Below are 53,183 nucleotides of genomic sequence, written 5' to 3'. Positions count from 1 at the left end.
GGCTTTCCTCCGGGCGCTTCCCTTCGGTCTTGCGTTTCCGACTCTATCAGACCGTTTCCCGATCCGATTTCCTCGGCGCTTTCCAGGTTCCCGCTTTCGCGTTTCCCTTTCCGGCGATTCCGACTCTATCAGATCCTTTCGGGCCTGACTCCCAGTCAGAGGGGGCTGTCCTCCCGGCCGTTGGGCCGTTCCGACGAGTGAGACTTTAGCGGATTCCCGGCCCCCGAGCTAATCGGGGTCCGCGTCCTTTCGAACGTGGATTCCTCATTTCGCAAATACGCATGCCAATAAAACGACGCCAGACAGATCGACTGGTCGTCGAGTAGTGGTTGGTACTTGCGAAGTGGCTGCCCGGGGACCGACCGAAGTCGGTGCTCACGTCGGACAACTCGGAGAACACTACGTAGCGCGCGGGGGTGTGTCAACTTGCCTCCGGGCGGCCCCCCAGAGGCGTACCCTGAGCGGCATGACTACGCGTACGTGTGCCCAGCAGTGGTGGGCCGCCTGACGGCGGCCGTACTCACGTATGCGTTCAACGGCCGCCGCCTCGGCGGCCGTTCTCGTTTCTCCCTCCAGAGCTCCCGAGGGCCGGCCGCCGGGACGGCGGTCTCGACCAGGAGATGGAGTAGAGATGACGCGGGTTTTCAGCGGGGTCAAGCCGACCGGGCATCTGACGCTGGGGAACTACCTGGGAGCCATGCGGCAGTGGGCCGCGGTGGACCAGCACCGGGCGGACGCGCTGTTCTGCATCGTCGATCTGCATGCGCTGACCGTGGACCACGATCCGGCGCGGGTGCGCAGGCTCAGTCGGCAGGCGGCAACGCTGTTGCTGGCCACGGGGCTGGATCCGGCGCTGTGCACCGTGTTCGTACAGAGTCATGTCGATGAGCACGCGCGGCTGTCGTACGTCCTCGAGTGTGTGGCGACCGACGGGGAGATGCGGCGGATGATCCAGTACAAGGAGAAGGCTGCGCGCGAGCGCGCGCGGGGTGGGAGTGTGCGGCTGTCCCTGCTGACGTATCCGGTGCTGATGGCGGCGGACATCCTGGTGTACGGGACGGACGAGGTGCCGGTGGGGGACGACCAGGCCCAGCATGTGGAGCTGACGCGGGATCTGGCGGTGCGGTTCAACCATCGGTACGGGCATACGTTCGTGGTGCCGAAGGCCACGCTTCCGGCGGTCGCTGCGCGGGTCATGAACCTTCAGGAACCGACGTCGAAGATGGGGAAGTCGGACGACTCCGGGCCGGGGATCGTCTATCTGCTCGACGAGCCGGATGTGGTGCGGAAGAAGATCATGCGGGCCGTGACCGACAGTGGGCGGGAGATCGTGTACGACCGGGAGGCGCGGCCCGGCGTGACGAATCTGCTGGAGATCCTGGCGGCCTGCACGGGTGGGAACCCGGAGGCCTTGAGCGGTGTATATGAGTCGTACGGCTCCTTGAAGAAGGACACCGCGGAGGCCGTGGTCGAGCTCCTCAGGCCCGTACAGGAGAGGCACAGGGCGCTGTGCGCTGATCCCGGCTATGTGGAGGGGGTGCTGCGGGATGGTGCGGAGAGGGCGCGGGCGTTGGCCCGGCCGACCGTGGATGCCGCTTATCGCGCGATCGGGTTGCTGCCGGCTGCCTCTGATACCGGTGCCGGGGTGGTGCTGAACGCTGCGCGGTAGGCACGCGGGCTGGTGGCGAGGCGCGATGCGAAGTGCTGGCGCATCGTGATCTCGCTGCCGAAGCCGGCGCGGCGGGCCACTTCGGGCATGGGCAGGTCGGTGCGTTCGAGGAGTTTCTGGGCTGCGGCGATGCGCTGGTCGAGGAGCCAGCGGAGCGGGGGCGTGCCGGTCTGCGCGGTGAAGTGGCGGGCGAAGCTGCGTGAGGACATGCCTGCGCGGGCGGCCAGGTCGGCGACGGTGAGCGGTTCGTGCAGGTGGCGCAGGGCGTGCTCGCGTACGGCGGCGAGGGCGTCGGCATCGCGGTCCGCACGGGGTGTGGGGTGCTCGATGAACTGCGCCTGGGTGCCGGTGCGGAAGGGGGCAGTGACCATGGATCGGGCGATGGTGGCTGCGGCTTCGGCGCCGTGGGAGCGGCGGACGAGGTGCAGGCAGAGGTCGATGCCGGCTGCGGTGCCGGCTGCGGTCCAGAGGTTGTCGTCCTCGATGAACAGGGCGTCGGGGACGACGGTGACCTGGGGGTGGTGTGCGCGGAGGAGGCTGACGAGGTTCCAGTGGGTGATGGCGCGGCGGCCGTCGAGGAGGCCGGACTGGGCGAGGGTGAAGGCGCCGCCGCACAGGGCCGCGATGGTGGTGCCGCGGGCGTGTGCCCGGCGGAGGGCGTCGAGGACGGGGGCGGGCGCGGGTGTGAGGTGGTCGTCGAGGCCGGGGATCACGATCAGGTCGGCGCGCGACAGCCAGTTGAGGGTGCGATCGGGGTGGAGGGTCATGCCTCCGCGCATGGGGACGGGGGTGGTGGTGTCGGCGGCGACCCGGCGCAGGTCGAAGGCGGGGGCGCCGCGGTCGGTGCGGTCGGTGCCCCAGACCTCGGTGATGACGGAGACGTCGAAGGCGCGGATGCCGGGGAAGGCGACGAGGGCGACGCGATAGGTGTCGTCCGCGGTGTTCTCCATGGTGGCAGTAAACCATCGATCGCTGGCTTTTCACCCTCTGGGGTGGTGGTGCTCCCGGCGGCAGGATCGTGGGCATGGAGATCGCAGAGAACGCAGCGCTGGTGGTCGTGGACGTGCAGAAGGGCTTTGACGAGGCCGACTTCTGGGGGCCGCGGAACAACCCGGAGGCCGATGACAACATCGCTTCGCTCATCGACGTGTGGCAGGCGTCGGGGCGGCCGGTCGTCTTTGTACGGCATGACTCGTCCAAGCCCCGGTCGCCGCTGCGGCCGGGGTACGAGGGGAACGGGTTCAAGGAGTACGTGGAGCAGCGGCGCGGCAGGGGCGCCGGTGGGGCCGAGCTGTTGATCACGAAGACCGTGAACTCGGCGTTCTACGGGACGCCGGATCTGGATGCATGGCTGAAGGCGGCGGGGATTTCGCAGCTCGTGGTGGCCGGGATCCAGACCAATATGTGCGTGGAGACGACGGCTCGTATGGGCGGCAATCTGGGCTACGACGTGCTGGTCGCGTATGACGCGACGTACACCTTCGATCTGGAGGGGCCGTTCGGCTGGCGGCGGAGTGCCGACGAGGTTGCACAGGCGTCGGCGGTGTCGCTGCACGGGGGCGGTTTTGCGCGTGTGGTGGCCACGAAGGAGGTGGTGGACGCGGCGGGGTGACCGCGCCCGGTGGGCGCTGGCTAGTCCTTCTTGCCGGAGGCGAGTTCGCGGCTGCGGTCGCGGGCGGCTTCGAGGGCGGCGATGAGGGCGGCGCGGACGCCGTGGTTCTCGAGTTCGCGGATGGCGTTGATGGTCGTGCCCGCGGGGGACGTGACGTTCTCGCGGAGCTTGACCGGGTGTTCGCCGCTGTCGCGGAGCATCGTCGCGGCGCCGATCGCGGACTGGACGATCAGGTCGTGGGCCTTGTCGCGGGGCAGGCCGAGCAGGATGCCGGCGTCCGTCATGGCTTCGACCAGGTAGAAGAAGTACGCCGGGCCGGAGCCGGAAAGGGCGGTGCAGGCGTCCTGCTGGGACTCGGGGACACGCAGCGTCTTGCCGACGGCGCCGAAGATCTCCTCGGCGTGGGCGAGGTGGTCGGCGGTGGCGTGGCTGCCGGCGGAGATGACGGACATGGCCTCGTCTACGAGGGCGGGGGTGTTCGTCATGACGCGGACTACCGGGGTGCCGGTGGCGAGGCGGTCTTCGATGGAGGCGGTGGTGATGCCGGCGGCTCCGCTGATGACCAGGCGGTCGGCGGGGACGTGCGGGGCGAGTTCGTCGAGGAGGGTGCCCATGTCCTGCGGCTTGACCGTGAGAATCAGGGTGTCGGCGGTCTTGGCGGCTTCCGGGTTGGTGACCGGGGTGACGCCGTAGCGGGTGCGGAGTTCTTCGGCTCGCTCCGGGCGGCGGGCGGTGACCAGGAGGTCGGCGGGGGCCCAGCCGCCGCGGATCATTCCGCTGAGCAGGGCTTCGCCGATCTTGCCGGTGCCGAGGACTGCGACTTTCTGGGTCATGGCTGGGGTGCCCTCCGGGGGTGCGTCGTCCGGGGTACATCGTCGCACCGGGGGTGGGTGGGTGGCTCGGGTGTCCGGTGGGCGGGACGTTGGCGGGTGGGTTCCCGTCGGTTTTCTCGCCCCCGCCGCCCCTACCCGTCCCGTCCCCAGGGGCTCCGCCCCTTCGACCCCGCCAGGGGGCTCCGCCTCCTGGACCCCCGATCGGCCTGAACGGCGACGTCTGCGGAGTAGCCACCGGGCCCGCGGCGGAGCCAGTGGGGGCTCCGCCCCCAGACCTCCGTTCGGCCTGAACGGCCTCGTCCTCAAACGCTCGTCCTCGAACGCCGGACGGGCTGAAAATACGGACCGGCACCTTAAGAGCGCAGCCCCGGCGCCTCAAACGCCGGCGGCGCTGAGAAATACGGACCGGCATCTAAGGAGTGCGGCCCTGGCGCCTCAGAGGCCGGACGGCTGAGGGATGCCTGACCGCGCTCCACCAGGCCGGGCCCGTCACGCCGTCCTGCGCCTCAGGGTTGCTGCGCCGAGGGCCAGTACCAGTAGGGCGCAGCCCGCCACGATCAGGGCGTCGCGGATGAAGTTGGTGGTCATGTCGGTGTGCTTGAGGACCTCGTTCATGCCGTCCACGGCGTAGGACATGGGCAGCACGTCGGAGATCGCTTTGAGGGCCGGGTGCATGTTGTCGCGCGGAGTGAACAGGCCGCAGAGGAGGAGTTGGGGGAAGATCACGGCCGGCATGAACTGGACCGCCTGGAATTCGGAGGCGGCGAAGGCCGAGACGAAGAGGCCGAGGGCGGTGCCGAGGAGGGCGTCCAGGAGGGCGACCAGGAGGAGCAGCCAGGGGCTGCCCGTGACGTCCAGGCCGAGGAACCAGACCGCGAGGCCCGTGGCCAGGGCCGACTGGATGATCGCGAGGGCGCCGAAGGCGAGAGCGTAGCCCGCGATCAGGTCGCCCTTGCCCAGCGGCATGGCGAGGAGGCGTTCGAGGGTGCCGGAGGTGCGTTCGCGCAGGGTGGCGATGGACGTGACCAGGAACATCGTGATGAGGGGGAAGATCCCGAGGAGTGATGCGCCGATGCTGTCGAAGGTGCGCGGGCTGCCGTCGAAGACGTAGCGGAGCAGGAACAGCATCACGCAGGGGATGAGGATCATCATCGCGATGGTGCGCGGGTCGTGGCGGAGCTGGCGCAGGACCCGGGCCGCGGTGGCGGCGGTGCGGGAGGCGTTCAGGGCGCCCGTGGGGGCGGGTGTGGTCGCCGTACCGGTCGTGGTCGTCGTCGTACTCATCGGGTGGTCTCCTTCTCGCGGGCGGTGGTGGCCGCCTTGTCGACCAGGTGCAGGAAGGCCGCCTCGACGGTTTCGGAGCCGGTGCGGGTGCGCAGGGCTTCGGGGGTGTCGTCGGCGAGGATCTCGCCCTCGCGCATCAGCAGGAGGCGGTGGCAGCGCTCGGCCTCGTCCATGACATGGGAGGAGATGAGGAGGGTCGCGCCGCGGTCGGCGGCGATGGCGTGGAAGAGGGCCCACAGGTCGCGGCGCAGGACCGGGTCCAGGCCGACGGTGGGTTCGTCGAGGACCAGGAGTTCGGGGGTGCCCAGCAGGGCGACTGCGAGGGAGACGCGGTTGCGCTGGCCGCCGGAGAGGTTGCCGGCGAGGGCGTCGGCGTGGGAGGTGAGGTCGACGTCGGTGAGGACGCGGTCGATCTCGTGGTGGCGGTCGGAGGTGGAGCGGCCCGGGGCGAGGATCGCCGAGAAGTAGTCGAGGTTCTGACGAACCGTCAGATCGTCGTAGACGGAGGGGGCCTGGGTGACGTAGCCGATGCGGGTGCGGAGGGTGGGGTGGCCGGCCGGGCTGCCCAGGACCTCCAGGGTGCCGTCGACCTGGGCCTGGGTGCCGACGATCGAGCGCATGAGGGTCGACTTGCCGCAGCCGGAGGGGCCGAGGAGGCCGGTGATCTGGCCGCGCGGGACGGTGAAGTCGAGGTCGCGCAGGACGGTGCGGGGCCCGCGGGTGACGGTGAGGCCTTCGGCCCGGACGGCGGGGGCCGGGGGGTCCGCGGTGCCACCTTCGGAGTAATTCATCATGCGATGAATAATGCTCCCGGGCCGGCAGCGCCGTCAAGCGATTCCCTCAGGGGGTGCGTTCGGCGGCGCAGGCGCGTGACGGCGTGATCGGAGGGGGAGAGTCCGGTCTGCGTGCCTCCACGTTCACGGTCCGGAAACGCGAACCGGATGCGGACCCGACTCTCGCTCCTGACAATGGATTTCACTTCGCCGTGCCCTCCCCCGGCTCGGCGCCCACGCATCTCCCCTCACCGACGGAGGTGCTGTTGTCATGCGCTGTCGCATACGCAAGGCCGATCTGTTCGCTTCGCTGGTCGTCTTCCTGGTCGCACTGCCGCTGTGTGTGGGCGTGGCCATCGCTTCCGGAGTCCCCGCCGAGCTGGGGCTGGTCACCGGCATCGTCGGCGGGCTGGTCGCCGGTGCGCTGCCCGGCAGCAGCCTGCAGGTGAGCGGGCCGGCAGCCGGGCTGACGGTGCTCGTCTACGAGGCCGTCGACACGTACGGCGTCCAGGCGCTCGGCGTGCTGGTGCTGGGGGCCGGGCTGGTGCAGCTGGGGCTCGGGGCGCTGCGGCTCGGGCGGTGGTTCCGGGCCGTGTCCGTGGCCGTGGTGCAGGGGATGCTCGCCGGGATCGGGCTGCTTCTGGTCGCCGGGCAGGTGTATGCGATGGGCGACACGGCCGCGCCGGCGAGCGGGCTCGGGAAGATCGCCGGGCTGGTGTGGCTGCCCGGGCGGGTGGATGCGGGGGCGTTGTCAGTGGCGGGTGCCACTATGGCCGTACTGCTGCTGTGGCCGCGTTGGCGCAGGGGTGCGCGGGTGGTGCCTGCGCCGTTGGTCGCGGTGGCGGTGGTGTCGGCGGTGACCGGGGTCTTCGGCCTGGATGTGCGGCGGGTCGAGGTGCGGGGGCTCGTCGATGCGGTGCGGGTGCCGGGGGTGGCGGACTTCGGGCGGCTTACGGAAGTGGGGGTGATCGGGACCGTTGTGGCGTTCGCGTTGATCGCGTCGGCGGAGTCGTTGTTCAGCGCGGCGGCGGTGGACCGGCTGCACCGGGGGCCGCGGACGGACTTCGACCGGGAGCTGATGGCGCAGGGCGCGGGGAACGCGGTGTGCGGGGTGCTGGGGGCGTTGCCGATGACCGCGGTGATCGTGCGCAGCGCGGCCAACGTTCAGGCGGGGGCGCGGACCAAGGCCTCGCGGGTGCTGCACGGGGGGTGGCTGCTGCTGTTCACGGTCGTCCTGCCCGGGGTGCTCGGGCTGATTCCGGTGGCGGCGCTGGCCGCGCTGCTGGTGCACGCCGGGTGCAGGCTCCTGCCGGTGCGGGAGGTGCGGGTGCTGTGGCGTGAGCACCGCGGGGAGGTCGTGGTGCTGGCGGTGACCGCTGGGGCGATCGTCCTGGGGAATCTGTTGGAGGGGGTGTTGGTGGGGCTGACGCTCGCCGTGGCGAAGACGGCGTGGGACATCAGCCATGTGCATGTGGAGACCGAGGACCGGGGCGAGGCGGGGATCGTCGTACGGGTGCTGGGGCATGCGACGTTCCTGCGGCTGCCGAAGCTGCTGGACGCGTTGGAGGCACTGCCGCACGACCGGGAGGTGCGGCTGGAGCTGGGCGGGCTGCGGCATGTGGACCATGCGTGTGCGGCGGCCCTGGAGGGCTGGGCCGCCGCGCGGGGTCATGAGTTGGTGGCCACGAGCAGGTCGACGACGTAGGTCTCCTCGACGATCCCCTCCGGGAAGGCGGCGAGCAGCTGGTCGCGCTCGTCGCCGAGGATGGCCTCCCGGCGTTCCTCGCTCTGCACGAGGAACATCGAGTGGCTGCCGATGTTGGCGAGGTGTGTGTCGATGGTGACCGGGCGGCTCCAGCGGACGTGACGGCGGGTGAAGTCGAGGGCGCCGGTCGGGTCGGCGAGAGCGGTGGGGGCTCCGTTGCCGGTCCTGTCGACCTCGCGCCTGATGCCGAAGTGGCGCTCCAGGCGGCCGGCTTGGGCGGCCTGCCACGGGACGTCGAGGTCGGTGGTGTTCCACCACAGGGCGAGCGCTCCGCCCGGCCGCAGCACGCGCAGGGCCTCCGGGACCGAGCGGGCGGGCTCGGTCCAGTGCCAGGCCTGGGCGTAGGTGAGGAGGTCGGCGGAGGCGGTGGCGAGCGGCAGCTCGTTGCCGTTGCCCCGGACGATCGGGAGGCCGGGGTGAGCGCGGCGGAACTCGACCGCCATCCCGTCGCCGGGCTCCACGGCGAGGACGTCCGCGCCGCGGGCGGCCAGCAGCGCGGTCGCGATGCCCGTGCCGGCGCCGATGTCCGCGACGCGGGCGCCCTGGAGGGGCCGGCCGGCCAGGTGCTCGATGGCGTCGAAGAGGGCCGGTGGGTAGGAAGGGCGGTTGGCGGCGTACTGGGCTGCGGCGGCGTTGAAGGAGTGGGCTCGGGTGGCCTGCGAGGCGGTCATTGGGCCATGGTGGCGTGGGTTGGGTGCAGGGGGCAGTGAGTTTTCGGTGAGAGAACCACGTCCGGGCGGGACCTGTTCTGCGCGCCGAACTCTGCGGCGCCTGGCTGAGCCGGCGGGCCAGATGGCACCGCGGGCAGCCGATGACAGCCGCAACTTCGGCGGTCTGTCAACCTTGTGCGTGTGCCGGCGACCCTGCTTGTGGTCCTGCGGGGCATGCCGGACCGGACCGGGCGGAGCCCAGCAGCACCCGGCGAATCGCCCCGGCCGAGCCGAGCCCAGCACTCAAGGGATGATCGCCCCCAGCCGACCCAAGCTCAGCACCAGCCAGCCGATCGCCCGTTCGTCGCAGAGTGAGCCGAAACCCGGCAGCGCTCGGCAGATCAGCCCCAGCCGAACCGAACCCGGGAGCTCCCGGGCACTCGCTCCCGGCCGAGCCGAGCCCAGTGCCCTCGGCCCATCAGCCCCGAGCAAGCCCAGTGCCTTGCCCGACCAGCCCCCGTCAATCAACGCCCGGCCAAACCAAGCCCGTCGCTCCAACCGCCCGGCCCCAGGCGATCGGATACGCACCTCTCAGGAGCGGCGGCGCTTCGACGGGTTGCCCGTGCGGCGGGTGGTGCGGTTCTTGTGTCGGGTGAGGGCTGCCTCGTACTCCTCGCGGTGGAGTTTTTCGCCGGGGGCCTCCGTGAGGGAGCGGAAGAAGTAGGCGAGGAGGGAGCCGACGAAGCCGATGGCCAGGAGGCCGCGGAGGGAGGCCTGGCGGGTGGGGTCGGGGCGCTTGCCGAAGCCGTCCCAGGTGTTGCGGAAGGCGAGGGCGCTGCAGATCGCGAACATGGCGACGATGAGGACGGTCACGAAGGCGCCACTGTCGGCGAGTTGGAGGCCCTGGTAGGCGAGGCGGAGGACCACGCAGGAGGCGGCTGCGGTCACGAGGGAACCGGCGGCCACCCCGATGCGGCGGGATGTGTAGCCGTTGTCGTGGTTCACCCAGGTGGTGCCGAAGAAGCGCAGGGGTTCTGGGCGGGGGCCGCCGGTGGAGCCCGCGGTGCCGTCGGTGCCGGTTTCGTCGCTCACGGGACGATTATGGCTCCGGGGCGGGCGCGGGCTCCCTTCGGGGATCAGCCGCAGCGGGAGGCTACGTAGCCGTCGCTGCCGGTGTTGACGTAGGTGTCGGAAACGTATTCGCCGCTGTCGATGTTGTCCCAGATGTTCGACGTGCCGTAGTAGCCGGAAACCGTCGTGCCCGGGGTCTGGCAAAAGATCGGGACCCTCGAATCCGCGGGCAGGACCCGCACGATGGTGTAGTTCGTGCCGGGTCCGCTGCGAACGTTCAGCCGGACACCTGGAGCCGTCGGATAGGTGGGTATGGTCGTCGCGTCCGCCGTGGCGGCCGAACCCATCACCATGAGAAGGGCACCGGCGGCGCCCCCGAAAAGGGCGGATCTACGTCTCCGGGAAGTCATCAGGATCCCTCCGGTTGTGCGTCAGCCGCAGCGCGGGGCCACGTAGCCGTCGCTGCCGGTGAGGACGTAGGCGTCCGAGACGAACTGGCTGTCGTCGATGTTGTCCCAGATGTTGGAGGTGCCGTACGGACCCGACACCCATGTCCCCGGGGCCTGGCAGTAGATCGGGACCTTCGCGCCTTCGGGCAGGATGCGGACGATGCTGTACTGGGTCCCCGGGCCGCTGCGGACATTGAGGCGGACGCCCGGTGCCACCGAGTAGTAGTGCACGGACGCCGTGGTGGCGGTGGCCGTCGCGACGGCCTCCTCCTCGTCTCTCCCGGTCTCTTCGACGCGGTCAACAGACATGAAAAACCTCCCCCGTTGTGCCCCATGAAAGCCATGGGGTCCCGTTCATTCCCCTAAAACGCGCCATGAAACACACGTACGTAACTGGCACGCGAACGCTAGCAAGCCGCCTCCGTATCGCACGAGTCATCGACTAGGCTCCGTGCGTCGCGCGCGCGGACGAACAGTACGGGGGTGGTTCCATGGCGCCACAGCAGAACACCGGAGCGGGCGCGGAAGCGGAACTTCCCGAGTACGCCGGTCACTACCGTCTGGAGTCGTGTCTCGGCTCGGGCGGCATGGGTGTCGTGCACCTCGCGCGGAGCACCTCCGGCATGAAGCTCGCGGTGAAGGTCGTGCATGCCGAGTTCGCCAAGGACCCCGAGTTCAGAGGGCGTTTCCGGCAGGAGGTGGCGGCGGCGCGGCGGGTGAGCGGTGCCTTCACGGCGTCCGTCGTCGACGCGGATCCCGAGGCGGAACGGCCCTGGATGGCCACGCTGTTCATTCCGGGACCGACCCTCTCCGACCAGGTGAAGCGGAACGGCCCGATGCCCCCGGCGCAGCTGCGCCGGCTGATGGCGGGACTGGCCGAGGCACTGCGCGACATCCATCGGGTCGGGGTGGTGCACCGGGACCTGAAGCCGAGCAATGTGCTGCTTGCCGAGGACGGTCCGAAGGTCATCGACTTCGGTATTTCTCGGCCAAAGGACAGCGAACTGCGGACCGAGACCGGGAAGTTGATCGGTACCCCGCCGTTCATGGCGCCCGAGCAGTTCCGGAGGCCCCGGGAGGTCGGACCGGCCGCCGACATCTTCGCGTTCGGGTCCGTGGTGGTGCATGCGGCGACGGGCCGCGGCCCGTTCGACTCCGACAGTCCCTACGTGGTCGCCTACCAGGTCGTGCACGACGAGCCGGACCTGACCGGCGTACCGGAGGACCTCTCGCCGCTGGTGCTGCGCTGCCTCGCCAAGGAGCCGGAGGACCGGCCCACCCCGGACGAGCTGATGCGTGAACTGCGGTCGGTCGCGGCCTCGTACGACACACAGGCGTTCATACCGGCGCAGCGGCGGACGGTCGAGGCCCCACCGGCTCCGGAACCGCGCGTCGAGGAGAAGGAGCCGGAGTCGCAGCGGCCGTCCAAGGGGCGTCGCCTGCACAAGAAGGTGCTGCTCGCGGCCGGGGCGCTCGTGCTTGTGGCGGGCGGGCTGCTCGCCACCGTACAACTGCTCGGTGACGCACCAGCCCCGTCGCACGGCACGGCGCCCACCGCGTCCCCGGCGGGTTTCCGGGCGTGGACGGCGAAGCCGGCGTCCGGGAGCGGGGGGCCGGTCCGGTGTTCGTACGGAGCGGGAAAGCTGCTCTGCGCCCGGCCCGGTCTCGTGTTCGCCCTCGATCCCTCGGACGGTGGTCTGCTGTGGCGCCACCGCACCGACACCACCCGTTGGACTGCTCCGCCGGTCCTGTCGGGCGGTCTGGTGCAGCTGCCCCTCGCCGACCGGGGCGGGCGTCTGGAGGCGCTCGACCCCGCCTCGGGCAAGGCACGCTGGGAGCGGAAGGTGCCGGAGTACGAGGCGGTGCAGCCCGCCGGGAGCATGCTTCTGCTGGTCCGTGCGGACGGCACGGTCACCGGCGTGGACAGCGCGTCCGGCACCACCAAATGGTCCCGGACGGTACCGGGACACAAGGCGCTGGCCTTCTCCTCCTTCGCCGGTGACCCGCTGGCGTACCTGGCGAGCGTCTCCTACCACGGGTCGAGTACGCGGGTCAGCGCCGTGGATCCGGTCACGGGTGAGGTGCGCTGGGACGCCAGGCTGAAGGGCGCTCTGCAGCCCTGCGGCTCCTCGGGCGGGTCCGTCTTCTTCACGGCCGTCAGCGGGGTCTTCGGCGACACGCAGGCGGTGGTCCGCTACGACCCCCGGTCCGGTTCGACGCGGAGAGCGGCGCTTGCCCTCCCGCTGACGAGCGCCCGGGCCGGCGTGCGCGCGGGCGTGGTCCACCTGCTGGGCACCGGCGGCTCCCTGGAGGCCGTGGACACGGGCACGGGCAAGCGGGTGTGGACCATCGAGACCTCGGTGAGCCGGGGTTCGGCACCGGTCTCCGACGGCCGTCATGTCTACGTCAGCGCCGCCGACGGGCGCCTGCTCGCGGTGGACGCCCGCAAGGGGGTCCTGGAAGGGCAGACTCCGGCTCGTCTGGGCAGGAACCAGGACCAGGTGATGGACACCGTCCCTGCACCCGTCCTCGCCCACAACCACGTCTACGCCACCGCCCCCGACGGCACCGTCTTCGCCGTGGACGCCCGTAACCCGGCGGCCTGGTAGCACGCGGGAGGGGCCGCCCCGGAAGGCGGCCCCTCACTGTACGAACAACCTCAGCCCAGCTTCGACACGTCCCGCACCGCGCCCTTGTCCGCGCTGGTCGCCATCGCCGCGTAGGCACGCAGGGCGGCCGACACCTTGCGCTCGCGGTTCTTGGGTGCGTACACGCCGCCCAGGGCCTGCTCGCGGCGGGTGAGTTCGGCCTCGTCGACGAGGAGCTCGATCGTGCGGTTCGGGATGTCGATGCGGATGCGGTCGCCGTCCTCGACGAGCGCGATCGTGCCGCCGGAGGCCGCCTCCGGCGAGGCGTGGCCGATGGACAGGCCCGAGGTGCCGCCGGAGAAGCGGCCGTCGGTGATCAGGGCGCAGGTCTTGCCGAGGCCGCGGCCCTTGAGGAAGGACGTCGGGTAGAGCATCTCCTGCATGCCGGGGCCGCCCTTGGGGCCCTCGTAGCGGATGACCACGACATCGCCGTCGGTCACCTGCTTGTTGAGGATCTTCTCGACGGCTTCCTCCTGGGACTCGCAGACAACCGCCGGGCCCTCGAAGGTCCAGATCGACTCGTCGACGCCGGCCGTCTTGACCACGCAGCCGTCGACGGCGAGGTTGCCCTTGAGGACCGCGAGGCCGCCGTCCTTGGAGTACGCGTGCTCGGCGGAGCGGATGCAGCCCTCCGCCGCGTCCTCGTCCAGCGCCTCCCAGCGCTCGGACTGGGAGAAGGCCTCGGCGGAGCGGACGCAGCCGGGGGCCGCGTGCCACAGTTCCACGGCGTCGGGGGACGGGGAGCCGCCTCGCACGTCCCACGTCTTCAGCCAGTCCGCCAGGGACGGGCTGTGGACCGCGTGGACGTCCTCGTTGAGGAGACCGGCGCGGTGCAGTTCACCCAGCAGGGCCGGGATGCCGCCGGCGCGGTGCACGTCCTCCATGTAGTACGTGCGGGTCTTCGCGACGTTCGGAGCGACCTTCGCGAGGCACGGCACGCGCCGCGAGACCTCGTTGATCTCCTCCAGGCCGAACGGGACGCCCGCCTCCTGGGCCGCGGCCAGCAGGTGCAGGATCGTGTTGGTCGAGCCGCCCATCGCGATGTCGAGGGCCATCGCGTTCTCGAACGCGGAGAAGGTGGCGATCGAGCGCGGCAGGACCGTGTCGTCGTCCTGCTCGTAGTAGCGGCGGGTGATGTCCATGACGGTGCGGGCAGCGTCGACGTAGAGCTGCTTGCGGGCCGTGTGGGTGGCCAGGACCGAGCCGTTGCCGGGCAGGGAGAGGCCGATGGCCTCGGTCAGGCAGTTCATCGAGTTGGCGGTGAACATGCCGGAACAGGAGCCGCAGGTCGGACAGGCGTTCTCCTCGATACGGAGGATGTCCTCGTCCGAGATCTTGTCGTTCACAGCGTCCGAGATCGCGTCGACCAGGTCGAGCGTGCGGACCGTGCCGTCGACGAGGGTGGCGCGGCCGGCCTCCATGGGGCCGCCGGAGACGAAGACCGTCGGGATGTTCAGGCGCAGCGCCGCCATCAGCATGCCGGGCGTGATCTTGTCGCAGTTGGAGATGCAGACCAGGGCGTCGGCGCAGTGCGCCTCGACCATGTACTCCACCGAGTCCGCGATCAGGTCGCGGGACGGGAGCGAGTAGAGCATTCCGCCATGCCCCATCGCGATGCCGTCGTCCACCGCGATCGTGTTGAACTCGCGCGGGATGCCGCCCGCCTCGGTGATCGCCTCGCTGACGATCCGGCCGACCGGCTGCAGATGGGTGTGGCCCGGCACGAACTCCGTGAAGGAGTTGGCGACCGCGATGATCGGCTTGCGGCCGATGTCCGCGCCGGGTACACCGGAGGCGCGCATAAGGGCGCGGGCGCCCGCCATGTTGCGGCCGTGGGTGACTGTGCGGGACCTCAGCTCGGGCATCGTCGCTCGCTCCTTCAGAGTCTGCTGTCAGAGAGTTCGGAGAGTTCGGAGAGTTCTGACTGAGTCGAGCGTACGCCCGTTGCTCCAAGGGATGGACAGTGTGTCCGGAATGCGGGACGTGCGTCTCGTTCAGAGGGCAGGGCCTTGCAATCGGGGGTCAGGGCCCGGTCAGATGGCCCTGCACCACGGGCGCCACCCGCGCGATGATCTGCTCCACGTCCGCCGACGCCAGCGGATCCACCTTGATCACGTATCGCAGCATCGCGCACCCCACCAGCTGCGCGGCCGCGAGCTCGGCGCGCAGCTCCGCGTCCGGCCGGTCCAGCTGGGCGGCGACGCGGCGCAGCAGCTGGGAGGCGACCAGCCGGCGGAAGACGGCGGCGGCGGCCTCGTTGTTGACGGCGGAGCGCACGATCGCCAGCAGGGGCGTACGGGTGGTGGGGTTCTCCCAGATGCCGAAGATGAAGCGGGTGAACCGCTCGCCGACGCCGTCCGCCGGTCCTTCGGCGAGCGCTTCCGGCGCGTTCAGCGCGGGCGCGAAGGCGACCTCGATCGCGGCCTCGAAGACCTGCTCCTTGGTGCCGAAGTAGTGGTGCACCAGCGCCGAGTCCACGCCGGCCGCCTTGGCGATGCCGCGTACGGACGTCTTCTCGTACCCGCGCTCGGAGAACTCCTCGCGGGCCACGGCCAGGATGCGGTCGCGGGTGTCGGCGGACTCCGTACGGGGACGGCGGCCACGGCGGCGCGCGGCCGGCTCGGGGGCCTCGGTCACGGTCTGGGCACCCGCACCGCGGAGGCGAGGTGGAGGCGGGTGAAGGCCAGAGCCTCCGCCAGATCGGCCTCGCGTTCGGCGCCGGACATGGCGCGCCTGGTGTTGACCTCGATGACGACGTGACCGTCGAAACCGGTCAGGGCGAGACGTTCCAGCAGCTCGGCGCAGGGCTGGTTGCCGCGGCCGGGGACGAGGTGCTCGTCCTTGGCCGATCCCCTGCCGTCGGCGAGGTGCACATGGCCGAGGCGGTCTCCCATGCGGTCGACCATGTGCAGCGCGTCGGAGCGGGCCGTGGCGCTGTGACTGAGGTCGATCGTGAAGTGCCGGTAGTCCTCCTTCGTCACGTCCCAGTCGGGGGCGTACGCGAGCATCTCGCGGTCGCGGTAGCGCCAGGGGTACATGTTCTCGACGGCGAACCGCACGTCGGTCTCGTTCGCCATGCGCCAGATTCCGGTGACGAAGTCCCGGGCGTACTGGCGCTGCCAGCGGAACGGTGGGTGGACCACGACCGTGGTCGCCCCGAGCTTCTCGGCGGCCGCCTGGGCGCGCTGGAGCTTGGTCCACGGGTCGGTGGACCACACCCGCTGCGTGATGAGCAGACAGGGGGCGTGCACGGCGAGGATCGGGATGCGGTGGTAGTCGCTGAGTCTGCGCAGCGCCTCGATGTCCTGGCTGACCGGGTCGGTCCACACCATGACCTCGACGCCGTCGTACCCGAGGCGCGCGGCGATCTCGAAGGCCGTCGCCGTGGACTCCGGGTACACGGAGGCCGTGGACAGTGCGACCTTCGCATCCGGGATGCAGACTGGCTCCGCCATGCCGACAGGTTACGGGGTGCGGTTGGCTGTAGCCGTGCGGCTATTCGCCGTTGTGGGGTTCGCCACGGGCGGGTGCGGGTTGTGTGTGGTTGCTCGCGCAGTTCCCCGCGCCCCTGAAGGGGCGCTCACACCGAGCCCATGTGGTCCAGTTTGCGAAGGATTACGCCCTCCCTGAGCGCCCAGGGGCAGATTTCCAGGCTCTCCACGCCGAACAGGTCCATCGCGCCCTCCGCCACCAAGGCGCCCGCCAGTATCTGGCCCGCTCGGCCCTCGCTCACGCCCGGGAGTTCCGCCCGCTGGGCCGCGGACATGCCCGCCAGCTGCGGGACCCATGCTTCCAGGGACTCGCGCTTCAGATCGCGCTGGACGTAGAGGCCCTCCGTGGAGCGGGCAGCGCCCGCGATGCGAGCGAGCTGCTTGAAGGTCTTCGACGTCGCCACGACGTGATCGGGCGCGCCGAAGCGGCTGAATTCGCCGACCGTGCGGGCGATCTGCGCCCTCACATGGCGGCGCAGGGCCCTTATGTCCTCCGGGTCCGGCGGGTCGCCGGGCAGCCAACCGGCGGTGAGCCGGCCGGCGCCGAGCGGGAGGGAGACGGCCGCGTCGGGCTCCTCGTCGATGCCGTAGGCGATCTCCAGGGAGCCGCCGCCGATGTCGAGGACGAGCAGCTTGCCCGCGGACCAGCCGAACCAGCGGCGGGCGGCTAGGAAGGTGAGCCGGGCCTCCTCCTCACCGGAGAGAACCTGCAGCTCGACGCCGGTCTCGGCCTGCACGCGCGCGAGGACGTCGTCGGCGTTGCTGGCCTCGCGCACGGCGGAGGTCGCGAAGGGGAGCACGTCCTCGACGCCCTTGTCCTCGGCGGCCTGCAGGCACTCGTGGACGACGGCGATCAGTTTGTCGACCCCCTCGGGGCCGATCGCTCCGCTCTCGTCGAGCAGCTGTGCAAGGCGCAGCTCCGCCTTGTGCGAGTGCGCGGGCAGCGGGCGCGCGCCAGGGTGCGCATCCACCACCAGCAGATGCACCGTGTTCGATCCCACGTCGAGGACACCGAGTCTCATGTACGGAACGCTACTGCCACCTGGGCCGTCCTCCGTATGGGATGGCGCCGTGAGACCCGTACGCTGGTCCTGTGCCAAAGACGAAAAGGGCGAAGGACGACAAGGCAGCCAAGGCAGCCAAGGCTGCTGAGGCTGCCGAGTCCGCCAAGGGTTCTTCGCAGGTGAAGCCACCGCGGTCGGCGAAGCTGTCGAAGAAGGCCAGGGAAGCGGACGAGAAGGGTCTCGACTTCGCGCGCGCGTGGGTGGAGTTCCCTGATCCGGCGGACGACGAGCAGGTCTTCCGCTGCGATCTGACATGGCTCACCTCTCGCTGGAACTGCATCTTCGGCAGCGGCTGCCAGGGCATCCAGGCGGGCCGCGCGGACGACGGGTGCTGCACGCTGGGCGCCCACTTCTCCGACGAGGACGACGAGAAGCGCGTCGCCGAGCATGTGGCGAGGCTCACGCCCGACATCTGGCAGCACCATGACGAGGGCAGGAAGCACGGCTGGGTGTCCGAGGACGAGGACGGCGACCGTCAGACCCGTCCCTTCCAGGGCTCCTGCATCTTCCAGAACCGGCCCGGGTTCGCGGGCGGCGCGGGCTGCTCGCTGCACATCCTGGCCCTGAAGGAGGGCCGCGAGCCGCTGGAGACCAAGCCGGACGTGTGCTGGCAGCTGCCGGTGCGGCGGACGTACGAGTGGATCGACCGGCCCGACGACACCCGGGTGCTGCAGGTGTCGATCGGTGAGTACGACCGCCGGGGCTGGGGCCCGGGCGGCCACGACCTGCACTGGTGGTGCACCTCGGCGACCTCGGCGCACGGCGCGGGCGACCCGGTGTACGTGTCCTACCGGCCGGAGCTGACCGAGCTGATGGGCAAGGCCGGCTACGACCGCCTCGTGGAGCTGTGCGAGCAGCGCCTGGCCGCGCAACTGCCGCTGGTCGCGCCGCATCCGGCGGACCCGGTCGACTGACGCGGGCCGCGCTCACGACGCCGTGGGGCTCGGGTTCCCGCTGTCGGCGGGCGGTGGTGCCGGGTCGGACGGGGCGGTGTCGGTGGGGGTGGGGTCGGGGCCGGGGGACGAGGGCGGGGCGCTCGGGGTGGGGTCCGAGGCGGTTGGGGTCGGTGCCGGGTCCGAGGAGGGCGGCGGGGTGCCGGGGCTGCTCGGGCCGGGGGCGGTCGGGCTGGGTGCGGCGCCGTAGCCCTCGATGGAGACGACGGCCCCGGAGGGTGAGACGGCCACGTGTGCGCTCCACGGTCCGGACGGCTCGCGCAGGTGGTCGACGTACACCTTGATCGTCAACGATTCGCCGGGGGCGAGCGTTCCCGAGGACCGGCTGAGATAGAGCCAGGCGGCTCCGGTCGACGCGGACCAGTGCACGGGCGCGGGTCCGGTCGCGGTGAGGGTCACGAGCGTGGTGTCGCCGTCGTGGCCGGCCGACACCTGGAGGTGTCCGGCGCTCTTCCCGCTCAGGCCGGTGACGCTGATGACCTCCACGGAGATGTCGGGCCGTCTGTGGCCTCTGCCGAAGTCGCCGCCGGGCCGGAGGCTGGCGTTGCCGGCGTTCTCGTAGCCGCCGCCGGACGCCTCACCGCCCAGGCTGACCGGGCCGGGCGCCTCTCCGGCGGTGGCGGAGCGGCTGTCCGCGCCCTCGGCCGGGGAGCCCCGGTAGGCGGCCCACAGGGCGAACACGGGGGCCGCCACCACGGTGGCGACGACCGTCGTCGTGACGGCACGCGCGCGTAGGCGGTCGCGGCGGGCGGCGCGGTCCTTGGGGTCCATCGGGAAGCCGCGCCGGTCGAACCGGGGAAGAGCGCCGCCACGCGCGCGTGGCTGATGGGTGACCGCCATGTGCAGGGCCGCGCGCGGCGCCTCGAGGACGGGCAGCTCGACGGGGGTGATCATCGCGCCGGGCCAGCGGCCGGGGACGGCACGCTCGGCGCTGCGGCGACATCGCGGGCAGTCGTCGACGTGCCGGACGAGCTCCTTGCGCAGGGCCGAGCTGAGCACCAGCTGGTTGTCGCCGGTGAGCCGGGCGACGTCCGGGCAGCCGCCGGTCTCGACGACGGCGAGGGCCGCGCGCGTGCGCTCCACCTCGCAGGCCGCGGAGGCCAGCAGTTCACGGGCGGCGGCGAGGCCGAGGCCGAGTACGGCGGCGACCTCGTGGGCGGCGAGGTGGTGGCGTACGGCGAGTTCGAGCGCCTCGCGCTGCTCCGGGCTGGTGCCGGCGGCCTCCGGCCAGGCCAGCAGGGCGAGTTCGCGACGGCGCTCCTCCTGGACCTCGTCGGCGACGGGGGGCTCTGCCGGCCGCTGCTTCTCGGCGCTGTGGCGGCCCGCCGCATGCGTGCCCTGACGTTTCTGCCTGGCCTCCGCCAGCTTGCGCAGACAGGCCCAGCGGGCCAGTGCGTACAGCCAGGCGCGGCGGTCCCCCGGCGCCTGGGGGCCACGGCGCCTCTCGGCGAGGGCGAGGGCCTCGCCGAGGGCCGCGGTTGCCGCGTCGTGGTCGCACAGCACCGACAGGCAGTAGGTGAACAGCCCGTCCAGATACGGCTCGTAACGCCCGGGGGGCCGCTGCGCGAGCGTGCGCGCAGCGGCACGGTCACGTGCCTCCCGGCGCGCCTGGTCTGCGCCGGTGATGCGGGGCGAGGTCTCCGGGCTGCTGCTCATCCGTGGACCGTAGGCGGCTCGGGATGAACCCTTCTTCCTCCTTGAGCACTTTTAATCCATACGGGTGAAACGATCCCTCAATCGGGTACAGGAACCGCCTGTTCCGTGGCTGGTTACCGACGGTGATGGCCGGTTCGCGGAGTGTCGGATCATGTGCTCGGTCGGCGCGCGGCGAGCGTCCGCACCCGGACCGTCCGGCGTTGTCAGTGGGCTCGGTTACGGTTCTCGGCATGGCTGCCCGTACCAAGTCCACCAAGGACCGCCCGTCCTACCGCTGCACGGAGTGCGGCTGGCAGACGGCCAAGTGGCTCGGTCGCTGCCCCGAGTGCCAGGCCTGGGGGACGATCGAGGAGTACGGCGCGCCCGCCGTCCGTACGACGACACCGGGGCGCGTCACCACCTCCGCGGTGCCCATCGGCCAGGTCGACGGACGCCAGGCCACCGCCCGCCCGACCGGGGTGCCGGAGCTGGACCGGGTGCTCGGCGGCGGCCTTGTGCCCGGCGCGGTGGTACTGCTCGCGGGCGAGCCCGGCGTCGGCAAGTCGACGCTGCTGCTGGACGTGGCGGCGAAGTCGGCGAGCGACGAGCACCGCACCCTGTACGTCACCGGTGAGGAGTCGGCGAGCCAGGTGCGGCTGCGCGCCGACCGCATCAAGGCCATCGACGACCATCTGTATCTCGCCGCCGAGACCGACCTGGCCGCCGTCCTCGGCCACCTGGACGCGGTGAAGCCCTCGCTGCTGATCCTCGACTCCGTGCAGACCGTGGCCTCCCCGGAGATCGACGGCGCCCCCGGCGGCATGGCGCAGGTGCGCGAGGTGGCCGGCGCGCTCATCCGCGCCTCCAAGGAGCGCGGGATGTCGACGCTCCTTGTGGGCCATGTCACCAAGGACGGAGCCATCGCCGGGCCTCGGCTCCTGGAACACCTCGTGGACGTCGTCCTGAGCTTCGAGGGCGACCGGCACGCGCGCCTCCGGCTGGTCCGGGGCGTCAAGAACCGCTACGGCGCCACGGACGAGGTCGGCTGCTTCGAACTGCACGACGAGGGCATCACGGGCCTCGCCGACCCGAGCGGACTCTTCCTGACCAGACGTGACGAACCGGTCCCCGGTACCTGTCTGACGGTCACCCTGGAGGGCCGCCGCCCCCTCGTCGCCGAGGTCCAGGCGCTCACCGTCGACTCGCAGATCCCCTCGCCGCGCCGTACCACCTCGGGCCTGGAGACCTCCCGCGTCTCGATGATGCTCGCCGTCCTGGAGCAGCGCGGCCGGATCAGCGCGCTCGGCAAGCGGGACATCTACTCCGCGACGGTCGGCGGCGTGAAGCTCTCCGAGCCCGCCGCCGACCTCGCCGTCGCCCTCGCGCTGGCCTCGGCGGCCAGCGACACCCCGCTGCCCAAGAACCTGGTCGCGATCGGCGAGGTCGGCCTCGCGGGCGAGGTCAGACGGGTCACGGGCGTCCAGCGGCGACTCGCCGAAGCGCACCGTCTGGGCTTCACCCACGCGCTCGTTCCGGGTGACCCGGGCAAGATCCCTCCGGGGATGAAGGTCCTGGAAGTCGCCGACATAGGGGACGCTCTGAGAGTCCTTCCACGCTCCCGTCGCCGAGAGGCCCCACGGGACGAGGAGGACCGCCGGTAGACTTTGCCCTGGTCTCGCCCGTCCGTACGAACAGAATGTGTGACACGGGGGCGCCCCAGAACCTGCGACCGGAGGAGTGCAGTGGCAGCCAACGACCGGGCGGCAGCTCCCGGAAAGTCCGGCGGGAGTTCCGGTGCCGACGGCCTGATGCGCGCCTCACTGAGCGCCGTGGCTCCCGGCACGGGCCTGCGCGACGGACTCGAGCGGGTACTCCGTGGCAACACGGGCGGTCTCATCGTGCTCGGCTTCGACAGGACCGTCGAAACCATGTGCACCGGCGGTTTCGTGCTGGACGTCGAGTTCACGGCCACCCGCCTGCGCGAGCTGTGCAAGCTCGACGGCGGCATCGTGCTCTCCTCGGACCTGTCGAAGATCCTCCGGGCGGGCGTCCAGTTCGTGCCCGACGCCACGATCCCGACCGAGGAGACGGGCACCCGGCACCGCACCGCGGACCGCATCTCCAAGCAGGTGGGCTTCCCGGTCGTCTCCGTCTCCCAGTCGATGCGCCTGATCGCCCTGTACGTCGACGGTCAGCGCCGCGTCCTGGAGGACTCCGCGGCGATCCTGTCCCGCGCCAACCAGGCCCTCGCGACCCTGGAGCGCTACAAGCTCCGTCTGGACGAGGTCGCGGGCACCCTGTCCGCGCTGGAGATCGAGGACCTGGTGACGGTCCGCGATGTCTCGGCGGTCGCCCAGCGCCTGGAGATGGTCCGCCGCATCGCCACCGAAATCGCCGAATACGTGGTCGAACTGGGCACCGACGGGCGTCTTCTCGCCCTGCAGCTCGACGAGTTGATCGCGGGCGTGGAGCCCGAGCGCGAGCTGGTCGTCCGGGACTACGTACCCGAGCCCACCGCCAAGCGCTCCCGCACGGTCGACGAGGCCCTGTACGAGCTGGACGCCCTCACCCACGCCGAGCTCCTCGAACTGCCCACGGTGGCAAGGGCGCTGGGCTACACGGGCTCACCGGAGGCGCTCGACTCGGCGGTCTCGCCCCGCGGCTTCCGCCTCCTGGCCAAGGTGCCGCGCCTCCCGGGCGCCATCATCGACCGTCTCGTGGAGCACTTCGGAGGCCTGCAGAAACTGCTCGCCGCAAGCGTCGACGACCTCCAGACGGTCGACGGCGTGGGCGAGGCCCGGGCCCGCAGCGTACGCGAGGGCCTGTCGAGGCTGGCGGAGTCGTCGATCTTGGAGCGGTACGTCTAGCCGAGCTCGGTTCGGCCGCGCCCTCTCAGGGGCGCGGCCGGCCACAACGAAGCCGCGGACTCAGTCATCCTTGAGCATGAACGAGATCTGCGACTTCGCGAACCCCGGCGCCGACGCCTCCACCAGATACGTCCCGGCCCCGGCCGACCCCGCCGGAGGCGTCGCGCACTGGGGAGCGCTCGGCTTGCGGTCCCACTTCACGGTGTAGGTGATGCTGCTGCGGTTGGGCACCCGGAACACCAGGCTGCCAGCGCCCTGGGGGCAGTCGGCGGACGACCAGTAGTCGTTGTCGCTGCCCGCCTCGGTGATCGTCAGCACCGCACTCTTCGGCCCGAGGTCGATCTTGCAGTCGAGCCCCGAGGTGTTCGTAGCGGTCAGCAGCAGGGTCGGCGTCTGGCCGGGCGAGTACGTGTTGTGGAGGCTCCGCACCGTCAACGTCACCGCGCTCGCGGTGCAGTTGGGGATGGAGGAACTCGCCGGAATCGTGTCGCCCCGGCCGACCCCGATACCGGAGCCGGCACCGGCCGTACCGCCGCCGGTCGACCCGTCGGAGCCCCCGGCCCCGGACCCGGAGTCGGAGCCGGACCCCGAACTGCCCCCGGAATCCGACCCGCTGGAGCCCCCGCCGCTCGACTCGTCCCGCCCGCCCGGCGCTTGGCTGATCGCGGGACCCGAACTCGACGGCCCCGCAGTGATCGTGGGCGCGGGGGTGTGGCCGTTCGCCCCGTCGTCCTTCTTGCCGCCGCCACCGCCCGACAGGACGATCCACGTGATCAGCAGCGCCAACAAGGCAACCACAGACACGAGTACGGCCCTCCGGCGCCAGTAGATGGAGGAGGGGAGCGGCCCGACAGGATTGCGCAGAGATCCCACGGCGCAAACTGTACGAGAGATCGGGCGGTTAGCTGGCCCCACCCGCCGCCGGTTCGTCAACTTTTCCGGATCATCATTCCGGTCCGCACGACGCACCGCGCGCGGGACGGCGGCCCAACCGCCCGGGGCCATGGCAGGATCGGAAACGCCATGACTGCGCCCACGAAGCCCCCGCACAGCAGCCCCGCCGACGGCCCGGCCGACACCCTCGCCGGCTCCCCTCTCGGCGAGGACCACGAGACCCTCCATGCCTCCGTCATCGACTGGTTCGACGAACACGCCCGCGAGCTGCCGTGGCGGCTCCCGGAAGCCGGCCCCTGGGGCGTGATGGTCAGCGAGTTCATGCTGCAGCAGACGCCGGTCAGCCGCGTGCTGCCCGTCTACGAGCAGTGGCTGGCCCGCTGGCCCCGCCCCGCCGACCTGGCCCGCGAGGCGCCCGGCGAGGCGGTCCGCGCCTGGGGCCGGCTCGGCTACCCGCGCCGCGCCCTGCGGCTGCACGGCGCCGCCGTGGCCATAACGGAACGGCACGGCGGGGACGTACCGACCGACCACGCCCAGCTCCTCGCGCTGCCCGGCATCGGCGAGTACACGGCCGCGGCCGTCGCCTCCTTCGCGTACGGGCAGCGGCACGCCGTGCTCGACACCAACGTCCGCCGGGTCTTCGCGCGTGCCGTCACCGGCGTCCAGTACCCGCCGAACGCGACCACCGCCGCCGAACGCAGGCTCGCCCGCGCGCTGTTGCCCGAGGACGAGCGGACCGCGGCGCGCTGGGCGGCCGCCTCCATGGAGCTCGGCGCGCTCGTGTGCACCGCCAAGAACGAGAGCTGCCACCGCTGCCCCATCGCCGCGCAGTGTGCCTGGCGGCTCGCGGGCAAGCCCGAGCACGACGGGCCGCCGCGGCGCGGGCAGACGTACGCGGGGACGGACCGGCAGGTGCGCGGCAAGCTGCTCGCCGTGCTGCGCGAGGCCCACGCGCCCGTGCCGCAGTCGGCCCTCGACCGGGTGTGGCACGAGCCGGTGCAGCGCGCGCGGGCGCTCGACGGGCTCGTGGCGGACGGTCTCGTGGAGCCGCTGTCCGGTGGTTTGTATCGGCTGCCGTTGACGTAACCCCTCGTAACGTCACGCCGGATTACATACACCCGCCCTTCCAAATCGCCCCATAGCAGCGCAATTCGGTGCAGCTGTTTACCCCGTTCCTACGTCCGTTACACAACCGACGTACAGCCGATTGCTAGCCGAGCGTTGTCTCGGACAGCGCCGTGACAACACCTCCGTAGCTTCATTTGCGTGCCCGGCAGAAGCGGGCTGTCACGGAACAGACCGACGGCGAATCAAGCCGTCGGGCAACGGGGATCAGGAGGCGGTTCGACATGGTGCAGGGCGAGGTGCTCGAGTTCGAGGAGTATGTCCGCACGCGGCAGGACGCGCTGCTGCGCAGCGCCCGTCGACTGGTCCCGGATCCCGTGGACGCGCAGGACCTGCTCCAGACCGCGCTGGTGCGGACCTACGGCCGCTGGGAGGGCATCGCGGACAAGCGGCTCGCGGACGCCTACCTGCGGCGCGTGATGATCAACACGCGGACGGAGTGGTGGCGGGCCCGGAAACTGGAGGAGGTCCCCACCGAGCAGCTGCCGGACGCCTCGGTCGACGACTCCACCGAGCAGCACGCGGACCGCGCCCTGCTGATGGACATCATGAAGGTGCTGGCTCCCAAGCAGCGAAGCGTCGTGGTCCTGCGACACTGGGAACAGATGTCGACGGAGGAGACGGCCGCGGCCCTGGGCATGTCGGCCGGAACGGTCAAGAGCACGCTGCACCGGGCGCTCGCCCGGCTCCGTGAGGAGCTGGAGAGCCGCGATCTGGACGCACGCGCGCTGGAGCGTGGGGAGCAGGAGCGTTGCGCGGTCTGACCGACTCGGGTCGAGGGACCTTGCAGGCGGCGTACACGGCGATGGCCGTGCTCGCCGCCCTCGCCCTTTTCGTCTCCGCCTGCGGTACCGGCGGCACCGGCGCCCGTGACGAGGGCCCGGCGCACGCCGACTCGGTGATGGGCGCCGCTGCCACGCCCACGCCCAGCCCCTCGAAGACCGCGCATGTGGACGCGGTCAAACTCGTCAAGGACGACCCGATGGTCTCGGCGGAGGTCAAGCGCGGCCTCAAGCCGTGCGTCGCCGACGAGTACCCGGTCGACGTGTCGTACGGCGAACTGACCGGCGGATACGCCGACGACATCGTGGTGAACGTGCTGACCTGCGGGGACGCGGTCGGTGTCGGCTCGTATGTGTACCGCGAACAAGGCGGTCGGTACGAGAATGTCTTCCGGACCGAGGAGCCCCCGGTCTACGCGGAGATAGACCGCGGCGACCTGGTGGTGACGAAGCAGGTGTACGAGAAGGATGATCCGATGTCGAGTCCGTCCGGTGAGATCGTGACCACGTACATCTGGGCATCGGGCCACTTCGTCAAGCGATACGACACGCGCAACGACTACAGCAAGGCCGTCGGGGGCGATCCGTCGCCGCGTTCGTGAACCGTTCGGGCCGCTCGGACCGATCACCCGGCAGCAGTGCGCACGCCACGACCGACACGAGAAACTGAGAGCAGCGGGATGGCAGACCAGACCCACGTCCTGTTCGTCGAGGACGACGACGTCATCCGCGAGGCCACCCAGCTCGCCCTGGAGCGGGACGGCTTCGCGGTCACCGCGATGCCCGACGGGCTGTCCGGCCTGGAGGCGTTCCGGGCGAACCGCCCCGACATCGCGCTGCTCGACGTCATGGTGCCCGGACTGGACGGCGTGAGCCTGTGCCGCCGTATCCGCGACGAGTCGACCGTGCCGGTGATCATGCTGTCGGCGCGGGCCGACTCGATCGACGTCGTGCTGGGCCTGGAGGCGGGCGCCGACGACTATGTGACCAAGCCGTTCGACGGTGCCGTGCTGGTCGCGCGCATCCGGGCGGTGCTGCGGCGCTTCGGGCACGCCAGCGGCGACCGGGCGGACGAGGGGCCTGCCGAGGTGGCCGGCGGCGTGCTGAGCTTCGGCGAACTGGAGATCGACACCGAGGGCATGGAGGTGCGCCGGGCCGGGCAGCCGGTGGCGCTGACGCCGACCGAGATGCGGCTCCTGTTGGAGTTCTCCTCCGCGCCGGGCACGGTCCTGTCGCGCGACAAACTGCTGGAGCGGGTGTGGGACTACGGCTGGGGCGGGGACACGCGCGTGGTGGACGTCCATGTGCAGCGGTTGCGCACGAAGATCGGCCAGGACCGGATCGAGACGGTCCGCGGCTTCGGCTACAAGTTGAAGGCCTGAGCGGGGACACCAAGGACATGCGGGGGATCTTCCGGAGCCCGGCCGCTGCGAACGCCGCAGAGGGTACGGGCATGCGCACGGGGCTCAGATGGAAACTCAGCGCGGCCATCGCACTGGTCGGCGCGCTGGTGGCGATCGCGCTGAGCCTGGTCGTGCACAACGCGGCCCGGGTCTCGATGCTGGACAGTGCGCGCGACCTCGCGGACGAGCGCATCCTGATCGCGCAGCGCAACTACGAGATCCCGAGCCGTACCCTCCTCCCCAACATCAAGATCGACGACCAGCGGCTGCCCCCGGCGCTGCGGGAGAAGGTCGAGGAGGGCCGGAGGGCCACGTATGTGACCGACCGGCCGGGCGGCTCGCCGGACATCTGGGCCGCCGTGCCGGTCAAGGACGGTCATGTGCTGTCGCTGCACACCGGTTTCACCGACCGCAGCACTCTCAGGGACCTCGACCAGGCCCTGGTGATCGGCTCCATCGCGGTGGTCCTCGGCGGCAGCGCGCTGGGTGTGCTCATCGGCGGCCAGCTCTCGCGCCGGCTGCGCAAGGCGGCGGCCGCGGCGAACCAGGTCGCCAGGGGCGAGTCGGACGTACGGGTGCGGGACGCCATCGGCGGGGTCGTGCGGGACGAGACCGACGACCTGGCGCGCGCGGTGGACGCCATGGCGGACACCCTGCAGCAGCGGCTCGAGGCCGAGCGCCGGGTCACCGCGGACATCGCGCACGAGCTGCGCACCCCGGTGACGGGTCTGCTGACGGCCGCCGAACTGCTCCCGCCGGGCCGCCCGACGGAGCTGGTCCTGGACCGCGCGAAGGCCATGCGCACTCTGGTCGAGGACGTCCTGGAGGTGGCCCGTCTCGACAGCGCCTCCGAGCGGGCCGAACTGCAGGACATCCTGCTCGGCGAGTTCGTCACCCGGCGGGTGGCGGCGAAGGACCCGGACGTCGAGGTGCGGGTGGTGCACGAGTCGATGCTCACGACCGATCCGCGCCGCCTGGAGCGCGTGCTGTTCAACCTGCTCGCCAACGCCGCCCGGCACGGCAAGCCGCCGATCCAGGTCACCGTCGAGGGCCGGGTCATCCGGGTCCGGGACCACGGGCCGGGCTTCCCGTCCGATCTGCTCGCCGAGGGCCCGAGCCGCTTCCGCACGGGCAGCGCCGACCGCGCCGGCCACGGCCACGGCCTCGGCCTCACGATCGCCGCCGGTCAGGCCCGCGTCCTGGGCGCCCGCCTGACCTTCCGTAACGTACGCCCGGCGGGCGCCCCGGATCATGTGCCGGCGGAGGGCGCGGTGGCGGTGCTGTGGCTGCCGGAGCACGCGCCGACGAACACGGGCAGCTACCCCCTGCTGCCGTAGCCGATTCCCGACCCCCACCTCCCTGGCACCGGCCGGCCCCCACCTCCCCACCGCCGGTCAACACCACCCGGCCCGACCCTCATCTCCCTGCCGCCGGTCAACACCACCCAGCCCGACCCCCACCCCCCTACCCCCGGCCGGCACCACCACCCAGCCCGTCCGGCGTTTGAGGACGAGGCCGTTCAGGCCGATCGGGGGTGCAGGGGGCGGAGCCCCTTGGCGGGGCCGAAGGGGCAGCGCCCCTGGGACGGGACGGGTAGGGGCGGCGGGGGCGAGGAAACACGACGAAGGCCCCCCGGGGCGGACACCCACCGGAGGGCCTTCAGCTCACTCGCGAATCAGACGGCCTCGACGATCGGCGCCTGCGCCACCGCCTCGTCGCCGGACTTGGGCGCAGCCGGCCCCGTCCCCCGCAGCGCGACCTCCTTCACGAAGACCGCCGCGACCAGCGCACCCACGGCCACCACAGCCCCCAGCAGGAAGGCGGAGTGCGTGCCCGCGGACACCGCGTGCTGGTACGCCTCCCGCACCACGGCCGGCAGCTTCGCCAGGCTCTTGGCGTCCAGCGCCGCCGACTTCTCGGTGATCTTCGCACCCAAGGACCCGGCCCGCTCGGCCATGACGTGCTGGACCCGGTTGTTGAACAGCGCACCCATGATCGCGACGCCGAAGGACGAACCGAGCGTACGGAACAGGGTGGTGGAGGAGGACGCGACACCCATGTCCTTCATCTCCACGCTGTTCTGCGCGACCAGCATGGTGATCTGCATCAGGCAGCCCATGCCCAGCCCCACGACCGCCATGAACACACCGGACGTGAACCGCGAGGTGCCGGTGTCCATCGTGGACAGCAGATAGAGCCCCACGGTCATCAGGACACTGCCGACGACCGGGAAGACCTTGTAGCGGCCGGTGTTGGTGGTCACCCGCCCCGCCACCATCGAGGTCACCAGCATCGCGCCGAGCATCGGCAGCAGCAGCAACCCGGAGTTGGTCGCGGACGCACCCTGCACGGACTGCTGGTACAGCGGCAGGTACAGCGTCGCACCGAACATCACGAACCCGGTGATGAAGCCGATGAGCGACATCAGCGTGAAGTTACGGCTGCGGAAGATGTGCAGCGGCACGATCGGCTCCGCGGCCTTCGTCTGCCAGAACACGAACCCGATGAGGGCGGCGACGCCGATCCCGATGAGCTCCATGATCCGCGCGGACGTCCACGCGTACTCGGTCCCGCCCCAGGTGGTGACCAGCACGATCGAGGTGATACCGATGGTCAGCAGCGCGACGCCGAGGTAGTCGATGCCCGCCTTGGCCCGCTTCTTCGGCAGATGCAGTACGGCACTGATCAGACCGAGCGCCACCACGCCGAGCGGCAGGTTGATGTAGAACGACCAGCGCCAGCCCCAGTTGTCGGTGATGGTGCCGCCGACCAGCGGACCGCCGATCATCGCGAGCGCCATGACGCCGGCCATCATGCCCTGGTACTTGCCGCGCTCCCGCGGCGGTATCAGGTCACCGATGATCGCCATGACACCGACCATCAGACCACCCGCGCCAAGACCCTGGATCGCGCGGAAACCGATCAGCTCACCCATGTTCTGCGCCATGCCGCTGAGCGCGGAGCCGATCAGGAAGATCACGATCGATGTCATGAAGGCGCCCTTGCGCCCGTACATGTCGCCGAGCTTGCCCCAGATCGGGGTGGAGGCCGCGGTCGCCAGCGTGTACGCCGTGACCACCCAGGACAGATGCTCGAGTCCTCCGAGCTCGCCCACGATGGTCGGCATCGCGGTGCCCACGATCATGTTGTCGAGCATCGCGAGCATCATGGTGATCATGAGCGCGAGCAGCACGACCCGTATGCTCTTCGGCTGTTTGTCCGGCTTCGTCTCGGCCGTCTGTGTGTCCGCCATCGTCCCCACTCCCCTGGGCATCTCCCCCCGGTCGGCCACTTACTTGCCGCCCGGCTAGTTGACTACACTGGGAAGTTAGCCCCGCAACTAGCCGGGCGTCAAGTAAGTTTCTCTGGAGTGCGAGGATGGGCGGCACCATGGACGGCACCAAGCAGCAGCGCCGCGGAGACACCCGCCAGCGCATTCAGGACGTGGCGCTCGAACTCTTCGCCGAGCAGGGCTACGAGAAGACGTCGTTGCGCGAGATCGCCGAGCGCCTCGAGGTCACCAAGGCGGCGCTCTACTACCACTTCAAGACGAAGGAAGAGATCCTCGTCAGCATCTTCGACGACCTCTCCCAGCCGATCGTGGAACTGATCGAGTGGGGCAAGCGGCAGCCGCAGTCGCTGGAGACCAAGCACGAGATCATCCGCCGTTACAGCGACACCCTGGCCGGCGCGGCCCCGCTCTTCCGCTTCATGCAGGAGAACCAGAGCACGGTCAAGGAACTGCGCATCGGCGAGATCTTCCGCAACCGCATGATGGGCATGCGCGACATCCTCATCGACCCGGACGCCGAACTGATCGACCAGGTGCGCTGCGTGAGCGCGATGTTCACGCTGCATGCCGGGATGTTCGCACTGGGCGACATCGAGGCCGACCCCGAGGACAAGCGCAAGGCGGTACTCGAGGTCGCCACCGACCTGGTGACGCGGGCGCACCAGGCCTCCCACCCGTCCTAGGCCACCGGCCCGCCTCAGACGGTCACACCCTTGGCGCGCAGGAACGCGACCGGGTCGACGGCCGATCCGTAGTTCGGGTTCGTACGGATCTCGAAGTGCAGGTGCGGGCCACTGGAGTTACCGGTGTTCCCGGACCGGGCTATGTGCTGCCCGGTGGCGACCACCTGGCCGACCCTGACGTCGATCCGCGACAGATGGGCGTACTGCGAGTAGGTCCCGTTGCCGTGCCTGATCACGATGGCGTTGCCGTACGCGGGCCCGTCACCGGCGCCGTTGCCGCCGGCCTTGACGACGGTGCCACCGTGCGCGGCGACGACGTCCGTGCCGCTCGGCACCGCGAAGTCCTGCCCGCTGTGGGTGGACTGCCACATGCCGCCGGCCTGGTTGAAGCTCGCGGACAGCCGGTACTTCTCCACCGGGTGCATCCACGAGGCGGCCTTCCTGGCGGCAGCGGCCTTGGCGGCCTTCTCGGCGGCCGCCTTCTTGGCCGCGGCGGCCCGGGCGGCCTTCTTCGCGCTCGCGGCGGCCTTGGCCTGCGCGGCGGCCTGCGCCTTCACGGCGCTGGCCGCACTGGACGCGGAAGTGGCATCGGCAGCGGCCGCGACCCCTGCTCCCAGCACGACTGACATTCCGAGGCCGGCGGCCAGGACGGCCGCGCGGCTGCGCAGCAGGGACGTACGGGAGGAGCGGGACGTGACACGCGAAGACATGGAAACCTCGGGAAGACGGGGGCAGAGAAAACCACCCGGCGCACAAGCGGCTGCCGGATGGACCATCCCTTGGTAACCCCGAGACCCGCCAAGCCCAAAACGTGTGATGTACGACGGGCACTAGTACTTCAGCCCAAAACTTCCCTCTTCTTGACACGGCTCCAATAACGGATGAATCGGTATGCGACGGCAGAATCACCCCTGGGGTTCCAGAAGCGCGCCCCCCTTTTCCCTCCCGTGGCCCGCCCACTATCCGCCCTAGTAACGGCCGAATCGCCTGTGCGTCATGTCACCGCCCGGCAAGATCCACCCTCCCCGCGAAACACCCCGTCATGTGACGCACGTCTCTGGCCACTTACCACCCAGTAACCCTACGGTTCCCCTCACGCCACCCTCGGCGCCGAACATGCACAGGACAACGGCATACGGACGTGAGAGGACCCCCCACCATGACGAGCAGACGCCCCTGGGCGCTCCGCGCAGTGGTCACCGCAGTCTCCGCAGCTGCCCTCGTGGCCCTGGCCACCCCCGCCGACGCAGCGACGAGCGCCTCGGGCGTGGACTACGCGACCTGGCAGAAGGACTGCCAGACGGTCATGGACCAGGCGCTGCCCTATCTGAAGGAGCGGATCGCCGCGGCCCAGCCGGGCGAGAAGCAGGCGATCGTCCTCGACATCGACAACACCGCGCTGGAGACGGACTTCGGCTTCAGCTTCCCGCAGCCGGCCAACAAGCCCGTGCTGAACGTCGCTGAGTACGCCCAGGAGCACGGCGTCTCGCTGTTCTTCGTCACGGCCCGCCCGGGCATCATCTACGCGCCCACCGAGTGGAACCTGGAGCACGACGGCTACGACGTCTCCGGCCTGTACGTCCGCGGCTTCTTCGACCTGTTCAAGGACGTCGCCGCCTACAAGACCGCCCAGCGCGTCGACATCGAGAACAAGGGCTACGACATCATCGCGAACATCGGCAACAGCGCCACCGACCTCTCGGGCGGCCACGCCGACAAGACGTTCAAACTGCCGGACTACAACGGGCAGTTGTCGTAACCGCGGGCAGACATGACGAAGGGGCCGGTGCCCGAAAGCACCGGCCCCTTCTGACGTAGCCGTGAGGCCTACGCCTCCTTGCTCAGGTTCGGCCCGGCACCGCCGGCCGCCTGTTCGATCGGCGGGACGTCGGGCAGCGCCGACTTCTCCTCGCCGCGGAACGTGAAGGTCTGGCTGTCGCCCTCGCCCTCGGTGTCGACGACCACGATGTGACCGGGACGCAGCTCACCGAAGAGGATCTTCTCGGAGAGCGTGTCCTCGATCTCGCGCTGGATGGTGCGGCGCAGCGGCCGCGCGCCCAGCACCGGGTCGTAACCCTTCTTGGACAGCAGTTCCTTGCTGGACTGGGAGAGCTCGATGCCCATGTCCCGGTCCTTGAGGCGCTCGTCCACCTTGCTGATCATCAGGTCGACGATCGCGAGGATGTCGGCCTGGGTCAGCTGCGGGAAGACGACCACGTCGTCGACGCGGTTGAGGAACTCGGGGCGGAAGTGCTGCTTGAGCTCGTCCGAGACCTTGTTCTTCATGCGCTCGTAGTTGGACTTGGTGTCACCCTGGGCCGCGAAGCCCAGGTTGAAGCCCTTGGAGATGTCCCGCGTGCCGAGGTTGGTCGTCATGATGATGACCGTGTTCTTGAAGTCCACGACCCGGCCCTGGGAGTCGGTCAGACGACCGTCCTCCAGGATCTGCAGCAGCGAGTTGAAGATGTCCGGGTGGGCCTTCTCGACCTCGTCGAAGAGGACGACGGAGAACGGCTTGCGGCGGACCTTCTCGGTCAGCTGGCCGCCCTCCTCGTAGCCCACGTAGCCGGGGGGCGAACCGAAGAGACGCGACACCGTGTGCTTCTCGCTGAACTCCGACATGTCGAGGGAGATCAGCGCGTCCTCGTCACCGAAGAGGAACTCCGCGAGGGCCTTGGACAGTTCGGTCTTACCGACACCGGACGGGCCGGCGAAGATGAACGAACCACCGGGACGCTTCGGGTCCTTGAGGCCCGCGCGCGTACGACGGATCGCCTTCGACAGCGCCTTGACGGCGTCGACCTGGCCGATGACCCGCTTGTGGAGCTCGTCCTCCATGCGCAGCAGACGCGAGGACTCCTCCTCGGTCAGCTTGAAGACCGGGATGCCGGTGGCGGTCGCGAGGACCTCGGCGATCAGCTCGCCGTCGACCTCGGCGACGACGTCCATGTCGCCGGCCTTCCACTCCTTCTCCCGCTTGGCCTTGGCGGCCAGGAGCTGCTTCTCCTTGTCGCGGAGGGAAGCGGCCTTCTCGAAGTCCTGCGAGTCGATCGCGGACTCCTTGTCGCGGCGCACGCCCGCGATCTTCTCGTCGAACTCGCGCAGGTCCGGCGGCGCGGTCATCCGGCGGATGCGCATCCGGGAACCGGCCTCGTCGATCAGGTCGATCGCCTTGTCCGGCAGGAAGCGGTCCGAGATGTACCGGTCGGCCAGCGTGGCGGCCTGGACCAGCGCCTCGTCGGTGATGGAGACGCGGTGGTGGGCCTCGTACCGGTCGCGCAGACCCTTGAGGATCTCGATCGTGTGCGGCAGGGACGGCTCGGCGACCTGGATGGGCTGGAAGCGGCGCTCGAGGGCCGCGTCCTTCTCCAGGTGCTTGCGGTACTCGTCCAGCGTGGTCGCACCGATGGTCTGCAGCTCACCGCGGGCCAGCATCGGCTTCAGGATCGAAGCGGCGTCGATGGCGCCCTCGGCGGCACCCGCACCGACCAGCGTGTGCAGCTCGTCGATGAACAGGATGATGTCGCCGCGGGTGCGGATCTCCTTGAGCACCTTCTTCAGGCGCTCCTCGAAGTCACCGCGGTAGCGGGAGCCCGCGACCAGCGCACCGAGGTCCAGGGTGTAGAGGTGCTTGTCCTTGAGGGTCTCGGGCACCTCGCCCTTGACGATGGCCTGGGCGAGACCCTCGACGACGGCGGTCTTGCCGACGCCGGGCTCACCGATCAGGACCGGGTTGTTCTTGGTACGGCGGGACAGCACCTGCATGACCCGCTCGATCTCCTTCTCGCGCCCGATGACCGGGTCGAGCTTGGACTCACGAGCGGCCTGGGTGAGGTTCCGGCCGAACTGGTCGAGGACCAGGGACGTCGAGGGGGTGCCCTCGGCAGGCCCGCCGGCGGCGGCGGTCTCCTTGCCCTGGTAACCGGAGAGCAGCTGGATGACCTGCTGCCGCACCCGGTTGAGATCTGCGCCCAGCTTGACCAGGACCTGGGCGGCGACGCCCTCGCCCTCACGGATCAGGCCGAGCAGGATGTGCTCCGTGCCGATGTAGTTGTGGCCCAGCTGAAGGGCCTCGCGGAGCGACAGCTCCAGGACCTTCTTGGCACGGGGGGTGAAGGGGATGTGCCCGGACGGGGCCTGCTGGCCCTGGCCGATGATCTCCTCCACCTGCTGGCGGACCGCCTCGAGCGAAATCCCGAGGCTCTCAAGGGCCTTGGCGGCGACACCCTCACCCTCGTGGATCAGGCCCAGGAGGATGTGCTCGGTGCCGATGTAGTTGTGGTTGAGCATCCGGGCTTCTTCCTGAGCCAGGACGACAACCCGCCGCGCGCGGTCGGTGAACCTCTCGAACATCGTTAATCGCTCCTCAGAGCGGTCAGGCAGTGGGGGGAACTTCCCCTCCCTGTCCTTCCGCAGCTTAGTCCCGCAAGCGGGGACCGCTCATTCCAACTGCCGACACCGTCGATGGCCTCCTGACCCCGCTAACGCCGACATCTGCTCCAACCCGATGGTGCGAGACGATGTTCCCGCAGGCCAGGTGGTTACCCTCACCATCAGTACGCCGATGGCGAACGTGAGACCACCTTGCCTGCGTGTCGCCCCCTCCCACTAGGGATGTCTTACCCGCTGGGACTGACACTCCATGCCGCGCGCACCGGTTCGCTCCGCTATGGGCGAACAACCTTGCGCTACCCCGCACCCCCGCACGCCCCCTTTTTCGGCACCCTGCGCATCTGACAGGACACACAGCGTAACTCGCATGCTCTTCGGACGGTTGCCCTTGGCATGGTTGGCAGCCTCCCCACGGTCCCGCTCCCCCGTCGGCCGCTCGATCCGGACGATCGGGTCGGCCGGTTCTACGAGAACGAACTGGGCTGGGCGACAGTGCCCCCGCGCACGGGAAGCCCCGGGTCTCCGGTACGGCTCCGCGTGGGCGACCGCTTCGACGTCCTGGACGTCCCGGCCGAGGCGGGCCGGGCGGGCCTGCGCCACCTCGCGCCGGCTTCCCCGGTGGCCCTGCAGGGCGGCCGGATGCGGCTGCTGGTGGCCACGGGCAGCGCGGAGGAGCTGCCGGGGCTGCTGGACTGGCTGGAGTGGGGGGCGCTGCCGCTCGACCTGAGGGCGCTCGGCACGGGCTGCGCCATGGACGCGCCGCTGCCGCCCGGGATGCAGCCGGCGGGCGTACGGCGGGTGGGACACTCGGGCGTGCAGGGGGCCGCCGTATGGCTGCGGCCCCCCGAGCCGGGGTGTGCGGTCGAGGCCTCGCTGCCGACGCTGTCGGCTGTGAGGGGCGGTGGGGGCGCCCCCGATCTCGTGCGACTTGTGGACACGGTGGCAACGCACTGCCACCGGTTGCGGCTGCGGCGCGCGTGCGTCCAGCCGTTGGCCCTGCCGTAGGCCAGCGATCAGGCGTTGGCCTTCTCGTAGGCCTCGCGGATGGACGCCGGGACACGGCCGCGGTCGTTGACCTCGTAACCGTTCTCCTTCGCCCAGGCGCGGATCTGCGCGGTGTCCTGGCTGCCGCCGGAAGCGGCGCGTGCCTTTCCGCGTCCGCCCGAAGCGCGGCCTCCGGTGCGACGACCACCCTTCACGTAAGGCTCGAGAAGGCCACGGAGCTTGTCCGCATTGGCGGTCGTGAGATCGATCTCGTAAGTCTTGCCGTCCAACGCGAACGTGACGGTCTCGTCCGCCTCGCCGCCGTCGAGGTCATCGACAAGAAGGACCTGAACCTTCTGTGCCACCGGATTTCCTTTCATCCATAACTTGAGGGCCGGGGGCCTGCGGCGTCCGCCGTTTCGCCGTCCCCTGTTATATGCAGTACTGCAGTACGTCGGAAAGCAAACCGCTTTTGCCGGAAAAACACAAACCCCTTGGAGAGACCGATCGAGAGACCGATCGAGAGACTGAGCGAGAGAGCGAGCGCGAGACCCGGTGCGGGCCGACTCCCGGGCAGAGACCCACTCCGTCCGGAAACATGCGCGTTTCGGACATAGGGAACCAGGGCATGGGCGGGCGGAATACGTCTCGGTGATCGGCGATCACAGATGCAGAAGCATCCGGCTGTTGCCCAAGGTGTTCGGTTTCACCCGTTCGAGACCCAGGAACTCTGCTACGCCTTCGTCATAGGAACGCAGTAGCTCCGCGTAGACATCGGTGTCGACGGGCGTCTCCCCGATCTCGACGAAGCCGTGCTTGGCGAAGAAGTCCACTTCGAAGGTCAGACAGAAAACGCGACGAACGCCCAGCCAGCGCGCGGTGTGCAGCAACTTCTCCAGCAACCGGTGTCCGACACCGGCGCCCTTCAGGCCGGGCTTCACCGCAAGAGTGCGGACTTCCGCGAGGTCTTCCCACATCACATGCAGCGCACCGCAGCCGACCACCTCGGCGTTGTCGTCCCGTTCGGCGACCCAGAACTCCTGGATGTCCTCGTAAAGGGTGACCGTCGCTTTGTCGAGCAGGATGCGGCCGCGTACGTAGGTGTCAAGGAGACGACGCACGGCTGCGACATCGCTGGTGCGGGCCCGCCGGACAGTGATGGCTTTAGCGCTGACTTCGGGGCCTTCGGGACCTTCGGGACTCACAGCTGACATGAGCGGACGCTATCGCCCGTCGCCCTCCTGTGCCGCCCCGGGGTTCTCGCCGGCGGTATCGCTGCCGGTATCCGGGGCCGCTTCGGCTGTTTCCGGCCCTTGGACGATGCGTACGGCGTCGCTGAGGGCCCCTCGCTGTTCCTCGCTCATCATCCCGAAGAAGGCGACGAGAGCGGCTGCGGGGTTGTCGCTCTGCGACCAGGCGTCGTTCATCAGCGCGGCCGCGTAGGCAGCCCGGGTGGAGACGGCCTCATATCGATAGGCGCGGCCTTCCGCCTCCCGGCGCACCCAGCCCTTCTGATGGAGATTGTCCAAAACGGTCATCACCGTGGTGTACGCGATGGACCGTTCCTGCTGAAGGTCTTCCAGGACTTCTCGAACGGTCACCGGGCGGTTCCACTTCCACACCCGCGTCATGACCGCGTCTTCGAGTTCTCCCAATGGGCGAGGCACACCTCAGCACAATAGTGGGAGAACTCCCCATTGGCGTCCCGGACGGGCACTTTCACCGTCATACGGGAACAAAAAGGGCGTACGACCCGAAGCCGCGAGCGCGCGGGAGAGCCGTACGCCGAGGGGGCGCCGTCCGGGAGGGACTCAGCCGTCGGTCTTGGCGGGGCCCTGCCGGACCCCTTCCGCGCGCGCGATGGCGGCATCGACGGCCGCGTCCTCCTTGGCCTTGTTGGCCCCGCCCTGGGTCTTCACGATCACCCTGATCACGCCGATGAAGAACACGGCCATGACGACCGGGGGCACAAGCGCGGAGACGTAGTCCATGCGTCCAGGGTAGCCACGGGCCGGCGGGGCGGGCGGGGCGGGGTTGGGGTGGTTTCGACGGTTCGGGCCGGGTCAGCCGGCCGCGAGGTGCCGGGGCGGGTTGGAGCCGGACGGAGGGGTCGGTTTGCGGCGCGGGAAGACCTCGCCCGGGGTCGGGATCGGGCGGGCCGGTTTCGGGGCGGCGGGGGCGGGGGCGGGGGCCGGCTTGGGAGCCGCCGGCTTCTCGGCGGGCTTCTTCTCAGGCTTCCTGGCGGGGTCCCGTTCGACGTCCGGCCCGAGATGCCTCTCGATGCCCTTGAGGCCGCCCTGGAGGGCCGTGAGGCGGTTGCGGGCGGCAGGGACGGTGGGCGCGGCCGGGCGGGCCGGATCGCGCGCGAGGCGGGCGCGTACGTCCTGCTCGGCCAGCATCCGGCAGCGCCCCAGGAGCACGGAGGCGGCCGGGTTGCCGCGCAGCGCCCGGAGGGCGGCGAGGTCGTCGGGGTCCGGGCGGTACCCGGCGCCCAGCGCCTCCTCCAGGAGGACGAGGTAGTCGGCGGTGGTGCCGGGCAGGGCGGCGCGGTAGCGCGCGAGGTCGGCCACCAGGAAGGCACGCAGTCTGGCGCCCTCGCGCATCGCCTCGTCGAGCGACTCGGCGAGACGGAGGCAGTCCTGGACGTCCCCGGCAGGAGTGGGGCCTGGCTGAAGGGCGAGGGCGAGGGCGCGGCGGAGCACACGCAGCTCCTCCACGCCGAACGCCATGCCGCCGCGTGATCCGTATGGCGTGGGCATGCGGCGACGATACGCGCTAATCAGACAAATTCGACATATTTCGCTACAGGGGATGGGTGTGGCGTGGCCGGGCCACCCGGTTGCGCCGCGGGACCGGCCTCACATGCGCGCCACGTTCCGCTCGTACACCAGCCGCAGTCCGACCAGAGTCAGCCACGGCTCGTGCTCGTCGATCACCGAGGACTCGCCCAGCACCATCGGTGCCAGTCCGCCGGTCGCGATCACCGTCACGTCGTCCGGGTCCTCCGCCAGCTCCCGCGCCATCCGGCTGACGACCCCGTCGACCTGGCCGGCGAACCCGTAGATGATCCCGGACTGCATCGCCTCGACCGTGTTCTTGCCGATCACGCTCCGCGGCCGGGCCACCTCGATCTTCCGCAGCTGTGCGCCGCGGACGCCGAGCGCCTCGACGGAGATCTCGATACCGGGCGCGATGACGCCGCCGATGTACTCCCCGCGCGCGGAGACGGCATCGAACGTCGTCGCCGTACCGAAGTCCACGACGATCGCGGGCCCTCCGTACAGCTCGACCGCCGCCACCGCGTTGATGATGCGGTCGGCGCCGACCTCCTTGGGGTTGTCGGTCAGGATCGGCACGCCCGTCTTCACGCCCGGCTCCACCAGCACCGCGGGCACGTCGCCGTAGTACCGGCGCGTCACCTCGCGCAGCTCGTGCAGCACGGACGGCACGGTCGCACAGATCGCGATCCCGTCGATGCCGTCGCCCAGTTCGTCGCCGAGCAGCGGGTGCATGCCCATCAGGCCCTGCAGCAGCACCGCCAGTTCGTCCGCCGTGCGGCGCGCGTCGGTGGAGATGCGCCAGTGCTCGACGATGTCGTCCCCGTCGAAGAGGCCCAGGACGGTGTGCGTGTTCCCTACGTCGATCGTCAGCAGCATGGCCGGTACCTACTCCGCCGCTCGCAGGTCGAGACCGATGTCGAGGATCGGCGAGGAGTGGGTCAGGGCCCCTACGGCGAGGTAGTCGACGCCGGTGTCGGCGTACGCCTTCGCGTTCTCCAGGGTGAGCCGGCCCGACGCCTCCAGGGCTGCGCGGCCGTGCACGAGCGCCACCGCCTCCTCGCACTCCCCGGGCGTGAAGTTGTCCAGGAGGATCAGGTCGGCGCCGGCGTCGACGACCTCGCGCAGTTGGTGCAGGGTGTCGACCTCGACCTCGATCGGGACGTCCGGGAAGGCCTCCCGTACGGCCTTGAAGGCCTGGGCGACCCCGCCCGCGGCGACCACGTGGTTGTCCTTGACCAGTGCCGCGTCCGAGAGCGACATGCGGTGGTTGACGCCGCCGCCGCAGCGGACCGCGTACTTCTCCAGGGAGCGCAGCCCCGGGGTCGTCTTGCGGGTGTCACGCACGCGTGCCTTGGTGCCCTCGAGAACGTCCGCCCACGCGCGCGTGGCGGTCGCGATGCCCGACAGGCGGCACAGGATGTTGAGCGCGCTGCGCTCGGCGGTGAGCAGGTCACGCGTGCGCGTGGTGACCGACAGGAGCTTCTGCCCGGCCGCCACCCGGTCGCCGTCCTCGACGTGCCGCTCGACCTCGAACTCGTCCGTGCAGACCACCGAGAGCACCGCTTCGGCGACCCTGAGGCCGGCCACGACACCCGCCTCGCGCGCCGTGAAGTCGGCGGTGGCGACGGCCTCCTCGGGGATGGTGGCGACGGTCGTCACGTCCACCCCGTGGTCGAGATCCTCCTGGATGGCGACATTGGCGATGTCCTCGACCTCCACGGGGTCGAGTCCGGCGTCGGCCAGCAGCTGCGCGAGCGCGGGGTCGAGCCCGCACTCCAGGTACTCCGCGTCGGCGTCCGCGCCGCAGGCACAGCCGTCGCCGCAGCCTGAGGACGAGGCGAGGGGAAGGTCGGGGGTGCTCACTTCTGTCACTGCTCCTGGGGACGGTGCTGCTGCCGGGTCGGGGGGAAGTCTGGGGTGTCCGTGGTGTGTACGGCCAGCGTCCGGTCGGGATTCAGCCGTACGACGATGTGGCGCCGCCACGCGCTGTCGTCGCGCTCGGCGCGGTCCTCGCGCCAGTGGCAGCCGCGCGTCTCCTCGCGCAGCAGGGCGGCGGCGACCAGGACGCGGGCCACGCACAGGAGGTTGGTGGCCTCCCAGGTGTCGACGCCGGGCTCGGACGTCTTGCCGTTCTCGTCGAGGGCGTCGCGGGCCTCGGCGTGCAGCTGCTGGAGCTGTTCGGCGGCCTTGGCGAGGGAGTCCGCGGAGCGCAGCACGCCCGCGCCGTCCGTCATGATCCGCTGGATCGCGAAACGGTCCTCGGGGGCGAGGAGGGGGTGAGCGGGCACCTCGGGGTGCTCGACGGGTTCGGGCACGCGCGCGTGGAGGCCGTTCTCCGCGTGGGCGGCGGCGATGTCCTCCGCGATGCGCTCGGCGTAGACGAGGCCTTCGAGGAGGGAGTTGGAGGCGAGGCGGTTGGCGCCGTGCACGCCGGTGCACGCGACCTCTCCGCACGCGTACAGGCCGGGGACGGTCGTACGGCCGTGGGAGTCGGTGCGGACGCCGCCGGAGGCGTAGTGGGCCGCCGGGGCGATCGGGATGGGGTCGGTGACCGGGTCGATGCCGTGGGCGCGGCAGGCGGCGAGGATCGTCGGGAAGCGCTGCTCCCACATGTCGGCGCCGAAGTGCCGGGCGTCGAGGAACATGTGCTCGGCGTCCTGCTCCAGCATGCGGCGCAGGATGCCCTTGGCGACGACGTCCCGGGGCGCCAGTTCGGCCAGTTCGTGCTGCCCCAGCATGAAGCGCACACCGTCGGCGTCGACCAGGTGCGCGCCCTCACCGCGTACGGCCTCGGAGACCAGGGGCTGCTGGCCCTCCGCGTCGGCGCCCAGGAACAGCACCGTGGGGTGGAACTGCACGAACTCCAGGTCGGAGACCTCCGCGCCGGCGCGCAGGGCGAGCGCCACGCCGTCGCCGGTGGACACCGAGGGGTTGGTGGTCGCGGAGAACACCTGGCCCATGCCGCCGGTCGCGAGGACGACCGCGGGGGCGTGCACGGCGCCCACGCCGTCGTGCTGGCCCTCGCCCATGACGTGCAGGCTCACACCGGCCGTGCGGCCCTCGGCGTCGGTGAGCAGGTCCAGCACCAGCGCGTTCTCGATGGTGCGCAGCCCACGCGCGTGCACGGCCTCGACGAGCGCCCGGGAGACCTCCGCGCCGGTCGCGTCGCCACCCGCGTGCGCGATGCGGCGGCGGTGGTGGCCGCCCTCGCGGGTGAGCTGCAGGTCGCCCTCTTCGGACTCGTCGAAGTGCGCGCCGGTCGCGATGAGGCGGCGCACGGCGTCCGGCCCCTCGGTGACGAGGATCCGTACGGCGTTCTCGTCGCACAGGCCCACGCCCGCCACCAGGGTGTCCTCCAGGTGCTGTTCGGGGGTGTCACCCTCGCCGAGGGCGGCGGCGATGCCGCCCTGCGCCCAGCGGGTGGAGCCGTCGTCGAGGCGGGCCTTGGTGACCACGACCGTCTTCAGGCCGGCGGCCTCGCAGCGCAGGGCGGCGGTGAGGCCGGCGACGCCGGAGCCGACGACCACGACGTCCGCGGCGATCGACCACCCGGGGGCGGGGGCGTGCAGTCGTATGCCTGTGCTGGTCACGAGGCGGCTCCGGGGGTTCCGAATACGAGTGGGATGTTGTCGATCAGCCGGGTCGTCCCGACCCGGGCGGCGACGGCGAGGACGGCCTCACCGTTGAAGTCGTCGTCGATCTCGGTGAAGTCCGAGGGGTCGACGAGGGCCAGGTAGTCCAGTTCGAGCGGCGGCGTGAGCCGCGCCGCGTCGTCGAGGATCAGCCGGGCGGCCGCGCGGACGGCCGTCGGGGCGCCCGGGAGGGCCTTCGCGACGGCGTGCGCGTCGGCGGCCGCGCGGGACTCCCCTATGGCGCTGAGCGCCTCGGCACGCGCGTGCGTGGCGGGCACCTCGCGGGCCCGTGCGCGCAGCGCCTCCTGGGCCGCGTGCCGGTCGCTGCCCGCGAACAGCGCGCGGGAGAGGCTGAGCGCCGTGCGCCGCTGCTCGGGCGAGAGGTAGCGGTTGCGGCTGGAGAGGGCGAGGCCGTCCTCCTCGCGCACGGTGGGCACGCCGACGATCTCGACGCCGAAGTTCAGGTCCCGCACCATGCGGCGGATCAGGGCGAGCTGCTGGGCGTCCTTCTGGCCGTACAGGGCGAGGTCGGGGCGGGTGAGGTGCAGCAGCTTGGCGACGACGGTGAGCATGCCGTCGAAGTGGCCGGGGCGCGAGGCGCCCTCCAGGCGCGCCCCCATGGGGCCCGCGCTGATGCGGACCTGGGGCTCGCCCCCCGGGTAGACCTCGTCCACCGAGGGCGCGAACACCACGTCCGCGCCGGACTGTCCGGCGAGCTCGAGGTCGGCGTCCAGGGTGCGCGGATAGCGGTCGAGGTCCTCGCCCGCGCCGAACTGCAGGGGGTTCACGAAGACGGTGACGACGACCTCGCCGTCCGGCCCCGCGAGTTCGCGCGCGGTACGGATCAGCGTGGCGTGGCCCTCGTGCAGGGCACCCATGGTCATCACCACGGCGCGGCGGCCGGCACGCGTGCGTGCGTGCAGTTCGTCGGCGGTGCGCAGCAGGGTGGTGGTCATCGGGCGTCTCCCTCGGCGCCGTTGGTCCCGGTGGCGAGTACGCCGAGGAGGTCCTCGGCGAGTTCCGGCTTCAGCAGCCCGTGGGCGAGCGCCCGGTCTGCGGTCGCGCGGGCCATCGCGAGATAGCCGGCGACGGTCTGCGGGGCGTGCTTGCGCAGCTCCGTGACGTGCGCGGCGACCGTGCCGGCGTCCCCGCGCGCGACAGGGCCGGTCAGGGCCGCGTCGCCGGAGCGCAGTGCGTTGTCGAGGGCGGCGCCGAGCAGCGGGCCGAGCATCCGGTCGGGGGCCGCGACGCCCGCCTCGCGCAGCAGCTCCATGGACTGGGCGACCAGCGTGACCAGGTGGTTCGCGCCGAGGGCGAGCGCCGCGTGGTACAGCGGGCGCATCTCCTCGGCGATCCACTCCGGCTCGCCGCCCATCTCGATCACGAGCGCCTCGGCGGCCAGCCGCAGCTCCTCGGGCGCCGTGACCCCGAAGGAGCACCCGGCGAGGCGCTGGACGTCCACGGGGGTGCCGGTGAAGGTCATCGCGGGGTGCAGGGCCAGCGGCAGCGCGCCCGCGCGCAGGGCGGGGTCGAGGACCTTGGCGCCGTACCGCCCGGAGGTGTGCACGAGCAACTGCCCCGGCCGCACGGCACCGGTCTCGGCGAGCCCCTCCACCAGGCCGGGCAGGGTGTCGTCCGGGACGGTCAGCAGGACCAGGTCGGCGCGCTCCAGGACCTCGGCGGGCGGCACCAGCGGCACATCGGGCAGCAGCTGCGCGGCGCGCCTCCGGGAGGCGTCGGAGACTCCGGAGACGGCCACCGGACGGTGCCCGGCGAGCTGGAGGGACGCGGCCAGGGTGGGGCCCACACGACCGGCGCCGACGACGCCTACGGTGAGCCGCGCGGGACGGTCCCTGGGGTCTGGCTGTTGGCTTGTACTCACGCGACGGCGGCCTTCCCGTTCCAGTCCGCTCCGGGTACCGGACGATTTCTCGTCATGTTAACGCGATCGGTTCGAAGGGCGTCCGGTTGTCCACAGGCTGTGGGTTACGCCACGGCGCCGCGGGCGACGGAAAGCCTGTGGAAATCCGGGTGCCCGCCCGTCCCTCGCCCGGCATGATCCGGGGTATGAGCGACACGGCGCAGCAGGTCGAGGGGCACTCCGACCCGGCATCGGACGAAGAACGGATATCAGACGAACAGCGGCGAAAGCGGCGCCGTAAGCGGCGCATCGGCGTGCACAGGAGCGCGGAGCGCGTCCTCGCGCGCCCCGGCTTCCTGGATACGCTCCGGGAGCGCCTGGCGCTGCTGGACGGCGTGCAGGACCTGTACGACCTGGACGAGCCGGCGGACATCTACGGCAACGGCGTCGTCGAGACTCTGGAGGAGAAGGTCGCGGGGCTGCTCGGCAAGGAGGCCGCGGCGTTCTTCCCGACGGGCACCATGGCGCAGCAGGTGGCGCTGCGCTGCTGGGCGGGCCGCACCGGCAGCCCCACCGTCGCGCTGCACGCACTGGCCCACCCCGAGGTGCATGAGCGGAACGCGTTCAGCCAGGTCAGCGGGTTGCGCCCGGTACGGGTGGCGGGCGGGCCGCGGCTGCCGACCGCCGACGAGGTACGCGACTTCGAGGAGCCCTTCGGGGCGCTGATGCTCGAACTGCCCCTCAGGGACGCCGGTTTCGTGCTGCCGTCCTGGGAGGAACTCACCGAGGTCGTGGTGGCCGCCCGCGAAAGGGACGCCGTCGTGCACTTCGACGGCGCACGCCTGTGGGAGTCCACCGTCCACTTCGGCCGCCCCCTGGACGAGATCGCGGACCTCGCGGACAGCGTCTACGTGTCCTTCTACAAGTCCCTCGACGGCTTCGGCGGCGCCGCGCTCGCGGGCCCGAAGAGCCTCATCGAGGAGGCGAAGACCTGGCGGCACCGGTACGGCGGCCAGGTCTTCCAGCAGTTCCCGACGGTGCTGTCGGCCCTGGCGGGGCTGGAGCGTGAGCTGCCCCGGCTGCCCGAGTACGTCGCCCACGCGCGCGTGGTGGCCGGTGCGCTGCGCGAGGGGTTCGCGGCGGCCGGAGTGCCCTGGGCGCGCGTCCTCCCCGAGGTGCCGCACACCAACGAGTTCCAGGTCTGGCTGCCGTACGACCCGGACGTGCTCGCGGAGGCCGCCATCAGGCACGGGGAGGAGACGGGCACCCTCCTGTTCGCGGACGCCTGGGACCCGAAGGGCCCGGGCCTGGCGTTCACCGAGGTGTCCGTCCGGGCCGCGGGCCTGGAGTGGACGGCCGAGGACGTGAAGTCGGCGGTCGCCGAGTTCGTGTCCCGGCTCGAAGAGGAGGCCGGCAAGGCGGAAGCCGTCGGCGCGGCCGGGACGGTCAGCAGGTAGAGCGCGGCCGCGGGGGCAGCCACCGGCCCAGGGCCTGCCGTGTCCGCCCGTGGGCCGCACGCCCGGCGAGGACCGTACGGAACTGCCGCCGGGCCCGCACCCCGCGTACGACCCGCCGGTCTTCGGCCCTGGGCGCGGGCGGGGCCGGTTCGCCGAGCTTCCGGGCCCGGTAGGTGTCGAGGAGGTACTGCTGGGTGATGCTCATGGCTGTCCGCCTTCCGGGGACGTGGACACGGGATTCGTGGGCTCCGCGGTCGCCCCGGTGCTCCAGGCTGCGCCGCCGCGGCCGAACTTCCTGCGGAGGGCCGTCAGTCGAAGCGGATGTGCCGGATTCCCACCCGCAGCTGCCGCATCCGCGTCCTGAGCGTGCCCTCGTTGTTCGGCCGGAGCCTCAGTCCGGCCAGTACGGCGATGCGGTCCGCCGTCTTCGGCACGGTCGAGTGGTCCGTCCACAGGTGTTCGGCGAACTCCGGCTCCTGCAGCCGCTCCAGGCAGTGGTCGAGCTGCTGCACGGCCCAGGTCTCCCTGCCCAGGCCGGAGTTCTTCCCGGTGACGTACTGAAGGAGGTGTCCGAGACCGCGTTCACGCAACCGCCTGAGGACTGTCTCCCGCTGAGCAAGGAGAGTGAAATGGCGTACGTCGTGGCCGAGTTCACGCAGCCGGCCGACGGTCTCCTCGAAGCAGACCTGGTCGGTGACCGTCATGGGCACGATCACGACCCCTTCCCGTTTGGTGAGGGCGAGGTCGAGCACCTCGACGACGCCCTGCCGCCAGGAGGCCAGGTCCTGGAAGTCTCCGCGCAGTTCGGGTGGGAGCATCCGGCGCAGACCGAAGCCGGGGTGCTCGGGGTCGCAGATCACGCTGCCGGGCAGGCGCCGCTGGATCTCGTGTGCGGTCTGTGTCTTGCCACCGCCGAAAGGGCCGTTGATCCACAGGAGCATGCGCAGACCCTAGTGGGCGCCGGTTGCGCGGGAATCACGCGCCCGGCGGCTCAGCCGTGCCCGCCCGCGCGCACCAGACCCGTCTCGTACGCCAGGACCACCACCTGCACCCGGTCCCGGAGCCCCAACTTGGTCAGGATGCGGCCCACATGGGTCTTCACGGTCGCCTCGGACAGCACCAGCCGGGCCGCGATCTCACCGTTGGACAGTCCCTGCGCGACCAGGATCATGACCTCGCGCTCGCGTTCGGTGAGCCGCTCCAGCTCCTTGTGCCGGGGCTCCTGCCCGACGCTCGGCAGCATCGGCGCGAACCGGTCGAGCAGACGGCGCGTGGTCGAGGGTGCCACCACCGCGTCGCCGCTGTGCACGGCGCGGATGGCGGCGAGGAGTTCACCCGGCGGCACGTCCTTGAGCATGAATCCGGAGGCGCCCGCCTTCAGCCCCGAGAAGGCGTACTCGTCGAGGTCGAAGGTGGTCAGGATCAGCACCTTCGGCGGCTCGGGCTCCGAGCAGATGCGGCGGGTGGCCTCCACCCCGTCCAGCTTCGGCATGCGCACGTCCATCAGCACCACGTCGACGGCGGTCGCGCGCAGCACCTGGAGGGCCTCGACGCCGTCCCCCGCCTCCGCGACGACCTCCATGTCCGGCTGGGCGGCGAGCACCATCCGGAACCCGGTGCGCAGCAGCACCTGGTCGTCGACGAGCATCACGCGGATCGTCATCGGGACCTCTTCCGTTCTCTTCCGTTGCGGCGGTTGCCGTCCCCTGGTCATGACAGGTGTCAATGCGGGGCGTACTGAGGTGTCAGTGTGCGGGTTTCAGCGGGAGCAGCGCACTGATCCGGAATCCGCCGCCGGGGCGCGGCCCCGCGTCCAGGGTGCCGCCGACCATACCGACCCGTTCGCGCATGCCGATCAGGCCGTGGCCCTGGCCGTCGGCGCCGCCCTCCTCGTACAGCTCGTGCGGGGCGCCCTTGCCGTCGTCCTCGACGAGCAGGCCGAGGCCGTCGTCGAAGTAGACCAGGCGCACGCTGGCGCCCGCGTTGGGACCGCCGTGCTTGCGCGTGTTGGTCAGCGCCTCCTGCACGATGCGGTACGCGGTCAGCTCGACGCCGCTGGGCAGCGGGCGCGGGGTGCCCTCGACCTTGAAGTCGACGGGCAGACCGGACGTGCGGCACTGCTCGATCAGCTCGTCGATCTGGTCGACGTCGGGCTGCGGAACGTACTCGCCGGCCTCCGTGTGCTCGCCGGTGCGCAGTACGCCGAGCAGGCGGCGCATCTCGGCGAGGGCCTGGCGGCCGGTGGAGGAGATGGTCTCCAGGGCCTTCTTTGCCTGGTCGGGGGCGGCGTCCAATACATAGGCGGCGCCGTCGGCCTGCACCACCATCACCGATACGTTGTGCGCGACGACGTCGTGCAGCTCGCGGGCGATCCGGGCGCGTTCGGCCGCGACCGCGACCTTGGCCTGCGCCTCCCGCTCCTTCTCCAGCCGGGCGGCGCGCTCCTCCAGCTGCGCGAAATAGGCGCGGCGGGTGCGGATGGAGTCGCCGAGCACCCAGGCGAGCGCGAACGGCACGGTCAGGAAGACCGCCTTCGCGGCGTTCCCCAGCGCGCTTCCGTCCAGCGGCCAGCGCGTCTGCGCCATCGGCGCCGCACACAGCCCCACGGCCAGCGCGAGCCTGGAGGCCCATCGGTTGCCCGTCGTGGCCACCGTGTAGACGATCACCAGCATCGCGAAGTCGGCGGCCATCGTCTGGACGTTCAGCGCCAGCTGCGCCAGGCCGAGGCCGATCGTCAGCAGCAGCATCTTCTCCGGCAGGCGCCGGCGCAGCGCGATCACCAGGCACAGCAGAAACGCGATCGGAACGATCAGCGCCGGTGAGTCGGTACCCCGGACCGCCGAACTGGCGGTTCCGCTCAGCAGCGAGATCCCGAACAGGAAGACGGCCCAGAGGGTGTCGACCCCTGTCGGGTGTCTGCGGAGGAAGTCATAGAGGCGCTGCACGTAACCCAGCGTAGGGAAGCGAGATGCGTGCAGGGGTCAACCGGAGGACCGATCCGCGCCCGGCGCACATACTCCCCAAGGTGGAGGCCCCCCTCTCCTGCGCGCTTAGCCTGGCCCGGTGGCGGAAGAGACATCGAGCCGGTGGCTGGGCTGGCGGGCGGCGGCCCAGGGCGCGCTGTACGGGCCCGGTGGGTTCTATCGCAGGCCGGAGGGCCCGGCCGGGCACTTCCGTACGTCCGTGCATGCGTCCCCGCTGTTCGCCCAGGCGGTGGCACGGCTGCTGTGCCGGGTCGACGAGGCCCTGGGGCGGCCCGGCGCGCTGGCCTTCGTCGACATGGCGGCGGGCCGGGGTGAGCTGGCCGGCGGGGTGCTGACCGCGCTGCCCGCCGAGGTGGCGGCACGCACGCGTGCGTACGCCGTCGAGATCGCCGGCCGCCCGGCGGGCCTCGACGACCGGATCGAGTGGCTCGGCGAACCGCCCCAGCAGGTCACCGGGCTGCTGTTCGCCAACGAGTGGCTGGACAACGTGCCCGTGGACGTCGCCGAGGTGGACGCGGAGGGCGTGGCGCGGCAGGTGCTCGTACGGCAGGACGGGGCCGAACGGCTCGGGGCGCCGGTCGGCGGTGCCGAAGCGGAGTGGCTCGCCCGGTGGTGGCCGCTGCCGGCCGAGGAGGGACTGCGGGCCGAGATCGGGCTCCCCCGGGACGAGGCATGGGGGGCCGCGGTCTCCTCGCTCGACCGGGGGCTCGCGGTCGCCGTCGACTATGCGCACACCCTGGACACGCGCCCCCCGTTCGGCACGCTCACCGGCTTTCGCGCGGGGCGCGAGACGGCGCCCGTGCCGGACGGGTCGTGCGACATCACGGCACATGTCGCCCTGGACGCATGCGCGGCGCACGGGTCGGCGCGGACACCCTCCGGCGCGCGCCTCCTGCCACAGCGCGATGCCCTGCGCGCCCTGGGCATCACCGGCGCGCGCCCCCCGCTCGCACTCGCATCCAGCGAGCCCGCCGCATACGTACGAGCCCTCGCGAGCGCCGGTGAAGCCGCCGAACTCACCGCACCGGGCGGCCTCGGCGACTTCGGCTGGCTGCTGCAGCCGGTGGGCATCGCGGACCCGCTCGCCGGCTGACCGCGCGCGCCCCCGGCCCCCGCCGCGCTACTTGTCGATGTCCCCGACCACGAAGAACAGCGACCCCAGGATCGCCACCATGTCCGCGACCAGCGTCCCCGGCAGGAGTTCCACGAGCGCCTGGATGTTGTTGTACGAGGCCGAGCGCAGCTTCAGCCGGTACGGGGTCTTCTCGCCCTTGCTGACGAGGTAGTAGCCGTTGATGCCGAGCGGGTTCTCGGTCCACGCGTAGGTGTGCCCCTCGGGCGCCTTCAGGACCTTGGGGAGCCGCTGGTTGATCGGCCCCGGCGGCAGCTCGGCGAGCCGGTCGAGGCAGGCGTCGGCGAGGTCGAGGGCGACGTGGGTCTGCTCCAGGAGCACCTCGAAGCGGGCGAGACAGTCGCCCTCCTGCCGGGTGACGACCTTCAGGGTGTCCTGCAGTTCGCCGTACGCCAGGTAGGGATCATCGCGGCGCAGGTCGAAGTCGACGCCCGAGGCGCGCGCGATCGGCCCGCTCACGCCGTAGGCGTGCACCGTCTCGGGCGCCAGCACGCCGACGCCCCGCGTGCGCCCCCGGAAGATCTCGTTGCCGAGCACCAGGTCGTCGTAGACGTCCATGCGCGAGCGGACGGCGGCGACGGCGGCACGCGCGCGCGTGGCCCAGCCCGCGGGCAGGTCCTCCTTGAGGCCGCCGACGCGGTTGAACATGTAGTGCATACGGCCGCCGGAGACCTCCTCCATGACGTTCTGGAGGACCTCCCGCTCCCGGAAGGCGTAGAAGACCGGGGTGATGCCGCCCAGCTCCAGCGGGTACGAGCCCAGGAACATCAGGTGGTTGAGCACCCGGTTGAGCTCCGCGAGCAGCGTGCGCGTCCACACCGCGCGCGTGGGCACCTCCATGCCGAGCATGCGCTCCACCGCGAGGACCACGCCGAGCTCGTTCGAGAAGGCCGACAGCCAGTCGTGGCGGTTGGCGAGCATGATGATCTGGCGGTAGTCGCGCGCCTCGAACAGCTTCTCCGCGCCGCGGTGCATGTACCCGATGACCGGCTCGGCGCGCGTGATGCGCTCGCCGTCCAGCACCAGGCGCAGCCGCAGCACGCCGTGCGTGGACGGGTGCTGCGGTCCGATGTTGAGCACCATGTCGGTGCTCTCCGCGGCGCCGCCGATACCGACCATGGTCTCCGTCGTAGGAGTCATGGAGTCAGTCTCTCCTACGTACGCTGACCGTATGGAGACGGGGAGCCCGCAGAGCACGGGGACGACGGGGGACGAATCGGTGGAGCCGGTGTGGATCGGGCTGCCGCCCGGGCTGCTGCGGATGCGCCGGCTGCTGCTGGTGGTGTGGCTGGGGCTGCTGGCCCTTGCGCTTGGCCTGCTGCTGGGGCTGCTCGCCGGGACCGGCTGGGCCGCATTCGCGCTGTTGCCGCTCGCGCTCATGGCCTGGGGATGGGTACTGCTCGGCCGCAACTGGCGCTCCTGGCGGTACGCCGAGCGCGCCGACGACCTGCTGATCAGCCGGGGCGTGCTGTGGCGCGAGGAGACCGTCGTGCCGTACGGGCGGATGCAGCTGGTCGAGGTGACCTCGGGGCCCGTCGAGCGGCACTTCGGGCTGGCCAGCGTGCAGCTGCACACGGCGGCCGCGGCGACCGACGCGACCATCCCGGGGCTGGACCCGGCCGAGGCGGAGCGGCTGCGGGACCGGCTCACCGAGCTCGGCGAGGCCCGATCGGCGGGTCTGTGACCGCGCCGGGCGTCGAGGACGCCGTAGCCGCGAAGGAACCCGTCATCGAGCGGCGGCTGCATCCCGTGACGCCGCTGAGGCGGGCATGGGCGCCGGTGGCCGTGGTCATCGGGTGGGCCCTGCACGATCCCGACCAGGCGCAGCAGCAGCTGACCCGGCTGACCACCACGACCCTCCTGATCGCGCTCGCCGTCCTGGTCCCGGCTGCCTCCCTGTACGGCTTCCTGACCTGGTGGTTCACGTACTTCGCGGTGACCGAGACCGAGCTGCGGATACGGACCGGTCTGCTGTTCCGGCGCACCGCGCACATCCGGCTGGAACGCATCCAGGCCGTCGACGTCACCCAGCCGCTCCTCGCGCGCGTGGCGGGCGTCGCCAAGCTGAAACTCGACGTTGTAGGGACCGACAAGAAGGACGAGCTCTCCTTCCTGGGGGAGCGCGAGGCGCGTGCGCTGCGCGCGGAACTGCTCGCGCGCGCCGCGGGTTTCGCGCCCGAGACGGCGCACGAAATCGGTGAGGCGCCCGCGCGCGAGCTATTGCGCACGCCGCCGCGCGATCTCGCGGTCTCCGTCCTGCTGACGGGCGCCACCTGGGGCTCCCTGGCCGCCGCGCTCGTCGTCCCGCCGGTGCTCTGGCTGGCCACCCACAGCGTGTGGACGGTCCTCGCGACCGGCCTGCCGCTGCTGGGCGCGGCGGGTGCGAGCAGCGCGGGGCGGTTCGTCGGCGAGTACGACTGGACGGTGGGCGAGTCACCGGACGGGCTGCGCATCGACCACGGGCTCCTCGACCGTACGCACGAGACGGTGCCGCCCGGCCGGGTGCAGACCGTGCGGATCGTGGAGCCGCTGCTGTGGCGGCGGCTCGGCTGGGTGCGGGTGGAACTGGATGTGGCCGGTTCGTCCAACTCCGTGCTGGTGCCGGTCGCTCCGCGAGCGGTCGCCGAGACGGTCGTCGCGCGCGTGCTGCCCGAGGTGACGGTGCCGTCGTCCAAGGCGCTGTCCCGGCCGCCTCGGCGGGCCGGGTGGTGTCTGCCGGTGTGGTGGCGGGGCCGGGCCATCGCCGTCACCGACACGGTGTTCGCCGCCCGGCACGGCCTGCTGCGCCGGAACCTGGCGCTCGTACCGCATGCGAAGGTGCAGAGCGTGCGGCTGGTCCAGGGGCCCTGGAAGCGGCTCTGGCGGCTCGCCGACGTCCATGTGGACACGGGAGCCGACAAGACCGTGACGGCCCGGCTGAGGGACGCCCAAGAGGCGGCCCACCTGCTCCAGGCACAGGCCGAGCGGTCCCGGACCGGCCGACGCGACGCACTGCCCGACCGGTGGATGGCGCCGTAG

At 71.0% G+C, this 53,183-nt stretch carries 51 protein-coding genes and 1 pseudogene; 19 read left to right on the top strand and 33 right to left on the bottom strand.

Annotated elements, in window-relative coordinates:
* Positions 1–631: 631 nt before the first annotated feature.
* Positions 632–1,669 (top strand): tryptophan--tRNA ligase, encoded by a 1,038-nt coding sequence (gene trpS, locus ACIBW9_RS15840; protein ID WP_398955194.1) that lies wholly within the window; start codon positions 632–634, stop codon positions 1,667–1,669.
* Here the strand turns inward: trpS and ACIBW9_RS15835 are convergent.
* The gene (locus ACIBW9_RS15835) at positions 1,597–2,619 is read right to left on the bottom strand and encodes a GlxA family transcriptional regulator (RefSeq protein WP_398955192.1); all 1,023 of its coding nucleotides are present in this window, start codon (positions 2,617–2,619) and stop codon (positions 1,597–1,599) included. The two genes, trpS and ACIBW9_RS15835, sit on opposite strands and share 73 nt — an antisense overlap.
* Positions 2,620–2,693: 74 nt before the next feature.
* Here ACIBW9_RS15835 and ACIBW9_RS15830 point away from each other — a divergent pair, with 74 nt between their 5' ends.
* Positions 2,694–3,281 carry a cysteine hydrolase family protein gene (locus tag ACIBW9_RS15830; RefSeq protein WP_398955190.1) on the top strand — a complete coding sequence of 196 codons (588 nt, stop codon included), beginning with the start codon at positions 2,694–2,696 and terminating at the stop codon, positions 3,279–3,281.
* Between the two features lie 20 nt (positions 3,282–3,301).
* Here the strand turns inward: ACIBW9_RS15830 and proC are convergent, their stop codons facing one another.
* The 3 genes from proC to ACIBW9_RS15815 all read right to left on the bottom strand — a co-directional run bounded on the left by proC (position 3,302) and on the right by ACIBW9_RS15815 (position 6,192).
* Positions 3,302–4,114 carry a pyrroline-5-carboxylate reductase gene (gene proC / locus ACIBW9_RS15825; protein ID WP_351472044.1) on the bottom strand — a complete coding sequence of 271 codons (813 nt, stop codon included), beginning with the start codon at positions 4,112–4,114 and terminating at the stop codon, positions 3,302–3,304.
* 489 nt (positions 4,115–4,603) lie between these two features.
* Positions 4,604–5,398, bottom strand: a complete 795-nt coding sequence (locus ACIBW9_RS15820; RefSeq protein WP_398955188.1) for an ABC transporter permease — start codon at positions 5,396–5,398, stop codon at positions 4,604–4,606.
* Complete coding sequence (locus ACIBW9_RS15815) at positions 5,395–6,192, bottom strand: ABC transporter ATP-binding protein (protein ID WP_398955185.1); 798 nt, start codon at positions 6,190–6,192, stop codon at positions 5,395–5,397. The genes ACIBW9_RS15820 and ACIBW9_RS15815 overlap by 4 nt, the downstream gene beginning before the upstream one ends.
* 250 nt (positions 6,193–6,442) lie before the next feature.
* Here ACIBW9_RS15815 and ACIBW9_RS15810 point away from each other — a divergent pair, with 250 nt between their 5' ends.
* Positions 6,443–7,876, top strand: a complete 1,434-nt coding sequence (locus ACIBW9_RS15810; RefSeq protein WP_398955183.1) for a SulP family inorganic anion transporter — start codon at positions 6,443–6,445, stop codon at positions 7,874–7,876.
* Here the strand turns inward: ACIBW9_RS15810 and ACIBW9_RS15805 are convergent.
* From ACIBW9_RS15805 to ACIBW9_RS15790, 4 genes are all read right to left on the bottom strand, one after another.
* Entirely contained in the window at positions 7,840–8,607 is a 768-nt protein-coding gene (locus tag ACIBW9_RS15805) for a class I SAM-dependent methyltransferase (RefSeq protein ID WP_398955181.1), read from the bottom strand. The genes ACIBW9_RS15810 and ACIBW9_RS15805 overlap by 37 nt on opposite strands.
* 570 nt (positions 8,608–9,177) lie before the next feature.
* On the bottom strand, positions 9,178–9,678 hold the full coding sequence (locus ACIBW9_RS15800; protein ID WP_398955179.1) for an EamA/RhaT family transporter: 501 nt from the start codon (positions 9,676–9,678) through the stop codon (positions 9,178–9,180).
* Positions 9,679–9,722: 44 nt separating this feature from the next.
* Positions 9,723–10,010 carry an SH3 domain-containing protein gene (locus tag ACIBW9_RS15795; protein ID WP_398955177.1) on the bottom strand — a complete coding sequence of 96 codons (288 nt, stop codon included), beginning with the start codon at positions 10,008–10,010 and terminating at the stop codon, positions 9,723–9,725.
* 78 nt (positions 10,011–10,088) lie between these two features.
* Entirely contained in the window at positions 10,089–10,415 is a 327-nt protein-coding gene (locus ACIBW9_RS15790; RefSeq protein WP_398955175.1) for an SH3 domain-containing protein, read from the bottom strand.
* 182 nt (positions 10,416–10,597) lie between these two features.
* Here ACIBW9_RS15790 and ACIBW9_RS15785 point away from each other — a divergent pair, with 182 nt between their 5' ends.
* Positions 10,598–12,715 (top strand): serine/threonine-protein kinase, encoded by a 2,118-nt coding sequence (locus tag ACIBW9_RS15785; RefSeq protein WP_398955173.1) that lies wholly within the window; start codon positions 10,598–10,600, stop codon positions 12,713–12,715.
* Between the two features lie 50 nt (positions 12,716–12,765).
* Here ACIBW9_RS15785 and ilvD read toward each other — a convergent pair whose 3' ends face one another.
* From ilvD to ACIBW9_RS15765, 4 genes are all read right to left on the bottom strand, one after another.
* Positions 12,766–14,619 carry a dihydroxy-acid dehydratase gene (ilvD, locus tag ACIBW9_RS15780; RefSeq protein WP_398955170.1) on the bottom strand — a complete coding sequence of 618 codons (1,854 nt, stop codon included), beginning with the start codon at positions 14,617–14,619 and terminating at the stop codon, positions 12,766–12,768.
* A 157-nt stretch (positions 14,620–14,776) separates the two neighbouring features.
* A complete protein-coding gene (locus tag ACIBW9_RS15775) occupies positions 14,777–15,391 on the bottom strand; it encodes a TetR family transcriptional regulator (RefSeq protein ID WP_398955168.1) in 615 nt (204 codons plus the stop codon).
* Positions 15,388–16,209 (bottom strand): sugar phosphate isomerase/epimerase, encoded by an 822-nt coding sequence (locus ACIBW9_RS15770; protein WP_344406202.1) that lies wholly within the window; start codon positions 16,207–16,209, stop codon positions 15,388–15,390. Before ACIBW9_RS15770 ends, ACIBW9_RS15775 begins: the two co-directional genes overlap by 4 nt.
* 125 nt (positions 16,210–16,334) lie before the next feature.
* Positions 16,335–17,267 carry a Ppx/GppA family phosphatase gene (locus tag ACIBW9_RS15765; protein ID WP_398955165.1) on the bottom strand — a complete coding sequence of 311 codons (933 nt, stop codon included), beginning with the start codon at positions 17,265–17,267 and terminating at the stop codon, positions 16,335–16,337.
* A gap of 71 nt (positions 17,268–17,338) precedes the next feature.
* Here ACIBW9_RS15765 and ACIBW9_RS15760 point away from each other — a divergent pair, with 71 nt between their 5' ends.
* Positions 17,339–18,223: a hypothetical protein gene (locus ACIBW9_RS15760; RefSeq protein WP_398955163.1), complete on the top strand. Its 885-nt coding sequence runs from the start codon at positions 17,339–17,341 to the stop codon at positions 18,221–18,223.
* Positions 18,224–18,235: 12 nt separating this feature from the next.
* Here ACIBW9_RS15760 and ACIBW9_RS15755 read toward each other — a convergent pair whose 3' ends face one another.
* Positions 18,236–19,918: a hypothetical protein gene (locus ACIBW9_RS15755; RefSeq protein ID WP_398955161.1), complete on the bottom strand. Its 1,683-nt coding sequence runs from the start codon at positions 19,916–19,918 to the stop codon at positions 18,236–18,238.
* A 230-nt stretch (positions 19,919–20,148) separates the two neighbouring features.
* Here ACIBW9_RS15755 and radA point away from each other — a divergent pair, with 230 nt between their 5' ends.
* The gene (gene radA / locus ACIBW9_RS15750) at positions 20,149–21,558 is read left to right on the top strand and encodes a DNA repair protein RadA (protein ID WP_398955159.1); all 1,410 of its coding nucleotides are present in this window, start codon (positions 20,149–20,151) and stop codon (positions 21,556–21,558) included.
* Positions 21,559–21,639: 81 nt separating this feature from the next.
* The gene (disA, locus tag ACIBW9_RS15745; RefSeq protein WP_123966706.1) at positions 21,640–22,764 is read left to right on the top strand and encodes a DNA integrity scanning diadenylate cyclase DisA; all 1,125 of its coding nucleotides are present in this window, start codon (positions 21,640–21,642) and stop codon (positions 22,762–22,764) included.
* Between the two features lie 60 nt (positions 22,765–22,824).
* On the opposite strand, the gene ACIBW9_RS15740 is transcribed toward disA, so the two are convergent.
* Positions 22,825–23,637 (bottom strand): hypothetical protein, encoded by an 813-nt coding sequence (locus ACIBW9_RS15740; protein ID WP_398955157.1) that lies wholly within the window; start codon positions 23,635–23,637, stop codon positions 22,825–22,827.
* A gap of 150 nt (positions 23,638–23,787) precedes the next feature.
* On the opposite strand from ACIBW9_RS15740, the gene ACIBW9_RS15735 reads away from it, so the two are divergent.
* From ACIBW9_RS15735 to cseC, 5 genes are all read left to right on the top strand, one after another.
* Positions 23,788–24,744 carry an A/G-specific adenine glycosylase gene (locus tag ACIBW9_RS15735; RefSeq protein WP_398955155.1) on the top strand — a complete coding sequence of 319 codons (957 nt, stop codon included), beginning with the start codon at positions 23,788–23,790 and terminating at the stop codon, positions 24,742–24,744.
* Between the two features lie 263 nt (positions 24,745–25,007).
* Positions 25,008–25,547 carry a SigE family RNA polymerase sigma factor gene (locus tag ACIBW9_RS15730; protein ID WP_398955152.1) on the top strand — a complete coding sequence of 180 codons (540 nt, stop codon included), beginning with the start codon at positions 25,008–25,010 and terminating at the stop codon, positions 25,545–25,547.
* Entirely contained in the window at positions 25,535–26,167 is a 633-nt protein-coding gene (locus ACIBW9_RS15725) for a hypothetical protein (protein ID WP_398955149.1), read from the top strand. Before ACIBW9_RS15730 ends, ACIBW9_RS15725 begins: the two co-directional genes overlap by 13 nt.
* A gap of 78 nt (positions 26,168–26,245) precedes the next feature.
* Complete coding sequence (gene cseB, locus ACIBW9_RS15720) at positions 26,246–26,947, top strand: two-component system response regulator CseB (RefSeq protein WP_398955148.1); 702 nt, start codon at positions 26,246–26,248, stop codon at positions 26,945–26,947.
* On the top strand, positions 26,836–28,305 hold the full coding sequence (cseC, locus tag ACIBW9_RS15715; RefSeq protein ID WP_398955252.1) for a two-component system sensor histidine kinase CseC: 1,470 nt from the start codon (positions 26,836–26,838) through the stop codon (positions 28,303–28,305). The genes cseB and cseC overlap by 112 nt, the downstream gene beginning before the upstream one ends.
* Positions 28,306–28,456: 151 nt before the next feature.
* On the opposite strand, the pseudogene ACIBW9_RS15710 reads toward cseC, so the two are convergent.
* Positions 28,457–28,625, bottom strand: a pseudogene (locus tag ACIBW9_RS15710) (cobyrinic acid a,c-diamide synthase); the annotation flags it as partial.
* 18 nt (positions 28,626–28,643) lie between these two features.
* Positions 28,644–30,221: an MDR family MFS transporter gene (locus ACIBW9_RS15705; RefSeq protein WP_398955145.1), complete on the bottom strand. Its 1,578-nt coding sequence runs from the start codon at positions 30,219–30,221 to the stop codon at positions 28,644–28,646.
* A gap of 125 nt (positions 30,222–30,346) precedes the next feature.
* Here ACIBW9_RS15705 and ACIBW9_RS15700 point away from each other — a divergent pair, with 125 nt between their 5' ends.
* Positions 30,347–30,943, top strand: coding sequence for a TetR/AcrR family transcriptional regulator (locus tag ACIBW9_RS15700; protein WP_398955143.1), 597 nt, complete (start codon positions 30,347–30,349; stop codon positions 30,941–30,943).
* A gap of 14 nt (positions 30,944–30,957) precedes the next feature.
* Here the strand turns inward: ACIBW9_RS15700 and ACIBW9_RS15695 are convergent, their stop codons facing one another.
* On the bottom strand, positions 30,958–31,653 hold the full coding sequence (locus tag ACIBW9_RS15695; protein WP_398955141.1) for a M23 family metallopeptidase: 696 nt from the start codon (positions 31,651–31,653) through the stop codon (positions 30,958–30,960).
* 449 nt (positions 31,654–32,102) lie between these two features.
* Here ACIBW9_RS15695 and ACIBW9_RS15690 point away from each other — a divergent pair, with 449 nt between their 5' ends.
* Positions 32,103–32,702 (top strand): HAD family acid phosphatase, encoded by a 600-nt coding sequence (locus ACIBW9_RS15690; RefSeq protein ID WP_398955139.1) that lies wholly within the window; start codon positions 32,103–32,105, stop codon positions 32,700–32,702.
* A 68-nt stretch (positions 32,703–32,770) separates the two neighbouring features.
* Here the strand turns inward: ACIBW9_RS15690 and ACIBW9_RS15685 are convergent, their stop codons facing one another.
* A complete protein-coding gene (locus tag ACIBW9_RS15685; RefSeq protein ID WP_115906674.1) occupies positions 32,771–35,296 on the bottom strand; it encodes an ATP-dependent Clp protease ATP-binding subunit in 2,526 nt (841 codons plus the stop codon).
* Positions 35,297–35,728: 432 nt separating this feature from the next.
* On the opposite strand from ACIBW9_RS15685, the gene ACIBW9_RS15680 reads away from it, so the two are divergent.
* Entirely contained in the window at positions 35,729–36,340 is a 612-nt protein-coding gene (locus ACIBW9_RS15680) for an SCO3374 family protein (RefSeq protein WP_398955136.1), read from the top strand.
* An 8-nt stretch (positions 36,341–36,348) separates the two neighbouring features.
* Here ACIBW9_RS15680 and ACIBW9_RS15675 read toward each other — a convergent pair whose 3' ends face one another.
* The 10 genes from ACIBW9_RS15675 to ACIBW9_RS15630 form a co-directional block, all read right to left on the bottom strand.
* Positions 36,349–36,684 carry an Lsr2 family protein gene (locus ACIBW9_RS15675; protein WP_007498879.1) on the bottom strand — a complete coding sequence of 112 codons (336 nt, stop codon included), beginning with the start codon at positions 36,682–36,684 and terminating at the stop codon, positions 36,349–36,351.
* 297 nt (positions 36,685–36,981) lie between these two features.
* Positions 36,982–37,533, bottom strand: coding sequence for an amino-acid N-acetyltransferase (locus tag ACIBW9_RS15670; RefSeq protein WP_398955134.1), 552 nt, complete (start codon positions 37,531–37,533; stop codon positions 36,982–36,984).
* Positions 37,534–37,542: 9 nt separating this feature from the next.
* Positions 37,543–37,986, bottom strand: a complete 444-nt coding sequence (locus tag ACIBW9_RS15665) for a BlaI/MecI/CopY family transcriptional regulator (protein WP_398955131.1) — start codon at positions 37,984–37,986, stop codon at positions 37,543–37,545.
* Positions 37,987–38,130: 144 nt separating this feature from the next.
* Positions 38,131–38,310: a hypothetical protein gene (locus tag ACIBW9_RS15660; protein ID WP_266958539.1), complete on the bottom strand. Its 180-nt coding sequence runs from the start codon at positions 38,308–38,310 to the stop codon at positions 38,131–38,133.
* A gap of 72 nt (positions 38,311–38,382) precedes the next feature.
* Positions 38,383–39,048, bottom strand: a complete 666-nt coding sequence (locus ACIBW9_RS15655) for a hypothetical protein (protein WP_398955250.1) — start codon at positions 39,046–39,048, stop codon at positions 38,383–38,385.
* A 129-nt stretch (positions 39,049–39,177) separates the two neighbouring features.
* Positions 39,178–39,975: a type III pantothenate kinase gene (locus ACIBW9_RS15650; protein WP_030942637.1), complete on the bottom strand. Its 798-nt coding sequence runs from the start codon at positions 39,973–39,975 to the stop codon at positions 39,178–39,180.
* Positions 39,976–39,984: 9 nt separating this feature from the next.
* Positions 39,985–40,962, bottom strand: a complete 978-nt coding sequence (nadC, locus tag ACIBW9_RS15645; protein ID WP_398955129.1) for a carboxylating nicotinate-nucleotide diphosphorylase — start codon at positions 40,960–40,962, stop codon at positions 39,985–39,987.
* 5 nt (positions 40,963–40,967) lie between these two features.
* Complete coding sequence (locus ACIBW9_RS15640; RefSeq protein ID WP_398955127.1) at positions 40,968–42,689, bottom strand: L-aspartate oxidase; 1,722 nt, start codon at positions 42,687–42,689, stop codon at positions 40,968–40,970.
* Positions 42,686–43,687 carry a pantoate--beta-alanine ligase gene (gene panC, locus ACIBW9_RS15635; RefSeq protein ID WP_398955125.1) on the bottom strand — a complete coding sequence of 334 codons (1,002 nt, stop codon included), beginning with the start codon at positions 43,685–43,687 and terminating at the stop codon, positions 42,686–42,688. The genes ACIBW9_RS15640 and panC overlap by 4 nt, the downstream gene beginning before the upstream one ends.
* On the bottom strand, positions 43,684–44,613 hold the full coding sequence (locus tag ACIBW9_RS15630; RefSeq protein WP_398955123.1) for a Rossmann-like and DUF2520 domain-containing protein: 930 nt from the start codon (positions 44,611–44,613) through the stop codon (positions 43,684–43,686). Before ACIBW9_RS15630 ends, panC begins: the two co-directional genes overlap by 4 nt.
* 185 nt (positions 44,614–44,798) lie before the next feature.
* On the opposite strand from ACIBW9_RS15630, the gene ACIBW9_RS15625 reads away from it, so the two are divergent.
* Positions 44,799–46,049, top strand: coding sequence for a threonine aldolase family protein (locus ACIBW9_RS15625; RefSeq protein WP_398955121.1), 1,251 nt, complete (start codon positions 44,799–44,801; stop codon positions 46,047–46,049).
* On the opposite strand, the gene ACIBW9_RS15620 is transcribed toward ACIBW9_RS15625, so the two are convergent.
* The 4 genes from ACIBW9_RS15620 to ACIBW9_RS15605 all read right to left on the bottom strand — a co-directional run bounded on the left by ACIBW9_RS15620 (position 46,039) and on the right by ACIBW9_RS15605 (position 48,994).
* The gene (locus ACIBW9_RS15620) at positions 46,039–46,254 is read right to left on the bottom strand and encodes a hypothetical protein (protein WP_398955119.1); all 216 of its coding nucleotides are present in this window, start codon (positions 46,252–46,254) and stop codon (positions 46,039–46,041) included. The two genes, ACIBW9_RS15625 and ACIBW9_RS15620, sit on opposite strands and share 11 nt — an antisense overlap.
* A gap of 103 nt (positions 46,255–46,357) precedes the next feature.
* Positions 46,358–46,990: an AAA family ATPase gene (locus ACIBW9_RS15615; RefSeq protein WP_398955117.1), complete on the bottom strand. Its 633-nt coding sequence runs from the start codon at positions 46,988–46,990 to the stop codon at positions 46,358–46,360.
* Positions 46,991–47,040: 50 nt separating this feature from the next.
* Positions 47,041–47,712 carry a response regulator gene (locus tag ACIBW9_RS15610; RefSeq protein WP_398955115.1) on the bottom strand — a complete coding sequence of 224 codons (672 nt, stop codon included), beginning with the start codon at positions 47,710–47,712 and terminating at the stop codon, positions 47,041–47,043.
* Positions 47,713–47,794: 82 nt separating this feature from the next.
* Positions 47,795–48,994, bottom strand: a complete 1,200-nt coding sequence (locus ACIBW9_RS15605) for a sensor histidine kinase (RefSeq protein ID WP_398955113.1) — start codon at positions 48,992–48,994, stop codon at positions 47,795–47,797.
* A gap of 118 nt (positions 48,995–49,112) precedes the next feature.
* Between ACIBW9_RS15605 and ACIBW9_RS15600 the strand changes: the two genes are divergently transcribed.
* Positions 49,113–50,126 carry an SAM-dependent methyltransferase gene (locus tag ACIBW9_RS15600; RefSeq protein WP_398955111.1) on the top strand — a complete coding sequence of 338 codons (1,014 nt, stop codon included), beginning with the start codon at positions 49,113–49,115 and terminating at the stop codon, positions 50,124–50,126.
* Positions 50,127–50,153: 27 nt separating this feature from the next.
* Here ACIBW9_RS15600 and ACIBW9_RS15595 read toward each other — a convergent pair whose 3' ends face one another.
* Positions 50,154–51,305: an NADH-quinone oxidoreductase subunit D gene (locus ACIBW9_RS15595; RefSeq protein ID WP_398955109.1), complete on the bottom strand. Its 1,152-nt coding sequence runs from the start codon at positions 51,303–51,305 to the stop codon at positions 50,154–50,156.
* 31 nt (positions 51,306–51,336) lie between these two features.
* Here ACIBW9_RS15595 and ACIBW9_RS15590 point away from each other — a divergent pair, with 31 nt between their 5' ends.
* Together ACIBW9_RS15590 and ACIBW9_RS15585 are read left to right on the top strand one after the other, a co-directional pair.
* Positions 51,337–51,849 (top strand): PH domain-containing protein, encoded by a 513-nt coding sequence (locus ACIBW9_RS15590; RefSeq protein WP_398955106.1) that lies wholly within the window; start codon positions 51,337–51,339, stop codon positions 51,847–51,849.
* Positions 51,846–53,183, top strand: a complete 1,338-nt coding sequence (locus ACIBW9_RS15585) for a PH domain-containing protein (protein ID WP_398955104.1) — start codon at positions 51,846–51,848, stop codon at positions 53,181–53,183. Before ACIBW9_RS15590 ends, ACIBW9_RS15585 begins: the two co-directional genes overlap by 4 nt.

Origin of the sequence: Streptomyces sp. NPDC049541, from assembly GCF_044465725.1 — a bacterium.
Classification (GTDB): Bacteria; Actinomycetota; Actinomycetes; order Streptomycetales; family Streptomycetaceae; genus Streptomyces.
Note: the sequence above shows the minus strand (reverse complement) of the source record. Positions and strands in the feature narration are given on the sequence as shown.

What these genes read in the sequence shown, in the direction of transcription:
- trpS (WP_398955194.1), top strand. Translation starts at nt 632, where the DNA reads ATGACGCGGGTTTTCAGCGGGGTCAAGCCGACCGGGCATCTGACGCTG.
- ilvD (WP_398955170.1), bottom strand. Translation starts at nt 14,619, where the DNA reads ATGCCCGAGCTGAGGTCCCGCACAGTCACCCACGGCCGCAACATGGCG.
- ACIBW9_RS15655 (WP_398955250.1), bottom strand. Translation starts at nt 39,048, where the DNA reads ATGGCGTTCGGCGTGGAGGAGCTGCGTGTGCTCCGCCGCGCCCTCGCC.
- ACIBW9_RS15700 (WP_398955143.1), top strand. Translation starts at nt 30,347, where the DNA reads ATGGGCGGCACCATGGACGGCACCAAGCAGCAGCGCCGCGGAGACACC.
- ACIBW9_RS15795 (WP_398955177.1), bottom strand. Translation starts at nt 10,010, where the DNA reads ATGGTGATGGGTTCGGCCGCCACGGCGGACGCGACGACCATACCCACC.
- ACIBW9_RS15660 (WP_266958539.1), bottom strand. Translation starts at nt 38,310, where the DNA reads ATGGACTACGTCTCCGCGCTTGTGCCCCCGGTCGTCATGGCCGTGTTC.
- ACIBW9_RS15770 (WP_344406202.1), bottom strand. Translation starts at nt 16,209, where the DNA reads ATGGCGGAGCCAGTCTGCATCCCGGATGCGAAGGTCGCACTGTCCACG.
- ACIBW9_RS15785 (WP_398955173.1), top strand. Translation starts at nt 10,598, where the DNA reads ATGGCGCCACAGCAGAACACCGGAGCGGGCGCGGAAGCGGAACTTCCC.
- ACIBW9_RS15790 (WP_398955175.1), bottom strand. Translation starts at nt 10,415, where the DNA reads ATGTCTGTTGACCGCGTCGAAGAGACCGGGAGAGACGAGGAGGAGGCC.
- ACIBW9_RS15695 (WP_398955141.1), bottom strand. Translation starts at nt 31,653, where the DNA reads ATGTCTTCGCGTGTCACGTCCCGCTCCTCCCGTACGTCCCTGCTGCGC.
- cseB (WP_398955148.1), top strand. Translation starts at nt 26,246, where the DNA reads ATGGCAGACCAGACCCACGTCCTGTTCGTCGAGGACGACGACGTCATC.
- ACIBW9_RS15810 (WP_398955183.1), top strand. Translation starts at nt 6,443, where the DNA reads ATGCGCTGTCGCATACGCAAGGCCGATCTGTTCGCTTCGCTGGTCGTC.
- ACIBW9_RS15835 (WP_398955192.1), bottom strand. Translation starts at nt 2,619, where the DNA reads ATGGAGAACACCGCGGACGACACCTATCGCGTCGCCCTCGTCGCCTTC.
- ACIBW9_RS15755 (WP_398955161.1), bottom strand. Translation starts at nt 19,918, where the DNA reads ATGAGCAGCAGCCCGGAGACCTCGCCCCGCATCACCGGCGCAGACCAG.
- ACIBW9_RS15685 (WP_115906674.1), bottom strand. Translation starts at nt 35,296, where the DNA reads ATGTTCGAGAGGTTCACCGACCGCGCGCGGCGGGTTGTCGTCCTGGCT.
- ACIBW9_RS15590 (WP_398955106.1), top strand. Translation starts at nt 51,337, where the DNA reads ATGGAGACGGGGAGCCCGCAGAGCACGGGGACGACGGGGGACGAATCG.
- panC (WP_398955125.1), bottom strand. Translation starts at nt 43,687, where the DNA reads ATGACCACCACCCTGCTGCGCACCGCCGACGAACTGCACGCACGCACG.
- ACIBW9_RS15805 (WP_398955181.1), bottom strand. Translation starts at nt 8,607, where the DNA reads ATGACCGCCTCGCAGGCCACCCGAGCCCACTCCTTCAACGCCGCCGCA.
- ACIBW9_RS15830 (WP_398955190.1), top strand. Translation starts at nt 2,694, where the DNA reads ATGGAGATCGCAGAGAACGCAGCGCTGGTGGTCGTGGACGTGCAGAAG.
- ACIBW9_RS15650 (WP_030942637.1), bottom strand. Translation starts at nt 39,975, where the DNA reads ATGCTGCTGACGATCGACGTAGGGAACACGCACACCGTCCTGGGCCTC.
- ACIBW9_RS15615 (WP_398955117.1), bottom strand. Translation starts at nt 46,990, where the DNA reads ATGCTCCTGTGGATCAACGGCCCTTTCGGCGGTGGCAAGACACAGACC.
- ACIBW9_RS15670 (WP_398955134.1), bottom strand. Translation starts at nt 37,533, where the DNA reads ATGTCAGCTGTGAGTCCCGAAGGTCCCGAAGGCCCCGAAGTCAGCGCT.
- radA (WP_398955159.1), top strand. Translation starts at nt 20,149, where the DNA reads ATGGCTGCCCGTACCAAGTCCACCAAGGACCGCCCGTCCTACCGCTGC.
- ACIBW9_RS15730 (WP_398955152.1), top strand. Translation starts at nt 25,008, where the DNA reads ATGGTGCAGGGCGAGGTGCTCGAGTTCGAGGAGTATGTCCGCACGCGG.
- proC (WP_351472044.1), bottom strand. Translation starts at nt 4,114, where the DNA reads ATGACCCAGAAAGTCGCAGTCCTCGGCACCGGCAAGATCGGCGAAGCC.
- ACIBW9_RS15820 (WP_398955188.1), bottom strand. Translation starts at nt 5,398, where the DNA reads ATGAGTACGACGACGACCACGACCGGTACGGCGACCACACCCGCCCCC.
- ACIBW9_RS15735 (WP_398955155.1), top strand. Translation starts at nt 23,788, where the DNA reads ATGACTGCGCCCACGAAGCCCCCGCACAGCAGCCCCGCCGACGGCCCG.
- ACIBW9_RS15765 (WP_398955165.1), bottom strand. Translation starts at nt 17,267, where the DNA reads ATGAGACTCGGTGTCCTCGACGTGGGATCGAACACGGTGCATCTGCTG.
- ACIBW9_RS15610 (WP_398955115.1), bottom strand. Translation starts at nt 47,712, where the DNA reads ATGACGATCCGCGTGATGCTCGTCGACGACCAGGTGCTGCTGCGCACC.
- ACIBW9_RS15680 (WP_398955136.1), top strand. Translation starts at nt 35,729, where the DNA reads ATGGTTGGCAGCCTCCCCACGGTCCCGCTCCCCCGTCGGCCGCTCGAT.
- ACIBW9_RS15705 (WP_398955145.1), bottom strand. Translation starts at nt 30,221, where the DNA reads ATGGCGGACACACAGACGGCCGAGACGAAGCCGGACAAACAGCCGAAG.
- ACIBW9_RS15625 (WP_398955121.1), top strand. Translation starts at nt 44,799, where the DNA reads ATGAGCGACACGGCGCAGCAGGTCGAGGGGCACTCCGACCCGGCATCG.
- ACIBW9_RS15595 (WP_398955109.1), bottom strand. Translation starts at nt 51,305, where the DNA reads ATGACTCCTACGACGGAGACCATGGTCGGTATCGGCGGCGCCGCGGAG.
- ACIBW9_RS15620 (WP_398955119.1), bottom strand. Translation starts at nt 46,254, where the DNA reads ATGAGCATCACCCAGCAGTACCTCCTCGACACCTACCGGGCCCGGAAG.
- ACIBW9_RS15815 (WP_398955185.1), bottom strand. Translation starts at nt 6,192, where the DNA reads ATGATGAATTACTCCGAAGGTGGCACCGCGGACCCCCCGGCCCCCGCC.
- ACIBW9_RS15690 (WP_398955139.1), top strand. Translation starts at nt 32,103, where the DNA reads ATGACGAGCAGACGCCCCTGGGCGCTCCGCGCAGTGGTCACCGCAGTC.